The organism is Pseudoalteromonas sp. MMG012, from assembly GCF_018100875.1.
GTDB lineage: Bacteria > Pseudomonadota > Gammaproteobacteria > Enterobacterales > Alteromonadaceae > Pseudoalteromonas > Pseudoalteromonas aurantia.
Genome location: NZ_JAGJEF010000006.1, coordinates 57,672 through 115,342, shown reverse-complemented (window position 1 = coordinate 115,342; position 57,671 = coordinate 57,672). Strand labels below are relative to the sequence as shown.

Genomic DNA, 57,671 nt, shown 5'->3' with positions numbered 1-57,671 from the left:
AAGCAGATCAGTATTATCAACTTGTATATCAAAGTACCTCAATAAATAATTACTTGTTGTTAAAAACAGATCAAGAAATTGAGTTTGAGCACCAAATAGTATTACTGGATCACTTAGTAAGTGCCAGCTTCCGTTATTTTGGATTGGAAAGTCTTGTACAAGCAACGAGCGCTCCGGTACCAAGTATGCAATGGTTTCATACTTTTTCTGGTATAGATAATCAGTTAATACCAAGATACACCGAATTAGCCTTAATTTCTGCGGTAGGGGAATCTCAATTACTGGGTCGTCATAACAGTGAATCTTTTGGTGAACTGTCCAGCTATTTTGAGAGTTATTAATGAGTCAAAAAGGCATAGCATTAGTTCAGGTCTTACTATTTAGCGCAATATTAAGTATTATTTCTCTTTATTTCTCTAGTTTATCTAAAGAGCAAGTTGCGGTGGCGTATGCGGCAAATAGTAAAACAGAAGCTTTTGTCGAATTACATAGTGCAAGACAACGACTACTATTTGATTTACTCATTACCGAAAAAACACTTGTTACCTCATCATCACAGCCATATGGGTGGAATTTTTTTGGTGAGCGCTTTGATTTGAATGAGCATGCAGAGGCTCAGTTGTTCGATCTATCGTCTAAACTTAATATCCGTTACCCAGAGAGAGCGAGGTTACGCAAGTTGCTGAAGTATCTAGAAAATAGTGAAGAGCAAGCTAACACTTGGATCGCGAACTTGTTGGACTATCAAGATATTGATAAAGTAACTAATTTGGGTTCTGATGAGCATATATTTAGTGGAACCAATAATAGAAATGGTCCTATTAGTGATAAAAGTGAGCTGATGAGTATGGGCTTAAATAATGTGACATTGGAGGCTTTGCTTGAAAATGTAACTATTTATCGAGCATATGAGTTCAATCCTATAAATGCATCTCCCGCATTACTAGAAGCTTTATATGGGTCACAAATAAAAGAAAGAGTCCTTACATTACGTAGAAAAGAAAGCTTAACGAAAGCTGAGTTTATAGCAGAAACGAATATTAAAGAAGAAGATGGTGTTTTTATTTTCCCTTCAAATGATTTAGATATGATTATTACTAGTAAAGTAAATGACGTTTCTATATCACAAAAATGGACTGTAAGGCTTCGGCCATACGCCACTCTCAATACTTCACCAGTAAGTGTTTTAATAGTGAATGAGCAATAGCAGATGAACCTCCAATCTATAAAAAGTATGTTATTTGAACGCATCATATTACCTCACATTGGATATTATGATGGGAAGTTATTTGCTTTTATTAATAAAAGTGGAACTGTTCAACTTACTCCAGCAGACGAAAATACAAATCCAATTGTCACCATAATCGCAAGGAGCAAGTATTCTGAGCACTTGAAAAGTGTGCCTATTGAAGAACGAAAACAAGTGATTCAATTACTAAAAATTGAGAAGGGTCATGGAAATGACTCAGTATATGACGTGACAAGTACCGAGGAAGGGAAGACGTTTTTCAATGAATGGCAGTTTGAGCATGTTCCCTTTAAAACTAATTTTTTAATTCCTGAAACAGCTATAATTGCAGGAAGTAGTGAAAAAAATACAGTGGTGACGATTAAAGATGACTCTGAGCTATATGTTGCGTCTGGACGTCGAGGTATTAACTCCTCTTATCAAACAGCTTTTATTAAAAATGAGTCACATTTTAAAGCTTCTATTGGTCAAGGGGAAACAAATTCACAACATATTTGTTTTGACGGTAATTACAGTCGTTTGGTTCGTTCATTATTTACAATTCCAGTAGGTCAATGGTGGATCTTTTTTCGTCGTAACTCTGTTAGCATTGAAAAGCAAAAGCTCGTTTCTTGGTTAAAATCATTTTCATGTTTGATCACAAGTTACTTTGTCGTATCGTCTATATATTTAATTGGAAACACTGCATATTTAGAGTATCAGCTTGATAAACAGGAAGTTGGAGTGAGCAGCGCTTTATCGTTGCAAGGAGAGGTTGATGGTAAAATGCAGATGTATAACTCTTTCAAACAGTTAGAAGCTCAATTCCATTCGCATTCAGATATTTGGCTAATTATGGCTAGCTTGTTCCGTGATGTTGAAGTGTCAAATATACGCTTTCAAAACAGCCGCTATATATTAAGAGGGCAAGCAGATAAAGCGACTGACATATTGGAACAACTTCTCAATGTAAAAAACATCGAAGATGCGCAATTTGATTTTCCAACTCGAAAGAGTAGAAATAAAGAGGTCTTTGTTCTGAGCTTTAGGATCGGAGAAGTCAATTAAAATGAGCAGTATAAAAAAAGAGTTAGAACAACACGTACTTCTTGTCAGTATTATGTTGTTTTTAATAGTGACTAAGTTTTTACTGGTTCCCGTTATTGAATGGCAAAATAGCATCATTGCAAGTAATGCTATTTTGAGTAAGAAGTTATCTAAAGAACAATCAGTGCTCAAGCGTGAAAAGAATAATGTTGAATTATCTCAATTATTGGATGAAGTATTATTAGATGCTAACAAAGCTGTGTTTCCAATGGCACAAGAAGTCACGTTTAAACTAGATACACAGCAGTTATTAGAACAAAAGCTAACAGTTGGGGGGTTAAGTCTAGATCGAATCTCTTGGCAGCCTGCAATTTTTTTTGAAGACGCTAAGTTGAGAAAGTACCTTATAGATGCACAGGTTAGTGGTGATACATTAAAGCTGATTGAATTTTTGGTTGGAATTGATCAACATGCACAGTTAGGGGTGAGTAAGTTTAATATTGATGTGCGAGGAGCGACAAGTAGTTTGGGGACAAGCCGCGCTAGAATTACATTTTACTTATACGCAAGGGTAGAGCAATGATTAATTTGCGCTGGGTTTTCTTATTTTTTATCATATTTATCTTGTCATTAGATGCCAAATCTAGGTTTTTCATTTCTAATGGAAATGCAGAATTACGAACTGAATCACCTACTCCTATACAGAAAATTAAGTGGCAAACAGCTGATAAGAGTAGCGAAATTTTAGAAAGGTACAAGCAATATCAGGAGCTTGAGGACGGGGGGCGAGTTGTAGAAAATGAAGATGAAATGTCGCTCCCAAATGGTGAATATACCAAAGCGCTGTATCAAAATAAGCAAATTGAATTAAAGGCTGTTTTGAGTGGAACTGAGGTGTATGCACTTCTTAATATTACGAATCTAAGTGATAACACGTCTAAATTGGTTAAAGTTAGAGAGGGTGAAAATGTATTAGGATTTTCACTAAACGTGATTTCGCAGATTAAAGTTGAGTTATCAGCCAAAGAAAAGAAAGTACTGTTGATGATGTATCAACCTCAAATGAAAGAGAAAGTATAGATGAATGCCATTAAGTTAATGCCAGCTTCCCTTATGGTCATGTTAGTTTTGACTGGGTGTCAAAGTACTAAAGAAACAGGGAGAACACTTAAAGTTGAATCGTCCTATTTGGAAAGCGGGTTAGCGCAAAAAGAAAAACTAGAAAGAGGAAACGCCAAAAAAGATAAAGTTGCCAGCCCCCGCAGCGCGTTTGCGTATTTGAAACAGTTAAACTTTGATGAGAACAATAATAATAAACAAGCGCTTCAATCAGGGTTTAGTGAAACCGATACAGTCACTATCAGCTCAGATAATTTAGCGGTAAAAGATTTTTTACACTATGTTTTTGGGGAACTGCTTGGGGTCAGTTACATTGTGGGTGAGCTCAATAGTGCCGAAACTCAAAAACTAACACTGAATCTTCAAAAACCAATATCAAAGCGGAAGCTTTTTGTACTTAGTGAACAGTTACTCAATCAAAAAGGGCTTATTATTAGAGAAAGTGATGGTATTTATTATATCCATCAGTCTACGGATGGCGGCAAGTCAGATATTGCATTTGGATATGGAAATAGCCCAGCATCAATACCTAATACTGCGAAAGATATTATCCAATACGTGCCTTATCAATACGGCAGCCAAGTAGGCATTATTGGCACAATCAATAACCTATTTAATGTCACGGCTAATCCTATTTCACAAAAAAATGCTATGTCAATTAAAGGAAAGAGAGTTGAGTTATTAAAGGTACTTGATTTTATTTCTATGTTAGATAGACCGAGTCTTGCGACCAAGCAAGTTGCTTTGTATAGCCCTATTTACCGGAGCATTGCTGAGTTAAATGAAGAGCTAGAGAGCTTGTTAAAAGAAGATGGTATTTCATATTCAAGTAAAGGGGCTGCGGGAAAAGCGGTATCTAGTGTGCTTTTAGAACGAAGTGGAAAAATGGTACTGTTTGCCACGAATAAGAATGCTTTAGATAGAGTGGAATATTGGCTAGAGCGGTTAGATAAACCGCATAAGGGCAGTGATAAAAAATATCACATTTATCAACCCTCATTTGCAAGAGCAACTGATTTAGGGCTGAGTCTGAGTTCACTCATTGGCGGAAGGGTTACAGGCGCTGATAGAGTTAGTAATAGCACGTCGGCTGAACGAGAAAACTCAGCTACAACTCCAAGCAATACTGGTAATGGTAGTTTAACAGCAGCAAATGCTGATATTCGCTTGGTGGTTGACGAGCGCTCAAACAGTTTAATTATTGAAAGTGATGGAGAAAAATACAGAGAGCTACTCCCTTTGATTAAACGCCTTGATGTGATGCCTAAACAGGTTATGTTAGAGGTCGTCATTGCAGAGGTGCAACTTTCAGGTGCCTTTGAGCAAGGAATTGAATTTGCTTTAACAAATAGATTCAGCAACTCAACGCGTGGCAATGGCTTATTAAGTGGCGCTTCCGGTACTTTAAACTATATATTACGGGGTGCCGACGGCAACTTAACGTTGAATTTTTTAGAAACGAATACCAATGTTGATATTTTGTCAAGGCCTTCAATTGTGGTTCGAGATGGCGTTTCTGCAACGATGAATGCAGGTGATAGCGTTCCTACTGTAGGTAAAATTGTCACAGATCCAACGACAGGGTCGCAACAATCTATAGAATACAGAAAAACAGGTATTCAGCTAACGGTGACTCCGACCATTAATGCACAAGGTGTTGTTATTATGGAAATTACGCAAACCACTAGCAATACTGCGGATGGCTCAAGCACTGTGGATGGTGCGCCTATATTTACTGAGCGTACCATTACTACAGAAGCCGTTGCAGCCAGTGGCCAAACGGTTGTGCTGGGCGGGCTGATCAGAGAAAATAAGACGACCAATGATAACAGCGTCCCTTTTTTCTCTGATTTACCAATATTAGGTAAGTTATTTGAAGGGAAAAAACGCTCAAAAGATAAAGTTGAATTGGTTGTAATGGTAACGCCAAAAGTGATTGAAAGTGCTGAAAGTTGGGAAGATATTCGTGGGAAATTTCTTTCAGGTTTTCAGTTGTTGCAAGTGTCACAACAGTGAGCTTGACATTATAGGTTGACAGTATATATTGAGCTTATGTTTGATATGATGTTATTAATCTGGCCATTGCTTTGGATCAACAGGCTATGGTTTGAGGCACTTTGCTTGACAGAGTGGAAATGTACGCATTAGAATTGGCTTATAGATAATAAAAATGCAAAAACAATGTAATTAATACACATTATAACAAAGAACGACTTGTAGTATTCTTTGCATGCATTTAAAATCTTAATAAATTTGACTGGGTACTGTTTTAACATTTCAGTATCTAATCATAATAATCCTGAATTGAGAGTAGTCTCTTTTTAAGGTTTCATGAAACTAGGAGAATGGAAAAAATGTTTAATAAATCTCTACTTACAGTAGCTTTAGCTGCTGCTGCGTTCGGTGCGTCAGCATCAACAATCGAAGCTGTAAATGTAACATCTGCAGAAGTTACAGGCGCTGCTGCTGCTGCGTTTGCAGTAACAACTCGTTATGACGCTGCTGGTAAAGCAACTGCGGCTACAGTATCTAGCGAAGGTTTAGCACTTGCGAGCAATGCAATTACGTTGGAAGCTGTTACAGCAGGCGCAACAGACAGTAACCTAGCCGTTCTTTTTGCACCAGGTGCAAAATACCCAAATGGTTCAGCGGTTACTTTTGAAATTTCAGGTGCTGAGTTCTTAACTACTGGCACTAACCCATCTTTAGATGTTGCAGCAGACACTTCTGCGAATACACCTGCTCTAAGAGATACTGCACAGGGTCAAGACATGCAGTTTCTTAGCCGTGCAGCTACAAAGTTAGTATTCCAAGTAAATGATGATGCTGATGAACATGATCAAAAGTTCCTATTGAACGCTGCTCTTACTAAAATTACTGGTGATGTAACGATTACAGCTTTCGCATCAACGCCTGTAGTTTCTGAGATTGATAAGTCTTCATTCAAAATTTCGACAAATAAATCTGAGCTTGCAGCTAAAGCAACAGCTGCAACAGGTGTGATTGACGTATCTAAAGATCGCTTATCTTTTGTTGATACAGTTGCTGCAACAGGTGCTTCAGCTAAAGCTGACTTCTCTGTTACTGTAACTAAAACAGCTGCTAATATCTTACCAGTTTCAGATAAAGCAGTAGAAATGACGTTAGTAAATGACCTTTCTGTATTTGATACAGATGCTGATGGCCTGTTTGACGACGGCGTAACTATCGCATCTAAAGATGCTAACGTTACTCTAACGTATGACAAAACTAAAAAGACTACTGTGCTTTCTAGAACTAACGCTGCATCATTCGCAAATGCGTATGGTCTAGACTTCACTGTACCAGCAGCTAATAAGCTTGTACTAGCGCCAACTACTTGGACTGGTAACCTAAAAGCAACTTATACAAATGGTACTAAAGATGGCGTATTCAATAGCACAGTTTCTTTTGGTTCATGGACACTAAACGGTTCAGTTGTTGACGTACCTTATATGCCATTTGGTGACAACACTGCTGCAATTCTTCGTCTAACGAATGAGTCAAGCAAAACTGGCGACCTAACAGTACGTTACATGCTTGAAGCAGATTCTGCAGGTAACAATGCAGTTACAGCTTGGAAATCAGTAGGCGTAGTAGCTAGCATTGGCCCTGGCGTAACTAACATTTCTGATGTTGTTATGAATGCAATTAAAGCAGATGCAGGCGTTACAAAAGGTAAAGTAGCAATTGAGTTGACTACTAACGTACCTACAGCTGACGTTAGCGTTACAGCTATCTTCAAAGTAATTAGTGAGCAAGACCGTGGTGTTGTTGCTACTAAGTAATTTGAATTAGTTTTGAAAAAGCGAGCTTCGGCTCGCTTTTTTTATGTATTTAGTTCTAAATAAAAGTATCAAAATATGATTTCCACAAAAGATAATTGTTTATTTGTGCATATTCCTAAAGTTGCGGGTCAGAGCATTGAGTTATTTTTTGTTGAGCGCATGGGTTTAACCTGGCAGCAAAGAAGTGATTTGTTACTCAGGCCAAATGAAGACCGACTTATGGGCCCTCCTCGTTTAGCGCACCTGTATGCTCAAGAATATGTTAAATACGGATATTTGAGCTCTGAGCAATTTTCACAATATTTTAAATTTAGTTTTGTCCGTAACCCTTGGGCTAGGTTAGTGTCGGAGTATACTTACCGCAAAGCGCTTGGCCATGAGCAATACCAACGTAGTTTCAAATCATTTTTACTTGATGCGTTTCCAGAACCAAAGGACGATGATTTTATCCGCGGAGTAGATCATTACCGTCATATAGTACCTCAAACGAATTTTCTTTATGATCACGATGGTAATTGCTTGGTTGATTTTATTGGTCAATTTGAGTCGCTACAGCAAGACTTTTCAAAAGTATGCAAGTACCTGGGCATTAATAATTCCACACTTCCTCATAAAAATAGTACTGCGGATCTGGGCTCTAAAAATTTACTTGAAAAGCTATATCAAAAATTTGTAAAGTTGCCAAAAAAACCACAATTACACTACAGTGCATATTATTGTGATGAAACAATCGATTTTGTCAGCAAGTATTATGCTCAGGATATCAAGCGTTTTAATTATACATTTGAGACTCAATGAATAATCGGAATGCCAATCTATATCGCGCAGTAGCTGTATTTTTAGTCAAAGTGGGATTTGTTTCGGCAGGCTTTATATTAATGGTTTTCGTTACGCGACATTATGATAGTGAGAGTGTTGGTGAGTATTTTTGGTTTTTATCAACGGCTACCATACTTTCCTCTTTATTTCGACTAGGGCAAGAGAATGAACTTATAAAACGTGTCGCACAAAGCTGCGGTAGCCAAGATACAGCCATTTTTACAACTAAAGTTTTGATGCTGTTAGGTGTATTATCAGTGATTTTTTTGTGTGTATCATTACCCATATATCTGTTGGCATTTGACGATATTTTTGGATTTTTTGTAATATTTATTGTTGCTAGTACATCAGCTGGTATCGGTATTCTTTGCAGTACTTTACAAGCTAAAGGGTATACTGTCATCCAGCAATGTTTGTTAAACATACCTCGAACACTTACATTGATCTTTGCGCTTTTTGGCGTCACTTTGTTAGAGGTAGAGCTTTCATTAACACAGATGTTGGTCCCAGCATTTTTACTTGGGCTTGGGCTTTCTTTTGTTGTTTACCGACTTCATGGCCTCTCTTTTTCTCGCACGGGCATTGGTCTGCTCACGAATAAAAAACAAACGTTGAATTATTTAGCCATTGGTTTCTCAGTGGTGGTTATTTCTGAATTTGCAATTGTATTATTAGGCTTGTTAAGTGATACAAATGAAGTCGCACTTTTTGGTGTTGCGAGCCGATTATCATATTTGGTAGTTTTTATTTTACTTGCATTTAATTCAGTGATAGCGCCTCAATTTGCACAGCTTTATAAAAATAATCAGCTCAATGAACTGATTGCTCGTTATCAAAAAGCAAGAAGGCAAAGCTTGCTGATTGCACTTGTTTTAGCAATTGTTTTTTTCAGTGCAAGTAATCCGTTTTTATCCTTTTTTGGAGCGCATTATCAGCAAGCGAATGTTATTCTCGCAGTGCTACTTTTGACTCAAGTTGTTAAAGTGGCGGTAGGTTCTGCGGGGCAATTATTGATGATGTCAGGTCATGTGTTTTTACAACGGCAATGTATTTTGAGCGGAGTATTCATATTGGTGACGTGTTGTTGTTTTTTAATTCCGCATTATGGTGCTTTGGGGGCAGCTATTGCTGTGTTCAGCTCGGCCAGTGTAAATAATTTACTGGCACTTTATTTTGTAAATAAGTACCTGTCTATTCCCTTTAGCTTGGCTAAATCTAAGTAATTTTGTAATATAAACCCAGACTAAACTTCATAATTGACGCCAAATTGAAAATAGCTATTTTTATTGATGTATTCCCGATTGCGTCACAAACCTTTGTATTGAATCAAATCACCTCACTAATTGATTTAGGAATTGATGTCGAGGTTTTGGCTCTGTATGCAGGTGATCAGAGCATACTAAAGCGGCCTGAATTAGCGCCTTATAGACTCTCAGCTAAATGTCGTTATCTTTTAAGTAATAAATCTTCGAAAATACAGCTGTTGGTTCATCGGCTATATCAAGTTGGTAAAGGGCTACTTAATGCTCAAGTTCGCAGCCGAGTTTTAGCAGGGCTCAGCCCTCGGTTTTATGAACAAGCAACAAACTTAATGTTAAGTACTATTGCTGCAGGTCATAGGCAACCATTGACATACGATTGGGTGATAGCCCATTTTGGCTCTTCTGGAGTTGTTGTTAATCACCTCCGGCAAATAGGTGTTTTACAAGGTGATATTGCCACAGTTTTTCATGGTCATGATATTACGGCAGAATTGAGTGTTAAAAATACCCAAGCACATTATGCTAATTTATTCAGTCAAACTGAGCTTGTCTTACCAATTAGTAACTTATGGAAAGAGCAACTGTTAACACTTGGTGCAAGTGAGCATAAAGTTCGAGTGCAACGCATGGGGGTCGATTTGTCATTATTTAGTGCCCCAATGCAACGCAAGGGTGAAGTGGGTATATTGAATATATTTACGGTAGCACGCTTTTCAGAGAAAAAAGGCTTAAGTTTTGCGCTCAATGCCTTAGCCAAATTGCCCAGCCATATTGAATTTCAGTATCATCTTGCTGGGTATGGAGAGCTAGAGGGAAGCTTAAAGCAACTCGTTCAGCAGTTAGGTATAGCAAGCAGAGTTAAATTTTTAGGGCCACTACCGCCTGAACAAGTTGCGGAGAAAATGCAATGGGCTGATATATTTTTACAACCTAGTATTACCGCATCTAATGGCGATAAAGAGGGAGTGCCGGTGAGTATTATGGAAGCGATGGCGTCAAACGTTGCTGTAGTGAGTACGTTCCATAGTGGGATCCCTGAGTTGATAGAACATCAGCGACATGGTTTATTGGCTCCAGAAAAAGATACTCAGGCATTGGCACACCATATTGAGTTCTTAGCAAATAACCCTAAGCGACGAGCTGAAATCACGAAGGCTGCAAAAATACAAATTGAACAACTTGGTGACGTAAAACGGTTGAATAAAGACTTGGTTCACTTTTTAGTGCATTACCGCAATATGGGAGTGAAGAAATGAATAACAACACCGCGCCGTTGATCGAGTCATTTACTGCTCCTGACTTTGTTATTGCAGGCGCAATGAAATGTGGAACTACAACCTTGCATCAGATGCTAGCTCAACACCCAGGCATTTTTATGGCGAATGACGAGCTTTTTTACTTTGATATGGATGATATAGCACAGCATCCAGACTTTTTGTTTAAGGAACATGAAAGACTATTAACCCATGATCAGGCTCGAGACCCAAAACATTATCAGTCGTGGTATGAATCGCGTTTTAAAGAGGCCAGTGAAGGTCAGCTGAGAGGTGAAGACTCTACAACTTATATGTGCTCTGAACTGGCTGTAGCTCGACTAGCAAAGCTTAAACCGGAGATGAAGCTCGTAATTATGCTGCGTCAGCCTAGTAAACGAGTATATTCACATTATTGGCATATGGTCAGAGCAGGGCGAGCGATTTATAGTTTTGAAGATACACTGCGCTTTCAACCAAGCCTATTATTGCAACGCAGTGATTACTGTAATCAATTAAAAATAATATATCGATATTTTGCACATGAGCAAGTTAAAGTTATTTTATTTGAAGATTTAGTCAAAAATGCAGACTCGGTGATCCGTGATGTATGTGTGTTTTTAGGTGTTTCCGAAGATAAACTACCAAGCGACGTAAGCACTATTCATGCGAATAAAGGGCAAGTTCCGATGTTTTTTCGGCTTCATCTATTAAAATGTCGATTATTTAGAGAAGGTAGTAGTAAAGCTTATCAAACACATTTTACCGATGCGAAGATAAAAAATAGTAGGCCATGGTATGAAAAGATTTATCGAAAGCTAAACCCTATGATAAATAAAAAAGCGCCCCAAATTAGACCCGATCACAAAGAACTCTTAGATAGTTATTTTTCGAAAACGATGATCGATATTAATGAATTGACTGGGCAGCGTGTTTTTGAAACATGGTTTAGTAAGGAAGATTAAATGTTACGTCGAATTAGAGTATATAAGGCACTTTATAAAAAGTACCATGATCCAAATAGTGTGTTTATTTATCAAATGGGAAAAGTGGGCTCCACTGCACTAGAGCAATCAATTGATAATGCGATTCATATTCACAACTTTTATAGTAGGACTCACCCATGCTCGCTAAGATTGAAGGGGCTTGCGGGTTTTGGTTGGCGTTATTACTGTAAACGCTTAGAGCAAGAGTTGGAGCTGTTAATTAAACGCTTAGCTTTTCGTGCGCGGGCGCATACCAAGATTATTACTTTGGTTCGGCCTGCTCAAGAACGTAATGTATCGATGTTTTTTCATGATTTAGATTGTTATTTGTATGCGTTGTATAGCAATTGCGATAGAACATCGACGCCGCCATTAGCAACTAGAACTCAAGATCCTGCTGTATTAATTAAAGCATTTGAAACTCATTATGACCACAGTTACCCTTTAACTTGGTTTGACTATGAATTTAAAAAAATGACAGGGATTGATATTTATGCTGAAAATTTTGATAAAGAACGTGGCGTGATGTATAGAAAAAATAATAAATATGATGTGATGTGTATAGATATAAAGCAGTTACGCGATTGTGAAAAACCGTTATCCACTTTCTTAAACCAAACTGTAGTGTTGGACGGTGCAAATCAAGCTGACCACAAATGGTATGGAGTATTATATAGGCAGTTTAAGAAGGAGTATGTTCCAGCTACTCAGCTTGTTAAATTACTAAGCAATAGCAAATACACTGCGCATTTCTTTAAATAAGTAGCATCAATGAAAAACCATATTATTTTAGTGAGTAATGCATATTATCCAAATATAGGGGGGATAGAGAACTCACTCTACCACTTAGCTAAGTCTTATCAAAAAGATGGTTATCATGTTGACATTCTTGTTGGTGATATAAATTTAGTTAATGATAGGAGCCTTCCCTCATTTGAAGCTCTTGATGGTATTAATGTACATAGATTTGGGGTAAGGCAGTGGTGGTGCAGGTTCCCTATTTTGCGAAGTTTTGCACGTTACATTGATATGAGAAAGAAGCTTAAAACCTTGATTCATTGTGATACGTTAGGAATAGTTAGTCGTTATCATGATACTACTGTGATAGCCAAAATTTTTTGTAAACTACCGGTAGTCTATTTAGTACCTGGTGTTGTACAAGAACAAGATAAGCCAATCAATACATCGATTGAACTGGGATATTTTTCGTATATAAAAAAGGTTGGCCGTTTATATGTACATAGTATGGTTCAACAACTTGCGTTTCGCATGGCTAATCAATTAGTTGTATTTAGTGAGAATATGAAAAAGCAGGTTGAACATAGTTTAAAGTGGTCCCCCCCCCAAATAACAATTACCAAACCAGGGGTTGACTGTCGGCGCTTTCAGCCTTTAGAGGTTATACAAAAGCACAATTTAAAATCAGAACTGGGCCTACCTTTAACGGGGACGTTGTTGTTAGGTGTCGGCCGATTAGTTAAAGCGAAAGGGTTTAATCTGTTAATTGAAGCTTTGTTACATTCTGATAGCTGTTACGCAATTATTATAGGGGACGGCCCGGAAAAAAACGCACTGACAGAGTTGGCTAAAGAGCTTCATGTGGAAGCTAGAGTGATGTTTATCGGAGCTACTAGTGAGCCGAGCATTTATTATCAAGCAGCTGATATATTTATGATGACCTCTACGTATGAGCCATTAGGGCAAATTGTATTAGAAGCATTAGCATCCGGTTTACCTATTGTTGCATTTTCAAATAAAGCAGCGCCACAAACTGCAACATCAGAATTAATAACGAATAGAGAGTGTTTGTTTGTTGATATGATCTGTGCAGCTGAGCTTGGCAATGCAATTGGTCGATTGGTAAGCAACCCAGTCTTAATTGACCAGTTAAGCGTAGCAGGGCGCAACCTGGCATTAGATATGTATGATTGGAGGAGTTTGGCCATGACACTCAAAGTCCAATTGCAAAGTCATCAATAACCAGTAAGGTTGTTTGTTTTGTGAACTCGTGGTGTTTTTTGTGTTAACTTAAAGTGGAGAGGAGGCTATATTTGGTAGAGCATTCAAAAATAATAATTTTCAGTGGTTTCTGTTGCTACTAACAGGTAAAATGCTGACCGCTTATTTTTGAGCTTAGATTTGTTTTGACTAAACTGGTTTAGTTCAATTTTGTTGCTGTTCCTAGTTTAATATAGTTATGTATTTAAAAGGCTCATAGATGCATGTGATTTTACAAAAAGTAAAAAACTCTCCCGATATTTTCGAACAATTTAGTAAATTAAGATGTCAAACTGAGTGTCATAATACAGAGGTTATTACTTTTGTTAACCCGTTTTCGTATTTACAACTGAGGGAAGAATTACAAACAGTTGAACAGGTTGATGCAATTTATAGTGACGCAATTTCCTCAGCGAAGCTCTTTTCACGCTTTTTCAATAAAGAAGTCCCACGATTAAGCTTTGATCTAGGATCATTTGCGCGGCACTTTCTTGAAGAAGCTAATAAGCATGGCTTCCCTCTATATATTATCGGGGCTAAACCTGAGGAAATAGAGAAAACAGTCCATATTTTCCAAGAAAATTACCCTGGGATCAATATTGTTGGTTACAGAGATGGCTATTTTTCGAATGATAATGAGGTGGTTGATAGCATTTTAAGGTCAGGTGCCGAGTTTGTTATTTGTGGTTTAGGGAGCCCTAGACAAGATCAATTTTCCGTTTTATTAAAAGAAAAAGCGAAAGGTCAAATTAAGCAAATTTATACGTGTGGCGGGTTTTTACATCAAAGTAGTGAAAAGGTTCAGTATTACCCAACCTTTATTAATAAATATAACTTAAGGTGGTTATATCGAATTTTTGATAATGGATACGTATTGAAGCGTTTACTTAAAGATTACCCGATTTTTTTCTTCTTGATTTTCAAGGATTTAAAGGTTTTCAAAGAACATGAGTTCAGACGGTGATTGCAATAACTAGCGCCTGGCTGGCTCGTCTACGTAGTAATAGGTATGTGTACTCAATTGTGATGCTGGTTAGTGGTACGGGGTTAGGGCATTTACTAACCTTTTTATCATTGCCAATTTTAACAAGGCATTTCTCGCCTAATGATTTTGAGGTACTAGGTGTTTTTGTTGCAATTGTCGCTTTGCTGAGTAGTGCTGCGTGCTGCCGTTTTGAAATAGCGATTCCTTTGCCAAAAAGAGATAAAAATGCGTTAACTTTATTTCTCCTATCTTTAATATGTACGACAATTATCTCTTTATTAAGTTTGATATTGATTCTAATTTTTGAGAGTAAAATCCTTGAAGCGTCCTCTGTACCTGTGTTTATTTTATACCTTGTTCCTATCGGCGTGTTTTGTGCAGCGACATTTAATGCCTTACAATTTTGGGCAACTCGAGAAAAAGCATTTGATTTAGTCGCGAAAACGCGTGTATCTCAAGCAGTTGCGGGCAATGGAACTCAATTATTAGCCGCTTTTTTAAGTATCCCTTCCGGATTGGTTTTTGGGCAGCTGCTTAATTATGTATCAGGTATTTTCTCTACCTCTAAGTATTTATTAACTCACCATGGGCAGGTGTTAAAAACTATTAAGAAGAAACACCTGTACTTTATTGCTCGACGCTATCGTCAATACCCACAATTGTCTACATTTGAAGTTTTGGCAAATAATGGTGGCATCCAATTACCGATCGTTTTGATTGCATACTTTGTGGTTGGGCCTGAAGCAGGGTATTTGTTCTTGGCTTTGAAAATACTTCAAGTTCCTATGGCGTTGATAGGAGGCTCAATAGCACAAGTTTTTTACGCAGAAGTAGCTAAAGCCTCCAAAGATCAAGTTGCAATGATTACTGAAAAGAATCTTTTGTCATTACTGAAGCTAGGTGTAGGGCCTCTCATTTTCATAGGATGTACAGCCGAGGTTTTTTCTGGTTACATTTTTGGAGATGGTTGGCGTAGGACGGGAGAGATAATGATGATACTCACCCCTTGGTTTGCATTACAATTTCTTGCCTCACCAATCTCAATGATCATGCATGTAAACAATGCTCAGAAACAAATGTTGTGCCTAACCCTGTTTGGGTTTGCTATCCGAATTGGAAGCCTCATTTTTGCGTACTTTGTATTTTCTGATCACTATACTGAATTTTTAGGCTTAGCGTGTGCGGTTTTTTATCTTATATGCTTAATTACATTTAGCTATAAATCAAATGTGAGCTATTACCGATTACTAGGTCAAGCGGCTATACCAATAGGTATCGTATTTTTGTGGGCCATTTTGGCTGTGGCTGTTCGAGGAGTGTTTTTGTAAAAATGAAAATGTTGATAGCGAAATATATACTTTTGCCATTCCTTAAGTTGTTTTTTGATAAAAAATATCTAAAAGGTCGTTGGTTTGACAATAATATACAAGGGTATCGTTTTGCCTTTAGAGCTTTGATTGCTAGAAATATTTTAAGGTTAAGTCACCCTTTACGGTGCCCTGTGAGTTTGCATTGCAACATATCAAATATGGAGAATATTACCTTCGACCCAGAGGACATAAATAATTTTAACTCGTCAGGCACCTACTTTCAAAATTTCAATGGGCACATTACTTTGGGGAAAGGTACTTATATCGCTCCTAATGTTGGTATAATCACCTCAAATCATGATCTAAAAGATTTATCGGTTCATTTACCGGGTGAAAATGTTGTTTTGGGTGAAAGTTGTTGGGTTGGAATGAATAGCGTTATTTTACCTGGAGTCACACTCGGTGCAAATACTGTAGTTGCGGCCGGAAGTGTCGTGACAAAGAGTTTTCCTGATGGTGGGGTTATTATAGGTGGTTCCCCTGCAAAAGTTATTAAACAGTTACCGCACTAAATACGACTCTCAGAAATGAAAGTGTATATTTTAACCATTTTAATTGATTTGTTATTGGAGATTGTTGTTTCGTGAAAGTGGCTTACTTACTTATTTTGAAAGGTGCAAAGTATCGAAGTGTATTTGATAAAGTGATTGCGCAAGTTGATAAGTGGAACGTGATAGGTGCAGATACTCGACTTTTTTTAGTGACGGATCAGCAGTATGATTTTCATCGCTCAGTAACTACGATTATTGAAGGCAGCAAGTTACAAGAAATAACAAAGCTTAACAAAGCAATAGATGAGTTTTCACCAGATATTGTTTATCATCGATTATGGGTTTTATCGCCTTTTCTAATCGGGCTGCTAAATAAATACAAGCTTGTTTCAGAAATAAATACAGACATAGATGAAGAGTTACTGATAGATAAATATAGCTCTAAAAAAGGCTTTATAACATACCTCTATAATGCAATAACTCGCCGTTATTATTACAAACGTATACATGGTTCTGTGGCTGTAACAAAAGAATTAGTCAATTATCGAGGTTTAGAAAACTGTCTTGTTCTACCTAATTCAATCGATGTTGAGTCTTTTGCATATCGAAAAAGAGAAATGGAACGGCAAATACCGAGCATATTATTTATTGGGACTCCAGGACTTAACTGGCATGGGGTTGATTTATTGGTTAAGTTTGCTAAATATGCAAAAAACCGAATACATTTTCATGTTGTTGGTTTTAATGATACGAGTACCACTGAGTCTTTATCAAATATTACATTTCATGGTTATCTCCCCATGGAAAAGTACTCAGAAATTGCTCGTCAATGCTCTATTGGCTTAGGCACTCTGGCTTTACATCGTAAAAATATGATGGAGGCGTGCCCTTTAAAGGTGAGAGAGTATTTATCAGCTGGATTACCAAGTGTATTACCCTACAAAGACACTGCATTTTTGGATGAACGGCCAGATTGGATATTGAATGTTAGTAGCAGTGAAGATGGGTTGAGTAAAGAAGCAATGGAAAAAGTGATTGAATTTGCTCAAGAGTATAAAGATTATATTATTCCCAAAGAAGACGTTCTAAAATATATTGATAGTAATGCTTTAGAGCAAAAACGAGTCGACTTTTTTAGCTGTATAGCAAAGTGAAAGATATCAAAATGAGTGAATTCAGAGACAGACTAGTTTCCATATTAATACCGGCTTATAATTGCGAGAATACAATTGAAGAGGCATTTAATTCAGCCTATAACCAAACATATCAAAACCTTGAAATTATTGTTCTTGATGATGCGAGTTCGGATGGAACAAATGAAAAACTGATGCAGCTAGCAAAGAATAAAAGCAATGTGTGTATCTATAAAAATGAAAAGAACTTAGGATATCTGAGAACGTTTAATAAGTTGTTTTCATATGCAAAAGGCGATTATATCACTTTTCTTGATTCGGATGATTGGATATCACTAGATAAAATAGAAAAGCAAGTTGAATTTTTAGATAATCAGCATGAATATGGCTTCTGTGGTACGGGTTTTAATCGTACAAATAGTAGAGGAAAAGTGTATCAGAGTGTCGTGCTGCCCCAAGATGACGCAGAAATTAAAGAGCAACTTCGCACGCAAAGTGAAGTGTGTTTTTGTGGTTCATCAGTAATGGTTAGGCGCGAGGTGATTGAAAGTACAGGTGTATATCGTGAGTATTTTAGCGGCTGTCCAGCAGAAGATTATGATTGGATAAGGCGGATGTCGAACAAATACAAAAGTTACAATTTACCAGAGCCATTATATAATTACCGCTTTGCTGTTGGGTCTTTAACAAGAAATGTATCTTATGACGTAAAAGCTCAATCTGCATCTGAAATTGCGTGGTTTTTTGATAAACAACGAGAAAAATATGATGGTGATGATGCATTAAGTCGTTATGAGTTGTTACCTGAATTAGAGCTATTCTTATCAGGGAAGCAGCGGGAACTTGATAGTAACCCCACTAAGCTATTGTTTAGAAAAGTGGTAAATGAAGCTGTTGGTGGGGAATATAAACCCATTTGGTCAACGTGCCAAGAAATATCAAAAATTAGCGTAGTAAAAGCGTTCGCAGCTTTAGTCGTTGCTTGTGGAATATTGATTATTCCAAATGACTTTTTACTGATTGTAAAGTCGAAGTTCAAGCGGTAGCCATTTGATGAATGTTGTTTGAAAAAACAGGTAATAGCACGTTTGGTTTAGAGTAATTACGGCCTTTAGGCTGCAACAATGACATCACTGCGAGAATGAATAGTATAGACATTAATGTGAATGTCAGTGCTCAGTATTAATGAAAGAGAGTAATGAATGTTTAACCCTTTGAAGAACATTAAAATTGGTGTGATAGGTTTAGGATACGTCGGTTTGCCGTTGGCTGTTGAGTTTGGTCAGAAGATTGATGTTATAGGCTTTGATATCAATACGGGGCGTGTTGATGAGTTACGCTCTGGAATTGACGCAACACTAGAAGTGACTACGGAGCAGCTTGCACAGGCAGACAAGTTGAAGTTTACAAGTGATAGTGCTGAATTAGCAGACTGTAATGTATATATCGTAACTGTTCCAACTCCTATCGATGATAATCATGTGCCAGATTTGACACCTTTGCGAAAGGCATCACAGTTACTAGGCAAGTATGTTGCGAAAAATGACATTGTGATTTATGAATCTACGGTATACCCAGGTGCAACGGAAGAAGTATGTATTCCGATCATTGAAAAAGTGTCGGGTCTTAAGTTTAATCAAGACTTTTATGCTGGCTATTCACCTGAGCGAATTAATCCGGGTGACAAGGTAAACAGACTAACGAAGATTGTAAAAATAACCTCGGGTTCGACTCCTGAAGTGGCGCAATTTGTTGATGACTTATATGGCTCAATTGTGGAAGTGGGTACACATAAAGCGTCATCAATTCGTGTTGCAGAAGCGGCAAAAGTGATTGAAAACACTCAACGAGATTTAAATATTGCAGTTATTAATGAGTTTGCCAAAATCTTCAATCGCTTAGATATTGATACTGAAGAAGTACTTAACGCAGCTGGCACTAAATGGAACTTTTTAAAGTTTAAGCCAGGCTTAGTGGGCGGTCACTGTATTAGTGTTGACCCATATTATTTAACCTATAAAGCTGAAGAGGTGGGCTACCGCCCTGAAGTGATATTAGCAGGCCGACGTATCAACGACGGCATGGGGGAATATGTAGCCACCCAGTTGGTTAAAAAGCTATCAAGCAAAAAAATACACATTGATGAAGCAAAAGTGTTGGTTTTAGGTTTTACCTTTAAAGGTGATTGCCCTGATGTTCGAAATACAAAAATTATTGATATTGTCAAAGAGCTTGCTGATTTTAATATGTCGGTTGATGTGTACGATAGCTGGGCAAGCCCAGAAGAAGTTAAACATGAATATGGCATAGAGTTAATAAACACCATAGAACAAGGTCAATATGATGGTATTGTGTTGGCTGTTGATCATCATGAATTTAAAGAATGGGGGGTTGATAAAATCCGCTCTTATGGAAAAGCACAGCACATTTTATATGATGTAAAGCATGTATTAGACCCAAACCAAGCTGACATTAGACTATAAAACTGAATTGGATTAAAAAATGAAAAACTTTGCACTGATCGGCGCAGCAGGATATATTGCACCACGTCATATGAAAGCCATTAAAGAAACGGGTAACTTGCTTTCTGTAGGGTACGATATAAATGACTCAGTAGGGATCATTGACAGCATTTCACCACAAAGCGAGTTCTTTACCCAATTTGAACGTTTTTATGATCATGCCTATAAACTTAAGCGCAATGAACACACCAAGCTTGATTACGTCTCAGTGTGTTCACCGAACTATTTGCACCACTCACACATCACTGCTGGGTTGCGTTTAGGGTGTGATGTTATTTGCGAAAAACCGCTGGTGCCTACTATTGCTGAGTTAGAAGACCTAATACTCGTTGAGCAAGAAACGGGTAAAAAAGTATTTAACATTCTGCAGTTACGCCACCATCAAGCCATATTAGACTTAAAATCGAAAGTTGAGTCTGCTAATTCAGATGACAAACATGAAGTTGAGCTAACTTATATTACCTCGCGTGGTAATTGGTATATGGAAAGCTGGAAGGGCGACCCACGTAAGTCGTTTGGCGTTGCTACCAACATTGGTGTACATTTTTTTGATATGTTGCACTTCATTTTTGGCAAGCTACAGCGCAATGATCTGCACTTTATGAACAATGATAAAGCGGCGGGTTATTTAGAATATGAAAATGCCCGTGTTAAGTGGTTTTTATCAATAGATGCTAATGACTTGCCTGAAAGTGTGCAAGGTAAGCAGCCAACATATCGCTCCATTACGTGTGATGGGGAAGAGCTTGAGTTTTCAAAAGGCTTTACCGACTTACATACCATTAGTTATCAAGAGATCCTCGCTGGCAGAGGGTATGGGTTAGAAGATGCACGTCATTGTATTGAAACCGTTAATGCAATACGTAATGGTAAAACCCATATTGAAAACGAGAATGAAGTCCACCGTTTTGTAAAAGGCGCTTAATGATGAGCTACCAAAAGCATGACAGTGCCATTATAGATGATGGCGCGGTGATTGGTGAAAATACCCGAGTTTGGCACTTTGCGCATGTTTGCGGTGGCGCTCAAATTGGCGAAGGTTGCTCGTTAGGCCAAAATGTGTTTGTGGGCAACAAAGTGACGGTAGGCGATAACGTTAAGATACAAAATAATGTCTCGGTTTACGATAACGTGCACCTTGAAAGTGATGTGTTTTGCGGACCAAGTATGGTGTTCACCAACGTTTATAATCCGCGCTCTTTTATTGAAAGAAAAACAGAGTACAAAGACACCTTAGTAAAAAAAGGGGCGACGCTTGGAGCCAACTGTACCATTGTATGTGGTGTAACCATTGGTGAATATGCTTTAGTGGGCGCTGGGGCGGTGATCAACAAAGATGTGAAAGCGTTTGCATTGATGGTTGGGGTGCCTGCAAGGCAAATAGGGTGGATCAGTAAATATGGCGAGCAGTTAGATATACCACTCACTGGTAATGCGACTACTTTATGCCCAAATACCAATGAACAATACCATCTTAATAATGATGTTTTAACATTAGTAAAAGCTTAAATGGAAAAAATATGCAATTTATTGACTTAGCAGCGCAGTATCAACACTTAAAAACAAAAATAGACAAGCGAATTCAAACTGTGTTGGAGCATGGTCAGTATATTATGGGGCCTGAAGTAAAAGAGCTTGAACAAAAGCTGGCAGACTTTGTTGGTGTGAAACACGCTATAACTTGTGCAAATGGTACAGATGCTTTAACGCTATCTTTAATGGCGTTAAATATTCAAGAAGGAGACGCTGTTTTTTGTCCAACTTTTACATTCTTTGCAACAGCCGAAGCGATTGCATATGAAAAGGCGACACCTATTTTTGTTGATTCAAACCCGGATACATTTAATATTTGTTCTAATGATTTAGAGCAACGAATTTTGGCTGTCCTTGATGAGGGAAAGTTAAAACCAAAAGCTATCATAGCCGTTGATTTATTTGGTTTGCCTGCTGACTATGAAAAACTTGAAGTATTATCCAAGAAGTATAATTTACATTTAATTGAGGATGCCGCTCAGGGATTTGGCGGATCGATTACGGACACCCGAGGTAATACTCGTAAAGCAGGTGCATTTGGAGACATAGCGACAACGAGTTTCTTCCCCGCAAAACCTTTGGGGTGCTATGGAGATGGGGGGGCTATTTTTACGGATAATGATGAATATGCAGAGCTTATTCGTTCATATCGAGTTCACGGTAAAGGAAAAGATAAATATGACAATGTTCGCATTGGCATGAATAGTCGGCTTGATACAATTCAAGCGGCTATATTACTTGAGAAATTGGCTGAATTCCCCGTTGAACTGGATAGCCGAAATCATGCAGCAAAGCAGTATACAGACACTTTGCAAGAACAATATAAAGTTCCCGTTGTGCCTAATGGCTATACTAGCTCGTGGGCGCAATATACTTTGCAATGTGATGATCGTGACAAAGCGATCGCAGAATACAAAGAAAAAGGCGTTCCGACAGTTATTTATTATGGAACTTGTATGCATGAACAAACTGCATTTGCGAGTTTAGGTTATAAATTAGGTGATTTTCCCATCGCAGAAAAGTTAGCTCGAAGTGTATTTAGTTTACCGATGCATGGCTATTTATAATGAGTAAATCTTGTTTCATAAGATGGGTCAGTAAAGTATAAAATGGATATTTCTGTTGTTATCCCCTTATTTAATAAAGCCGCTTTTATAGAAAGAGCAATTCACTCCGTACTAAATCAAACAGTATCAGTTAAAGAAATAATAGTTGTTGATGATGGGTCTAGTGATGGCGGAGCTGAATTAGTTAAATCTTTAACAAGCAGTAAGGTTATTCTTCACTCACAAAGCAATCAAGGAGTGTCGTGTGCGCGTAATGTTGGAGTATCCCTATGCACATCACAATATATTGCGTTTCTTGATGCTGATGATTACTGGTATGATTGCTTTGTAGAAGAGATCATGAGTCTGCAGCATGAATACCCTAGTGCAAAGTTGTTTTTTACAGGCTATGAATTCGGCTTTGAAGATACGAAAGAGCTTGCGCGTAATTCTTTTATATTAAGAAATAAAGGACTTTTAGGTGACTACTTTCAAGCTTGTTGTCATGAGGATTTACCTATTACCGCCTCATCTCTGTGTTTAGATAAAGAGGCATTACTTTCCGTAGGAGGGTTTCCAGAGTCTCTTTCTTTAGGTGAAGATCAGGTTGTCTGGGGAGCTATGGCATGCTTTTGGCCCATAGCTTACTCTGCTAGAACATGTGTTGTTTATGACTTGTCAGCTTCTAATACAACTGTGAAACAGCCGGAATTAATCGTCCCTTCTCCACATATATATGCATTTGATAAGTTGCTTGAACAAGGTTTTGTACCGCATGAAATGAAACGTAGCTTGTCATATTTAAAGCACTTAACAGTAATGAGCTGTGTAAAAAGTAATCTTATGCAGGGCCATAAAATTCAGGCATTTAAACTACTTTATAAGCATCCAATGTTATGGTGGGATAAGTATCGGATGTTTGCATACTTATTATTATTGCTTCCAAAGTCTATAAACGTTTTGATACTTAAATCAACGATTACTCGTAAATTTAGACGCGATAAATATTAGGGTGTGGTCGTTATATGGTTAGGCAACAATACCTATTACTTTTTTTAGTTCTTTCTTTGCTCAGCTTTTTATCGTTTGGGAATTACCATGTATTGCCCGTTAATATTATTTTCGAACTGCTAGTTTTATTTGCTTTTTTTTGTGTAGTAAAAAGAATGGATTTAGTTGTTTGGGGGATTTTTTCTTTATCAGCAGGTTACTTTATTGTTTCATTTCTTTTAGGCCAGATTAGAGGTGTGCATCCGTCTGATTTTCTTTTGGCATATAAAGCTTTTTTCTACTTATCAATTCTATGCTTTTTTTCATCTAAAGTGCTATTCACCAGTGATATATTGAAAAAATTTTGGTATCTAATGTTGTCTTTATTTTTTCTTAAATATGTAGTTTGGATTGCTATTGGTGCAGGTTTTAGGCCAGGCATATTTACAGAGAATAATTTTGAAGTTATGTTCTTGCTTTTTGTTGGTGTAGCGGTTTGGGGACTGAGGAACTCTCTGTCCGCCAGTGAGTGGATATTGCTTGGAGTCATCATTTTCCTGTCAGGTTCGAGGTCTGGAATAATTTGTTTTTTGGCTATGTTTGTACTGTTGACGATTAAGGAGATGAACTGGAAAGTCATTTTTCAAATATTTGTTGCAGGCCTTATAGGTATTGGCGTTATTGCTATTTTTATTAGCCGATTATCTGGAGGGAGCGCTGAAGATATTGATAGAGTGGTGTTTTTTCAAGGGTTTTTAGTTGCGATATCTGACTGGGGGTGGTGGCAATTTTTATTTGGTTCACAGGTGTTGACACCTTTACCTGATGAAGTTTGTAACCGTTTGGTGTTTTATCAAACACTCTTCAGTGCAAAGTCTCCAGATATTTGCTATTCGGTGATATTACACTCTTATATTACAAGAACTATTTTTGATCACGGTTTTTTTGGTTTTTTCTTTATATTTTTTGTGATCAACGGTTTAATGAAATTAAGTCAAGTGACGCTAAAAGCTAGGCTCACAGTAATTGTAATCTTGTTTCTGAACGGCGCATCGGTGAGCTCTGTAAATAGTGTATATGCTGTAATGGGGATAATTTTAATTTTGACAGCATTGTACCCGCATAGGTATGAATATGAAAAAAAGAAATTAAATTTGCGAAGAGAAGTGAGTAATGAACATGGGTAGCTGCGTTTTATTCGGGGAGTTTATAGGGCTACAAATGTTATGGTAAAGGTGGCAGTTGTTGGTACGGGCTACGTAGGTTTATCAAATGCATTACTCTTATCGCAAAATAATGCAGTTGTTGCTTACGATATTGATAATGTGAAAATAGATCAATTAAATAAACGAATTTCGCCTATTGCTGATCCGAAAGTTTGCGAGTTTTTAGAGAACAAATTATTGAATTTTAAGGTGACTAAAGATAAGAGGGAAGCTTATGAAGATTGTGCTTTTATAGTCATTGCGACGCCTACAGACTATGATCACAAAAAAAATAATTTTAATACGACTTCTGTAGAAGCGGTATTACATGACATTCAAAATATATCCCCTAATAGTGTCGTAATTATTAAATCGACAGTGCCAGTTGGGTATACAGTTAATATACGAACTTATTTCCCTAAATTAACTATTTATTTTTCACCAGAATTCCTAAGAGAGGGGCGGGCGTTATACGATAGTTTATACCCGTCACGTATCGTGGTTGGTGGTACAACGGAAAAAGCAAAACAGTTTGCAAGTTTATTAGAGCAAGGTGCTAAAAAGGAAAGCATTCAAATACAGTTGACGGGGTCAACAGAAGCTGAAGCAATTAAGTTATTTTCAAATACTTACTTAGCAATGCGTGTTGCGTATTTTAATGAATTAGATAGTTATGCACAAACTCACAACCTTGATAGTCGGGAAATCATAGAGGGGGTAGGGTTAGATCAAAGAATAGGCAATCATTACAACAACCCTTCATTTGGCTATGGAGGGTACTGTCTGCCTAAGGATACAAAACAGTTACTAGCAAATTATCAAAATGTGCCAAATGACTTAATCAAAGCTATAGTGAATGCAAATAAGACTCGTAAAGATTTTATTGCTAGTTCAATTTTAGCAAGAAAACCAAAAGTGGTTGGTATTTACCGATTAGTCATGAAGTCGGGCTCTGATAATTTTAGATCATCTGCAATTCAAGGGATCATGAAACGCTTAAGAGCGGAGGGCGTAACGTTACTTATTTATGAGCCAACTTTTAACGGTGTGTTTTTTTTAAACTCCAAGGTTGTGAAGTGCTTAAATGAACTAAAAGCGTATAGTGATATTATAGTATCAAATAGGATGGTTGATGAGCTTATTGATGTGCAAGAAAAAGTATATACTCGGGATATATTTGGTAGTGATTGAGTTCATACCCACTGTCATTAGTCTGAAATAAGTCGTTTTATTATGCATCATGATGAAAAAATTCTACCAGTTATAATGGCGGGCGGCTCTGGTAAGCGATTGTGGCCATTATCTAGGGAAAACTATCCGAAGCAGTTTTTGTCGCTCGACAATAGCCAGAATTCAATGCTGCAACAAACTATATGCAGATTAAACGGCATTGCCCATGAACCGCCGCTAATTATATGCAATGAGGAACATCGCTTTATTGCAGCAGAACAGCTGCGTCAGTTGGATAAGAAGTTAGGAGGGATTTTTTTAGAACCTGAGGGGCGTAATACAGCACCTGCGATTGCATTAGCCGCATTTCAAGCCATAGAAAATAGTAACGATCCACTCCTTCTTATACTTGCAGCCGACCATGTTATTGGCGATATTGATGCGTTTCAGCACTCAATTCACGCTGGCATTGAGCATGCAGCATTAGGAAAACTTGTGGTTTTCGGAGTTGATGCCAATACGCCTGAAACGGGGTATGGATATATTAAAAGAGGTGCTCAATGTGGTAGTGGTTACATTGTTGAGCATTTTGTTGAAAAGCCAAGTAGAGAAGTCGCAGAGCAATACTTACTGTCAGGGGAATATTGCTGGAATAGTGGCATGTTTTTGTTTCGAGCTAGCCGTTACCTTGATGCGCTTAATGAATATAGACCGGATATATTTGAAGCATGCAAAAAGGCCACTGAAGTACAAGAGCTAGATTTGGATTTTATTCGCATCAATAAAAGCGCCTTTATGGCGTGTCCTAATGAATCTATAGACTATGCTGTTATGGAGCATACACCAGATGCCGTTATGGTACCAATGAATGCGAAATGGAATGATGTAGGCGGGTTTGAAGCGCTTTGGAAAATATCCGAAAAGGACAATAGTGGCAATGTATTTGCTGGCGATGTCTATCATGTAGACTGCGAAAACTCATTTATTCATACCGATAGTAAGCTTGTTGTGGCTGCCGGTGTTAAAGATCTAATAATTGTGTCAACAAAAGACTCGATTCTTGTTACCAATAAATCTTGCGTTCAAGAGATCGGGTCGATTGTGCAAGCATTGAAAAAAAATGCAAGAGAAGAGGTTAAATACCACCGAGAAGTATACCGGCCTTGGGGTAAATACGATTTAATCGATGTAGGTGAGCGCTTTCAAGTGAAGCGAATAACTGTAAAACCAGGTGCTAAGCTGAGCAAGCAAATGCATCATCATCGTGCGGAACATTGGATTGTTGTTTCAGGAACCGCAAAGGTAACTATTGATGGAAAAGAACGGTTTTTGACCGAAAATGAGTCGGTCTATATTCCAATTACCGCAGTCCATATTTTAGAAAACCCGGGGAAAGTAGGCTTGGAGCTAATTGAAGTCCAATCTGGAAGTTATCTAAAAGAAGATGATATTGTGCGTTTTGAAGACAAATATGGCCGTAAGTAAACTAATATATTTACTGAAGGTTTAAAATATATGTTGGTTAGTTCTGATGTTATCAAACGAAGTGAAGTTTCGTTTGGCACAAGCGGTGTAAGAGGCTTAGTTACAAGGCTATCCAAAGATGTATGTGCCGCTTTTACGGTAAACTTTATCAATGCAATGCAAGCGTCTTTTGATTTTGATGAAGTTGCGATTGCAATTGATAACCGGCCAAGTAGCGTCAAAATGGCCCAAGCTTGCGCTGCGTCATTATCACAACTGAATATTAAAGTAATATACTTTGGTGTAGTTCCCACGCCAGCATTAGCATATAGCGCTATGTGTGATCGCATTCCAGCAATAATGGTTACAGGAAGTCATATTCCTTTTGATCGTAACGGCTTGAAGTTTTATCGTCCTGATGGGGAAATCACGAAAGACGATGAAACTAGCATATTAAATGCGAGTGTTGAATTCAAATCAGTGTTCCTCCAAGATGAATTATTTATAAGTAAAGTTGCAGAAGAGCGCTACATAGAACGATATACTTCATTGTTTGATAAAAATATTTTTAAGGGATTGCGTGTTGGTGTTTATGAGCACTCAAGTGCTGGAAGGGATTTATATGCAAAAATATTTACTCAACTAGGTGCTCAGGTTATACCTCTAGGAAGAAGTGACGAATTTGTTCCAATTGATACTGAAGCTGTATCCTTAGAAGATAAACAACGAGCACTCGTATGGGTAAAAAAGTATCAACTTGATATGTTATTTTCAACGGATGGAGATGGTGATAGACCTTTAGTTGCGGATGAAAAAGGTGATTGGTTTAGAGGTGATATATTGGGGCTATTATGCGCAAAAGCTCTAGGTATTGACGTACTCGCAGTTCCTGTTAGTTGTAACAGTGCAATAGAGTTGAGCCAAGCTTTTAAACAAGTTGTTCGTACTAAAATTGGTTCACCATATGTAATAAGTGCATTTGCTTCCCATTGTTATACAAAAATAAAAGAGGGCATTAATGATAAAAGAGCTCATGAATTAACGACAGTGTATTCTATTGCTGGTTTTGAAGCCAACGGCGGGTTTTTACTCGGCTCTGATATGCTATTTAACGGCGCAAAGCTTAATGCACTGGTAACCCGTGATGCACTATTACCTGCTTTAATTGTTTTTGCTGATGTTGTGGCAAAGAAAGAGGTATTATCATCAAGTTTGAAAAAACTACCAGAGCGTTTCACTGACAGTGATCGTGTTCAGAATACTCCATCTGCTAAAAGTCAATTATTATTAGAAAAAGCAGAGCAAACTCCTAAGGCACTGTTAAAACAGTTAGGGGTTAATTCGAAGGGGAGCATAGCTATTAGTAATATTGATGGAGTAAAGATGACATTCGATGGGCTGTCAGTGCATCTTAGGCCTTCAGGTAATGCACCGGAGTTACGGTGTTATGTTGAGAGTAGCTCAAGTGAGCATGCAACTGTTTTGTTAAATACAATCATGTACAACTTAAAAATGGTATTGTCGAAGTGATGTTGTCGTTCCATGTGAATACAGTCAAGGTATGAAAGTATATGTTACTGAGTGTCCTTCTACGTTATTTTTAGTAAGAATACCCGTAAAGATTAAGCTGTGTATCATTAGGTTTTTGTAATTAATTTACGGCTTGTTACTTTACAAAGAGAAATTTAAAACTATAATGTGCGCTAAGTATTATAGGTCCTTCTGGCAGGCTATGGATTGCTGTAATTCCTCATATATTTATAACCGTAAATAGATGAGGGATATGCCCATTTAGGCAAGATTGCTCTAAATTCCATATTTCTTCCATATTATATTGTTTAAATTTACTGAATAAAAAAAGGCGTGTAAGCTAAGGTTTTTTTTTAATGTGCTGTTAACAAGTAAGTGCGTTGTACTTGCGGTCTTACTGTGCTCGTGTTCTAATTCGATAGATATCTGTCTTTAAAAAGCTATATGGAATAAAAATGGCTAAATGTTGTATTAAACTTCTTTCATCACTCGCACTCGTTTCTCTCTCCGGTTGTAATATTATTCCTGGTAGCCATTTTGAAGGGCTAAGCGGTGGGCAAGACTATAATAATGCCCAACAAGAGCTAGAACATGTCAATGTTAAAATGATTGATTCCCACCTTATACGCGCTCAAAAAGAAAACTTGCAAAAGAGTGCTTTAGCAACTCAAAAGTTACCCTCTCAAGGTGTTGATGTCACAGGTTATGAATATAAACTAGGCGTTGGCGATGTGCTTAGTGTGGGGGTGTGGGACCACCCTGAATTAACTATTCCCGCAGCAGTGCAAAGAACCGCTGAGTTTGATGGCTTTAGAGTGCAAGCCGATGGTAGCCTGAATTTTGCCTATGCATCAGATATCAAGGCGGCAGGTCAAACGGTTCATCAAGTACGTACAGAATTAGTAAGGCGCTTAAGCCGTGTAATAGAAGAACCACAAGTTGATGTAAAGGTGGTTGGTTTTAAAAGTCAGCGTACTTATGTAACGGGAGAAGTCAATAGACCAGGTGTATACCCCATTACAGAAACGCCATTGACGCTAATTGATGCAATAAGCCAGGCCGGTGGTTTAACAGAAAACGCAGACTGGAAACAAGTGAGCTTCACGCGTGGTGATGTTACCGAAAATATAGAGCTGAATGCATTCTATGCTGCGGGCGATATCTCGAAAAACCGTTTATTACAACACGGTGATATTATCCATATTTCACGTAATGACAAACAAAATGTATTTGTACTAGGTGATGTAAAGCGCGCTGGCACAGTGCAAGTCAAACGTTATGGTTTGAATTTAGCACAAGCACTCAGTGAAACTGGTGGTTTAAATGAAACTACGGCAAACGCTAGTGGTGTGTTTGTACTGCGCAAGCGTGACTTTGAGCGTGATGGTGTACTTGCTGATGTATACCAGTTAGATGCTAAAAGTATTGTCGCGCTTGTTATGGCTGAGCAGTTTGAATTGCAGCCAAGCGATATAGTGTATGTAACTAGTGCTCCACTTGCTCGTTGGAACCGTGTAATTAGCTTATTGCTACCATCGCTTTCTACAGTCGATGCATTACAAGATATCGAAAACCAGTAAGGGCACAATATGTTTGATAGTATTTTAGTGATCTGTGCTGGTAACATATGCCGTAGTCCCACCGCTGAGTATATTTTAAAAGACAAGTTGCAAAGCAAACCTATTCGAGTCTCATCAGCAGGGTTAACTGCGCTTGAGGGTAAAAGTGCCGATGCAACTGCTGTTGAACTGGCACAGCAAAAAAATATTGATATGTCAGCCCATAAAGGTAGGCAGTTAAATTCATTACTTGTTGCTGAAAATAGTGTGATTCTAGTAATGGAGCAGCGGCACTTATCTGACTTATGTAACCGTTATCCCCAAGCGAGAGGTAAAACGTTTTTGTTAGGTAAGTGGCTTGATGATAAAGAAATACCCGATCCATACCGCCAATCGCGAGAAGCGTTTGAACATGTTTATGAGTTAATTGATGGCGCTTGTGGCGCTTGGCAAAAGTATTTATAGGGATAAAGGTGCGTTTATGAATGCTCAGCCTAATTTTGTTGCAAACCAACAGACAAAGCAAGTAAGAGAAACAGCTCAACAAGACTCGCAAGAAATAGACTTAATGGCGATGTTCGGTGCTTTGCTTGATAGAAAATTTTTTATTATCTCAGTTACCGGGTTATTTATGCTGGTGGGTATTGCTTATGCATTATTAAGCACGCCAATATACCAAGCAACTGCCATGATACAAGTAGAAGAAAAGGGAGGATCAGTCCCAGGTTTTGATGATATGTCGGGTATGTTTGATAGTACTTCTGCGGCAGTGACTGAAATAGAACTACTCAAGTCTCGCAGTATTATTGGTGAAGCGGTTGATGCGTTAAAGCTAGATATCGCAATTGACCATAAAATTTTCCCGCTTATTGGCGGGAAGATATTTCGCTCGTTTTCACCCAGTCAACCTGGCGAGCTGGCAGCACCAAGCTTTGGTACTGAAAGTTATGCTTGGGGCGGTGAACAGCTAGATATTTTTAGATTTGACGTACCAGCCAATGCGATTGGCCAGCAATTTACGCTAGTAGCAAAAGGGCAAAATCAAATTGAGCTACTTGATGCGAATAGCAATGTAATTCTAAGTGGTGCAGTAGGTAGTGAGTTAACTAACGGCATGTTTACGCTAACAGTTAAAACATTAGTGGCAAGAGCTAATACCGAGTTCTTCATTGCCAAAAGGGATAGGTTAAACACTGTGCTTGATTTACAAGCAGCGATTGGCGCAAGTGAAAAAGAGAGAGATTCAGGGATCATCAATTTAAGCTTACAGCATGCCGATTCAGCTTATGCTGAGCAAGTACTTGATAAGGTCGCGAGCGTTTATGTACGTAGGAATGTTGAGCGCAATAGTGCTGAGGCACAAAAGTCATTAGAGTTTTTAAATGTTCAATTACCAGAAGTAAAAAGACAACTTGAAGAAGCTGAACAGTTATTCAATGAGTACCAAGTAAAGCGCGAGTCAGTTGATATCTCATTAGAAACTCAAGCAGTACTTGAACAAATAGTAAAACTCGATACGAAGCTACAAGAACTAGATTTAAAACGCTTGGAGCTTGGTAGAAAGTTTAAGAGAGAGCACCCATCTTATAGGGGGGTTATTGAACAAATAGATGTGGTCAAAGAGCAAAAAAATAAATTGGCAAGTGAGGTACAGATTTTACCTGAAACACAGCAAGAATTGCTGCGCTTAACACGTGATGTTGAAGTAAATAACGAAATCTACACGCTGTTACTCGCCAAAACCCAAGAACTAGACATTGTGCGCGCTGGCACTGTGGGTAATGTACGTATCATTGATTATGCAGAAGTAAACCGTTCAAAACCGGTTAAGCCTAGAAAAGCTGTAATTGTAGTTTTGGCTACTATGCTAGGTGGTGTGCTTGTTGTTGCGATTGTATTAGTACAAAGAGCGATGCATAAAGGGATTGAAGATCCAAGTGAGATTGAAGCACTCGGTTTGCCAGTATATGCAAGCGTTCCTTACTCTGAATATCAAGTTAAACTGACTGGCTTTGCAAGGGCACGAAAAGGAAAAACCCACAAAGCGAAGTCAATACTCGCAATAGACAATCCAGCAGATCTCTCGATTGAAGCATTACGAAGCCTGCGAACTAGTCTGCATTTTGCGATGATGGAAGCTAAAAATAATATCATTGCGATTTCAGGCCCAAGTCCTGGTGTGGGTAAATCCTTCATATCAGTGAACTTGGCAACAGTTTTGGCACAAAGTGATAAAAAAGTATTGATTATTGATGCTGACATGCGTAAGGGTTACCTACAAACACAGTTTGGTATGAATTGGGACAATGGTTTAAGTGATTACTTATCAGGTCGACTGAATTTGACAGATGTAATTAAGCCTAGTCAAGTTACTAACTTAGATGTCATAACGAGAGGGCAAATACCACCAAATCCGTCAGAACTATTAATGCACAACAACTTTAGTCAGTTAGTTGAAGAAGTAAATAATAAATATGATTTAGTCATTATAGATACACCACCAATTTTGGCCGTAACAGATCCTGCAATTGTAAGTGCTCATGCGGGTAGTACATTACTAGTTACACGATTTGGTCAAAATCATGTTAAAGAGCTTGAAGTAACACGTAATAGATTTGAGCAAAACGGCATTGATGTAAAGGGTGTAGTATTCAATGGTGTGATTAAAAAATCAAGCAACGCGTATGGATATTATGGGTACTATAACTATGAGTATAGATCGGATAAATAGAAATAGCTTCATTTAGGAAGAAGGTAATGATGTTTCCAAATTCAGATACAAGACTAGCAATAATTGGTCTAGGTTATGTAGGTTTACCGTTAGCGGTAGAATTTTCTAAAAAATATAATGTTGTGGGCTTTGATATTAATTCAGCACGTGTTGAAGAACTCCAGGGTGGTTATGATTCCACGTTAGAAATATCAGATACCGATTTACAAGCTGCTACAGAGCTGAAGTTTTCTTCAAGTAAATTAGATTTACAAAGTGCTAACGTATACATTGTTACCGTTCCGACTCCAATTGATGATAGTAATGTACCTGATTTAACTCCACTGCAAAAAGCGTCTAGTATGTTGGGTGAGTATGTCAAAAAAGGCGATGTAGTTATTTATGAGTCAACAGTTTATCCAGGCGCAACTGAAGAGGTGTGTTTACCAATCATTGAAAAAGTGTCTGGGTTGAAGTTTAACGAAGACTTTTTTGCAGGCTATTCACCAGAGCGAATTAATCCGGGTGATAAAGTAAATACCCTGACAAAAATCATGAAAATTACCTCGGGTTCAACACCAGAAATAGCTCATTTTGTTGATACACTATACGGTTCAATTGTTGAGGCTGGTACATATAAAGCGAGCTCAATTAAAGTAGCTGAAGCTGCGAAGGTGATTGAGAACACACAGCGAGACTTAAATATTGCAATTATCAATGAGTTTGCAAAAATCTTTAATCGGTTACACATTGATACTGAAGAAGTGTTAAACGCAGCAGGTACAAAGTGGAACTTCTTAAAGTTCAAACCCGGTCTGGTGGGGGGACATTGTATTAGTGTCGACCCTTATTATCTGACCCATAAAGCACAAGAGGTAGGTTACCGTCCAGAGGTTATTTTAGCAGGCCGTCGAATCAACGATGGCATGGGGGAGTATGTTGCTACACAATTGGTTAAAAAGCTTTCAAGTAAAAAGATCCACATTGATGAAGCAAAAGTGCTTATTTTAGGCTTTACCTTTAAAGGTGATTGCCCTGATGTTAGAAATACTAAAATTATCGATATCGTAAAAGAGCTACAAGACTTTAATATGGCTGTAGATGTCTACGACGATTGGGCAAATACTGACGAAGTTAAACACGAATATGGAATTGAGCTCATAACAGAGCTTGAAGAAGGAAAGTATGATGGTGTTGTACTTGCTGTTGACCATTCAGAGTTAAAAGAAATGGGTGAGAGAAAGCTACGCTCATTCGGTAAGGTAAATCATGTGTTGTATGATGTTAAGCACGTGCTGAAACCATCAGAAGCTGATATTAGACTTTAAGGAAATTATTGTTGTATGAAAAATTTTGCATTAATTGGTGCGGCGGGGTATATCGCTCCACGTCATCTTGGGGCTGTTAAGGGTACGGGTAATAACCTAGTTGCAGCAATGGATATCAATGACTCTGTTGGTATTATGGATAGTCACTTCCCTGAAGCTGAATTTTTTACAGAGTTTGAAGACTTCACTGCCTTTATTGAGGATCAGGCTTTAAAAGGTCAAAAATTAGATTATATCTCAATTTGTAGCCCTAATTATTTGCATGCACCGCACATGAAATATGCCCTTAAGAATGGCATTGATGTAATTTGTGAAAAGCCTCTGGTTTTACACTCAGAAGACATGGATACTTTGAAAAGTTATGAGCAAAAATACGGTGCAAAAGTCAACTCAATTCTACAGTTACGTTTGCATCCGTCAATTATCGCTTTAAAAGAAAAAGTAGCTAAAGCATCTGCAGACAAAGTATTTGATGTAGATTTAACCTACATGACATCACGCGGTAAATGGTACATGAAGTCTTGGAAAGGTTTTGACCATAAGTCTGGTGGTGTAGCGACTAATATAGGTGTTCACTTTTACGACATGCTACACTTTATTTTTGGTGATTTGGTTAAGAATGAAGTGCACTATCGCGATGAAAAAACATGCAGTGGTTATTTAGAGTATAAGCGTGCACGTGTTAAGTGGTTCTTATCAATTGACTCAAATAATCTTCCAGATAACGCGGTTAAAGGCGAAAAGTTGACATACCGCAGTATTACTATCAATGATGGTCAGAATACAGAAGAGCTTGAGTTTTCTGGTGGTTTTACTGATTTACACACTCTGAGTTATCAAAACATTCTTGCTGGTAACGGGTTCGGTATTGACGAGAACCGTATAGCGATAGAAACAGTCGAAAACATTAGAGTTCAAGACATAGCCTCAGCTGGCGATAACGCGCACCCTTTATTGTTTAAAGTATTAAAGTAAGGAATATTCAATGGACTATGTTGTTCACGAAAGTGCCATTGTAGACGAAGGGGCAAAAATAGGAGTAAATTCCAAGGTGTGGCATTTTGCTCACGTTTGCTCAGGGGCAACTGTTGGTGAGGGGTGCTCATTAGGGCAAAATGTGTTTGTGGGCAATAAAGTTAATATAGGTAATAACGTAAAAGTTCAAAACAATGTTTCAGTCTACGATAATGTTCATTTGGAAGATGACGTATTTTGCGGTCCAAGCATGGTTTTTACAAATGTATATAACCCTAGGTCTTTTATCGAGAGGAAAACAGAGTATAGAGATACTCTGGTTAGACGGGGAGCTACATTAGGTGCAAACTGCACAATAGTGTGCGGAGTTACCATAGGTGAATATTCACTCGTTGGTGCTGGTGCAGTTATTAATAGAGACGTAAAACCATTTGCATTAATGGTTGGTGTGCCTGCAAAACAAATCGGCTGGATCAGTAAATACGGCGAACAATTAGACTTGCCATTAGAGGGGGAAGCCATAGCGGTATGTGAACACACTCAAGACAAGTACATTCTCAGTGGCAAAAACTTAACAATCGAGGGCTAGCTCAGCTCTCGCCATTCTTTATCATCGTAACAGAAAAAGAATTAACTATTATGCATTTCATAGATTTACAAGCTCAATACAAGCGTTTAAAAACAAGAATAGACCAGCGTATACAAGATGTACTAACACACGGAAAATATATAATGGGTCCTGAAGTTCAGGAATTAGAGAAGAAGCTAGCCGAATATGTAGGTGTTAAGCATTGTATTACATGTGCTAATGGGACCGATGCGCTGACTTTATCTATGATGGTGCTAGATATTAAAGAAGGAGATGCTGTTTTCTGCCCTACTTTTACTTTTTTTGCAACTGCAGAAACGATAGCTTTTCAAAAAGCTACACCAATATTTGTAGACAGTGATATAGAAACGTTTAATATTTGCTCTGAACATTTAGAAAAACAGATTAAAAAAGTTATCGCCGAAGGCAAGTTAGTACCGAAAGCCATAATTGCGGTTGATTTATTTGGTCTACCTGCAAACTATCCTGAAATTGAGCGAATTGCACAAAAATACGAAATAAAATTGATTGAAGATGCCGCACAGGGTTTCGGTGGTGAAATTGATGGCAAACGAGCTGGTAGTTTCGGTGATATAGCGACGACAAGTTTTTTTCCTGCAAAACCTTTGGGGTGTTATGGTGATGGCGGCGCAGTGTTTACTAACAATGATGAATATGCAGAGTTATTAAAGTCATTTCGTGTTCACGGTAAAGGCCAAGACAAATATGATAATGTTCGTATTGGTATGAACTCTCGTTTAGATACGATCCAAGCTGCTATCTTACTAGAGAAGTTAGCTGAGTTTCAAACAGAGTTAAAATCTAGAAATGCTTCTGCAGCAAAATATTCAGCTCAGCTAGCTGATACGTATAAAACACCAAAAGTACCGGAAGGTTATGTTAGTTCTTGGGCACAATATACATTAGTCTCAGAGACTCGCGATGAAGAAATGGAGAAGTATAAAGCGCAGGGAATACCGACAATGATTTATTATGGAACCTGTATGCATCAACAGACGGCATTTAAATATCTAGGTTACTCGGATTCTGAGTTGCCGGTGGCTTCTAAACTAAGTAAACAAGTTTTTAGTTTGCCTATGCACCCATATATGAACTTATAAAAAATGAAGTTAAATAAGTTCGTAAAGCAAGTATCCACTCTGGCTGGTGGAACTGCTCTAGCTCAGTTGCTTGGCGTTGCTACTCTACCTATAATCACCCGGTTATATACTCCAGCTGAGCTAGGTGTATTTGCTTTGTTTGTTTCAGTTACCACTATTTTAGGCTTATTTTCATCGTTTAACTATGAAGAAGCTATAATGGCTGCTGATACAAATGAAAAGGCGGGGAAAATTGTTTGGTTATTAGCATTATTAATTTCTTGCACGGCTATTCCCCTCAGCGTATTGGTTTATTATTCCGTGGGTTTTCTCAATTTTGGAAGTACAAGTCTATTTTTCTTAGTTTTAAGCTCTATAGTTGCGATAAGTGTAAGTACATTCTACCGAAGTTTATATTATTTTAATAACAGAGGACAACACTATAAAAGTTTAACTAAGGGGCGGATTTATGGAGCATTTGTACTAGCGCTTACTACAATAGTTTATGGCTATTTTTATCAAGGAGTAGAAGGTTTAATTTTAGGAAGCATTTTGGGGCAGGTTACTAATGTATTCTATTTATTGGTTTATGGGCAATGGTCGTTTGCTAGGTATACCCGACCGGATCTTTCAATGTTAAGAGAGTTAATTAAGACGGAAATAAGGTTTCCGTTGTACTTATTACCCTCCGGGCTTCTTTCTAGGGTATCTAGCCAGCTACACTTTTTGATTATTAACCAATATTTTAATCCTGCATTGGTCGGAGCTATTAGCCTCCACAATAAAGTTATTGGAATGCCAATATCGGTACTTGGTACTTCGATTGGAGACGTGTTTAAAGCAAGAGCTAGACTCTTGTTGAAAGAGCAGGGAAACGCAAAAGATTTGTTTGTCAAAACAGTGGTTACTCTTTTTGCAATTTCTTTTCCAATTTCAGCGATCATGTTTTTTTATTCACCAGTATTGTTTGTTTTTGTGTTTGGAGAGCAATGGGCACTAGCTGGGAAAGTATCTCAGATATTAGCAATTAACTTTTTATTAGCTTTTGTAGTTAGCCCCGTATCAGCTTTGATATATTTAGAAAAGAATCAAAAATATGATTTTTATATTCAATCTTTTTTAATATTAATGTTAAGTGTAGGTATGACTTATTCAGTCTTTAATAATGATGCTTGGTTAGCGATCTACACCTACTCATTTTCTTACGCAGTTAAATATATATTTGAGTTGATAATTTGCTTTAAAATAGCAAAATCATAAGTCCAGTATTCAGTTAATTGGGGAAAGTGAACTTTCGTAAACAGCTTTATATTGTAATGAATTGCAATGCAACCAGTGAAGTTGATGAGCTGGATTGGTTCGAAAAGTAAAGTTTCGAACGTGTCGTTGTTTTTAGATACAAAAAAAGACTTGTTGGATGAATCTATTAATCGTAAAGAACCATTTTTTAAAAGAGCTGTAATTAAATCACATAGGATATTTAAAGCTCTTTTAATATCAGGTATTAAGAACTAGGAGTTATTTTCAAAATGAGTGAATTAAAAACCTGTGTAAATTGCATAATGGACACAACAGACCCAGATATTTCCTTTGATAATAATGGCGTATGTAGTCACTGCACAAATGCTACTCACTTGTTGGACAATCATTGGCATCCTGGTCCGGAAGGGTTAGAAAACTTAAAAAAACATGCACAGCAAATAAAACGAGTTAGCAAAGGTAAAGACTATGATTGTCTCATTGGTTTAAGTGGCGGTGTTGATAGCTCTTACTTACTTCATTTTTTAGTTAAGAAATTAAACTTAAGGCCACTTGCTCTGCATGTGGATTGTGGCTGGAACTCAGAGATTGCCGTTAGAAATATTGAAACATTAGTAAAACAACTTGATGTTGATCTCTATACCCATGTGGTTGATTGGAATATTATGAGGGACCTCCAATTAGCCTTCTTAAAATCTGGCGTTGCGAATCAGGACACGCCACAAGACCATGCGATATTTGCCACACTTAGTCACTATGCAAATAAAAACGGTATTAAATATATTGTATCTGGCAGTAACTTTTCTAGTGAATCTATTTTACCAAACTCATGGGGATATTGTGCTTCAGATCTGACTCAGATAAGGCATATTCACAAGCTATTTGGAAAAGAGAAGTTCAAAAGCTTTCCTACTATGAGTTTTTTTCAAAGAAAGATAAAGTGGCCTTATGTAAAACGAATTAAAAAGTTTGCACCACTGAATTACATGAATTTTGATAAATCAGCAGCTTTAGAGTTTTTGCAAGAAGAGTATGATTGGCGATATTATGGTGGAAAGCACCACGAATCTAACTGGACTAAATACTTTCAATCTTACTATTTACCGACGAAGTTTGGTTACGACAAAAGAAAGGCTCACTTATCCAGTTTAATTGCTTCTGGTCAATTAACTCGTGACGAAGCAATGAGAGAGATTCAAGAGAAGTTGTATGACGAAAAAGTCATTGAACATGACCGAATCTATATAGCTAAGAAGTTGGGTATATCGTTAGTCGAATTAACAAAGCTAGAAAACTTGCCTAATAAAACTTATCTAGATTATAAAAATGAAGAGAGTGTTCAAAAAGCTTTTTCTAACCTTAAAAATGTTATAATGATGAGGTGGTTTAAAGGGGCGGAAGATGCTGCAAATAAGTAGGCTTTTTTTTGCTTTCTTGCAAGCTTTTATGTTAATAACTTATCTGTTAGTTAATATAAAAAGTGGTGCAGAAGGAACAGGGCATATTTATTTGATGTGCGCGTTACTTTGCTTCATTATTTTATATCTATTAACCCAGCATATCTTTAGTTTAAGGTACGTAAAAAAATCTTTAGTGTTAATAGTTTTTTTTATTTTTTATTCTGGTTACAAAGTTCTATTCGATACTAGCGATATTTTCTTGCTTTCTCAACATTTACTCGGAAGTACTAACGGGGTCTTTTTTGCCTTCCTTGTTGGGTTTCTTCAGCTTTATTCATTTGCCGCAATTTATTTTACTGTAGTCGGAAATGGTAGGCTTTTTTCAAGCTTTATTTTCATAGTATTTATATTTTTTCTCTTTGTCTTAATCATGTCGAATGATATTTTGAATTTTAACATATCAAAAGTTAGGGAAGACCTTTTTTTAATAGAAGACAATAAAGGGATGTATCAAAGGCCTGGCTCAATGATATTAATGGTGTTTATTTCACTATCATCCTTTTTAGCCATAACTAATGCCCTAGTTTGTTATTATAACCGATTCAAGTTCGTATTTGCTATTATGGTTTTTATGTATGTAGGCATAGCTATTTTATTTATGGGGTTGTCTCAGATATTAGGAAGTAACTCTGGCTTTGTAACAGTGCTTGGTATTTTAGCAATGTTTTTAACATACTTAGTAATATGTCGATTAAATTATTCATATATTCTAAATATAAAAAAACTAGGGGTGGGCAAGGTAATATTTAGTCGAATTGGATACCATATATTGATCATGTTTACAATTGCAATGGCGCTTATTGGAGCAAGCTTGGTTTATTTACTAGGGCTATTTCAAATAAATATTGATAAGTTGAGAATCTTAAGTTTTGGGGGGGGAGAGGTGGCTTCTTTTGGCTCTAGGTTTGAAATATTAAGGGGTAACTTTGTTGAACACTGGGCATATCAGCCTATTTGGGGACATAGTCAAGTTGAGGTTTTTACGTCAGGGCCTGGCACTTATGTTCACAGTATAGTTTCCATATTAACCCATTTAGGTTTGATTGGTTTTGTTTTATTTTTGATATTAATGACTACTATTTATGCTGATATAAAGCGGACAAAACATGAATACCGGCCTGATAACCTCTTTACAGACAATCATTTCAGTTTATTTAGATTGTTCTCGGTTGGAACCTTATTGGTTTTTGCCAGTTTTTCAGCATTTTACACTTGGATGCCATTTTGGTACACATTGGGCTTGCTGGGGCAATCTTTGGTTATTTCAAAGTCTAAGGGGGGCACTTGAATAATCTACATATATCGTTAACAGAATTTAAAAACGAAAGTCGCTTGTTAAAGCAAGTAAATAGTATTAAGTCATTGAGTGGTATCGAGCACGTTTATATCGCGGCTTTACATACTGATGAATTGAAAGAAGAAGAGAGTTTATCTTCCGATATTAGTTTAAAGAGGATGAAGCTGAAATATAAAGCGAAAAAAAACAGTGTTTTTTGGCAGTCGATAAAATATGTTGAATTAACATACAAGATTTTGACAGAGTACAGATCTAAAAATATAAAAATAATTAATGTGCATTCTCTGGGTAGTTTGCCTATAGGGTATATTTTTAAAAAATTGTACAAGGCTAAGTTAGTATACGATGCTCATGAGCTAGAAACGGAAAAAAATGGTCTTTTTGGAGTGAGTAAGAGGTTATCAAAGATAGTTGAAAAAATACTGATAAAGAAAGTAGATCAAACTATCGTTGTAAGCGAGAATATAGCAAGTTGGTATGAATCTGAATATAAAATTCCTAGGCCTATAGTCGTATTTAATTCACCATTGCTAGCTGAAAATATAAGTAATAATAAAGTATTTCATAAGAAATTTGAATTAGAGAATGATGTCATTGTTTTTATTTATCAAGGGATGTTAACCAGTGGTAGGGGAATAGACCGTATAGTAGAAGTTTTTAGAAATAAATCAAAAAATAACTCTGTGGTAGTTTTTATGGGGTATGGGCCTAAGGAAAAAGAGATAAAAAAGCTAGCAACAGAGTGCGATAATATCTTTTTTCATGAAGCTGTTTCTCCTAAAGTGTTATTAGACTATACGGCCTCCGCGGACTTTGGGTTGTGTTTAGGAGAAAATGTATGCTTATCTTATGATTATTCTATGCCGAATAAGCTATTTGAATACATAATGGCTGGCGTACCTCCCTTTGTATCAAGTTTGAAAGATATGTCAGAATTTGTTACTGAAAATAAGATTGGGTATGTTATGGGGGAAGATACAGAATTTCTGTTTGAGAACGCGGATCTTAAACTTAGAGAGAAGTTATCAAAACGTTGCAGGGAGGTTTCAAAAGGTGCTTGTTGGGAAAACCAAGAAAAGAAAATGTTGGTTGCATATAGAGAGTTGTTAAACAAAAGATAAATTATGAAAATAATACTTGATTATGGAATGGGAAACTCTTCCTCAGAAGCGGTTAATTATGTATCGGGTGATGTTCGCAAGGGGAATATCTTCGAAATGCCTCGTAATTGCAGACGAGCTCAGGGTAAATCAAAAGAAGAGATTAATTCAATCTTGTAAACCTATTCTTGGATGGTGAAATGATAGTGATTATTGATATCGGCGTAGGAAATGTCGGTTCTATTGAGAATATGCTTAAAAAGGTTGGTGTAAGCTGTAGTGTATCTTCCCTGGTTGAGGATATCGAAGGAGCAACTGCACTTATTCTTCCTGGTGTTGGGGCTTTCGATCACGTAATGGGAGCATTACGTGGTTCAGGGTTGTTAGAAGTTATAGAACGCAGAGTTCTGGTCGAGCATACTCCTTTTTTAGGGATTTGTATTGGTATGCAACTATTGTTTGACTCGAGTGATGAGGGGCTTTGCTCTGGTCTGGGTTGGATACCTGGCGAGGTAAAGCGTTTTTCTGATACCAGTTTAAAGATTCCTCATATGGGTTGGAATATTGTAAATACTAAAAAGGATAACCCGTTGCTACCAAGTAGAACGGAAGAAATGAGGTTTTATTTTGTGCATTCTTATCATGTTGTATGTGACGATGAATATGCGATTGCCTCTGCAGTTTACGGTAAAGACTTTATATGCTCGGTTAGAAAGGGGAATATATTTGGTGTCCAGTTTCATCCTGAAAAAAGCCACCGATTTGGTATGCAGTTATTTAAAGATTTTGTGAGTGCTTTATGTTAAGTACAAGAGTTATACCTACCCTTCTCATTCGGGATGAGGGGTTAGTCAAAGGTGAGCGGTTCCGGAAGCACAAATACGTTGGGGATCCTATTAACGCTGTTAAAATCTTTAATGATAAAGAAGTTGATGAATTGATTTTTTTCGATATTGAAGCCACGAAATGTCGTAAGGAGCCAAATTATGAATTAATCAAAGATATTGCTTCTCAGGCCTTTATGCCACTTGGGTATGGAGGGGGGATCAATAGTGTAGAGCAGATTGAGAGAATTCTGAGTATCGGTATAGAGAAGGTCGTAATGAATACGGCGTTGATTGAAAACCCATCATTAATTACAAGTGCCAGTGAGAAATTCGGCTCGCAAAGTATAGTTGTTTCGATTGATGCTAAGCGCTCTATGTTTGGTTCATATAAAACTTATACGCATTCGGGAACTAAAGCGAATAAACTTACACCTATAGAATTAGCAAAGAAAGCACAGGCTTTAGGTGCTGGAGAATTAGTTATTACTTCGATCGACCGAGAGGGTACTAATTCGGGCTATGACCTGCACTTGGTCAAACAAGTTGCTGCCTCAGTTGACATCCCAGTGGTTGCGTCAGGCGGAAGTGGTAAGTTGGAAGATTTTCGGTTTGCTGCAGATTCTGGTGCTTCTGCTGTTGCCGCGGGCGATATGTTTACATTTCATGGCAAACATAAGGCCGTACTTATAACGTATCCTAATTATGATAATTTAAATAAACTATTTAAGGGATGAATATGTCTTCTTTCGAGTATAAAACTTGCACTCGTTGCGTGATGAATACGACTGACCCTGATATTAAATTTGACGCTTCAGGCGTATGCAATCATTGCCACAAGTTTGATTCCGAAAAATGCAATCGTTGGTTTCCTGATGGTGAAGAACAGTTACGCCAAAGGATTGAAGTGATCAAGAGGGATGGCAAGGGTAAAGAGTACGATTGTATTATCGGTCTTAGTGGTGGTATTGATAGTTCTTACCTGGCCGTCAAGATTAAGGAATACGACCTTAGGCCCTTAGTTGTGCATGTGGATGCTGGCTGGAATAGTGAATTGGCTGTGTCTAACATAGAAGCCGTTGTTAAGTATTGCAACTATGATTTACACACTCATGTCATGGACTGGAATGAGATTAAGGACCTTCAGGTTGCCTACCTAAAATCTGGCCTTGCCAATCAAGATGTGGTTCAAGATCATGCATTTTTTTCTTCGCTTTATCATTTCGCAGCTAAAAATGGTATCAAGCATTTCGTTAATGGTGGGAATTTTGCTACAGAGTCTGTTTTTCCGCCATCTTGGCACCATTCTGCAATGGATGCTATAAATTTGAGGGCTATTCATAACAAATTTGGCACGCGTAAATTAAAACATTTTAAGACAATTAGCTTCTTTCAATATTACCTATATTATCCTTATATTTATGGCGTAAAAACTTTACGTCCTCTAAATTATATGGAATACGATAAATCAAAGGCGGCCAAGTTTCTTGTCGAGAAAGTTGGCTATAAGGAATATGGTAAAAAGCATGGTGAGTCTGTATTTACACGCTTTTTTCAAGATTATTACCTTCCTAAAAAATTTAATATAGATAAAAGGTTGATGCACTATTCAAGCATGATACTGAGTGGTCAGATGTCTCGAGAGTTCGCTCTGGAAAAGCTAGAGGAGCCTTTGTACGACCCAATTGAGCTGCAAACTGACATTAATTATGTGGCTAAAAAGCTTGGTATATCAGTTGATGAACTCAATGCTTATATTGAAGCACCTACTGTTCACTATGACGAATATCCCAATTGGGATTCTAGATACTCTTTTTTGAAAAAGGTTCAGGTGCACTTAGAGAGTGCTCTGGGTAAAAAAGTGGGAAACTATGGCTAAAGTTGTTCATCTTACCAGTGTTCATGATAGGCACGATGTTCGTATTTATGATAAGCAATTAATGACAATATCAAAGTTTTACGAAACGAAACTAATTGTTGCAGATGGCTTGGGTTACAGCAACGGTGATATTGAAATAATTGACGTAGGAAAGCCCGCAAACCGCTTTCTACGTATTTTTTGTTCTACATGGCTAGTGTTCTTGTATGCTTTCAAAGAGCGTGCCTCTATTTACCAGTTCCATGATCCAGAGCTAATGGCGGTAGGTCTTCTCCTTAAGGGATTAGGATTTAAAGTAGTTTACGATATGCATGAGAATACTGATCTCCAGATATTGGAAAAATTATGGCTACCCGTTTGGATTAGGAGGCCTATGTCATATAGTTTTTCGTTGTTCGAAAAGGTGTGCTGCAGGTTCTATGATGCTATTTTGGTTCCGCAGTATAAAATGGTGGATAAATATTCTTTAGAGGGAAAAACAGTACCTATTTTAAATTTTCCAAAGACTAGAAGTTCAAGTTCACCAGAATTAAAGTCATCTAGATTCGAAATCATTTATTCAGGTTCTATGTCTGATGCTAGAGGGTTTCGTAATATGCTTTATACGATGGAACACTTGGTTCAGCTTGATGATAGGTATAATCTAAACCTTGCTGGCCGGCTGTCTTCCGAGCAAAGGTTGCAAATTGAGAACTCCATTGCTTGCGATAATATAAAAATACTAGGTTATTTGTCCAGAGATGCCTTATATAGGGTATATTCAGAATGTTCTATTGGCTTAATTCTATTTAATAACGTCGGTCAATACGGAATGGCCTATGCTTTGAAACTATTTGAGTATATGGAGAATAGTTTGACAATTATCTTGCCAGACTTTGGCGATTGGGTGGATTTTAATGAAGAAAATGAAGTAGGTATTTGTGTAGATACGACAAATACTGCCAAAATTGCCAGTGAGATTGTATCACTGGCTGATGACGTAATTGTAAATATAGGTAAGAAAAATAGGAGCTTATTGTTGGATAAATTTAACTGGGACTCCGAAGGAAATAAATTATTGGATCTGTATGGAGGGATGAATCGTTGAATAATAATATTATGAATGTTCTTGTGCTTGCGCCACATACAGACGATGGTGAGTTGGGTGCAGGGGGGTATATATCGAAACTAATATCTCAGGGGCACCGTGTTACATATGTAGCATTTTCAATAGCAGAAGATTCAGTTCCTGACGGGTTACCAAAGGATATCTTGGTGGGAGAAGTATCTAAAGCAACTGAGAGTCTTGGCATCCTAGCGGATGACCTTATCATTTTTAGGTATCCTGTCCGAAAACTCAATTATGCCAGGCAAGATATTTTAGAAGACATGATCCGTATTCGCCGAGAAAGAGATTTTGATTTGGTTTTAACTCCTTCCTTGAATGACATACATCAAGATCATGCTGTTATTGCACAGGAAAGTGTTCGAGCATTCAAGAATAAGAAAATGCTAGGGTATGAGTTAATATGGAATAATCTATCCTTTAACACAACGTTTTTCGTGAAGTTGTCTAAGCAAGATATCGAGAATAAATGTAAAGCATTGGAGTATTATACTTCTCAAGCGGGGCGACCATATGTCTCTAGGGATTTCGTGTACTCATTAGCTAAAACACGTGGCGTTCAAATTGGGACTAGTTATGCAGAATGTTATGAGGTTATACGATGGGTCATAAATTAGATAAAGCTATTCTACTTACATATAGCTCACAATTGTCAAGCCTGAAAAGAGGGGTATAGCTGCCAATCTATTTGATTCAAAGCTTGCTAATAGCCTTTCTCTAGCTGAGGAGATGGGGGAATAGAAGAAAATTGGTTAATTAACTTCTATGAAGAAATATTATAAACATGAAGTACTTAATAAGAGTTTCAAACGTGAGTGAGAAACCCAAAAATGTATTGGTCTTAGCCCCAAACACAGATGATGGTGAACTAGGAGCTGGCGCTACAATCGCAATGTTAATCAAAGTAGGCGCATAAGTTACTTAATGTAGCCTTTTTCGCCGCGGTAGAGTCGGTTGCAGAGGGCTTTCCAAAAAATATATTAAAAATAGAGGTTAAAGACGCAACAAAAAAATTAGGTATTCATGAGGGCAATTTACTTGTTTATGATTATTAAGTTAGAAAGTTAAAATACCGTAGGCAAGAAATTATTGAGGACTTAATTAAGCTTAGAAAAGATAATTCTTTTGACTCAGTACTAACCGCTTCGTTGCATGACATTCATCAAGACCATGCGACGATTTCAATGGAGTCTCTAAGAGCATTCAAGAATACAGCTATTTTAGGTTTTGAATTGATTTGGAATAATTTGCCCCTTGATACTAAGTGTTTTGTGAAATTAGAAAAGCGGCACTTTGAGCCAAAATGCAATGCCTTGAAACAATATAAATCTCAAGGAAAAAGAAATTACTTATCAGAAAACTTTATATTTTCATTAGGTACATCTAGAGGTATTCAGGCTGGGTGAGAATATGCAGGAGTGTTTTGAACTGATAAGGCTAATGATGTAGGAGCGTATGGTGTTTAAGTTAAAAAAAGAAGTGTCTATTGGTTGGTTATGTAAATCACTAGGTTTGACATTTAAAGGAGAAGAAGGATTATCATTAATCTACGTTTGTTCGAAAGATGAATTGCAAAACTCGGCACTAGCGTTTGATAAGTCGGATAGTCACATGCATACAAGCGGGATAATTTTAGCTAAAAGTGTAAGTGAAAGTTCAAATGTTATCGAATCAAAAGATCCAAGACTCGATTATATAAGAGCTTTAGAGCTATTAGATATGGAAATTGGGTTTGAACGCAATGAAAGCCCAGCCAAGATAGACCCTACCGCTTATATTGGCCCGAATGTGTTTATTGATACCGGTGTTGAAATAGGTGCAAATACAGTCATTGAACCTAATGTTGTAATCTTTAAAGGTACGAAAGTTGGTAAGAATTGCTTGATAAGAGCTAACGCTACGATTGGAGGCGACGGTTTTGGTTACGAAAGAGATAATACTGGTAAGCCAATTAAATTTGTTCATTTAGGTGGGGTTGAAATTGGAGACAACGTTGAAATAGGCGCTTGCGCATGTATCGCTAAGGGCACTCTTGGTAATACTATTATAGAAAATGATGCTAAAATCGATAATTTAGTTCATGTTGCACATAATTGCGTAATTAGGGAAGGGGCATTTGTGATCGCAACGTCTATTTTATGTGGTGGTGTCGAGGTAGGGAAAAATGCGTGGATTGCCCCTAATGCAACCGTAACTCAAAAAGCAAAAGTGGGCGAAGGCTCAATAGTTGGTTTGGGAGCTGTTGTCACCAAAGATGTTGAGAGTAATGCAATTGTTGCAGGTAATCCTGCAAAGCTTTTGAGAAGTACTAAGTAACCAGCAAAATACTTTATAATATCAAATTTCAAAAACTAAAAGAGAGTTTATAATGGATGTTTCAATAATTGGCTCAGGTACGATGGCAACCGGTATATGTCAGGTGCTAGCGACTAGTAATAGTGTATCTTCTATATTGGTGGTGACCAGAGAAAAAGATAAAGGCGTAAAACTTAAGTCTCAAGTAGAAAAGCAATTAAATAAGTTGGTTTCGAAAGGTAAGCTGGATGCGAATTTAGCTGAGAAGTCGAAAAACGCGATTAAACTCAGCACTCAATTATCCGATTGTAAATCTACAAATATAATAATTGAGGCTATCTCTGAAGACATGGAAAGTAAACAACTTCTTTTTAAAGAGTTATCTTCACACATACGAGAAGATGCTATAGTAGCAAGTAATACTTCCTCCCTTTCTATTACTGAGCTAGCAAGTGGAATGCCGACTCCCGAGAATGTAGTTGGCCTGCACTTCTTTAATCCTGCTCCTGTGATGGAGTTGATTGAAATTGTAACGGCACAACAAACTACATTAACGACGTTAGAAAAAATGACTTCTTTTGCTGAGTCATTGAATAAGGTGCCTGTTGTGGTAAATGAAGCTCCTGGTTTTGTTGTCAATAGGATGTTGATACCGATGATAAATGAAGCTATCAGTATCCTAGCTGAAGGTGTTGCTGAGGCCGAAGATATTGATAAAGCGATGATGTTAGGAGCCCGTCATCCAATGGGACCGCTAAAACTGGCAGATTTGATTGGTAATGATGTGAATTTATCAATTATGGATACATTATATAAAGAAACAGGGGATTCTAAGTATCGTGCTCATCCTTTGTTGCGGAAAATGGTTAGAGCAAACTTCCTAGGTAGAAAAACTAAAAAAGGTTTTTACGATTATTAGTTGAGTTATTGAATTCGGTTTTACGCAAACAGTAAATTAGTATCAGTAATTTGAAGTGAATGCGTTTAATCAAAGCTATCTTTTTATTGGAATTTAAATGAATATCTGGTATATCCACCCTTATGCTGGCAGTCCTAATTGGGGGATGTCTTTTAGGCCTTACTACCTCTCAAAAAATTTTTTAAGCTTTGGACATAATGTTACTGTGATTTCTTCACTAAATCATCACTTGTCATCCTTTCCTAAAGATAATGAGGGAATGTATGACGCAGAAGGTGTGCCGTATTATTTAGTTGATACAAAGAAATATTACGGTAATGGGGTTGGTCGAATCTTGAATATGCTTGGTTTTGGGAAGAATTTATTCAATAAGAAATTCAGGGAATTTAGCAAGCAAAATGTTCCAGATGTAATCATTGCGTCAACTGCACATCCGTTTCATTTTATAGCTGCTAATTATTATGCGAAGAAATTTAAGGCAAAGCTAATATTGGAAGTCCGAGATATATGGCCTTTGAGTTTGCAAGAGCTAGTCGGTATTTCAAAATTTCATCCTCTAAGTTTATTAATCAATGTATTTCAAAAGTTTGCATATCGAAAGTGTGATTTATGTGTTTCTTTATTGGAAAATTCAAAGGAATACCTCGAGTCTCAGGGGTTAAATGGGAGTAAGTTTAGATATATTCCAAATGGTATAGAAATAGAGAGTAACTTTAGCGATGAAGGCGCTCCCTATGACTTGACGAGACTAGAGCAAGAGCTAAAGAGGTTCGATTACATCATTGGTTACACCGGAGCTATAGGTATTCCAAATAACTTGGAACCTTTGATAGGAGCCGCAAAAATTTTAGAAGAAGACAATGTTGGTGTGCTAATAATAGGAGAGGGAACTGAGAAGTCTCGTCTTGTTGAGCGAGCGAAACTAGATTCAATCGATAATGTTGTGTTTCATAGTAAAATTCCTAAATCAGCTGTACAAACGGCTATTTCGCTTTGTGATGCAATGTTTATTAATGCTCAACCTAAATTTTTGTATGAGTTGGGAATATCTCCAAATAAGATATTCGATTACATGTTAATGAATAAGCCCGTATTTAGTGGGATTTACTCTCCTAATAATCCACTTCAAAAAGCGGGGTGTGAAGTATATTTCGAAGCAAATTCAGCTTTAGATTTGGCCACAAAAATCAAAAGAAATAAAGAGAGTGTTAACAGCTCGATAAAAGCAGATGTAAGGGGATTTGCAATAAAAAACCATTCTTACAATAAGCTTGCTGAGCAATACATGGATCTGTTTAAGTGATTGATTTTTATGAGGGTGGTGATGTTGTGAATGTCTTATTTGTTGATTTTTACCTGTATAACTCACTTTTTAAAAGTAGCTTTGATGTTATCGCTTTATCTAGAAGTGGCGAAAGTAATTAGCAAAATGATGTTTTATGTTATAAAGACTTTTTCTATAATGAACCTATGTCATTAAATCGTATTGTTGCATTTTTTGGGTCTGGTGCTGCTCATAGGGATTTTTCAAATGAAGAGAGATATAACTCTAACTAAAAGCCAACGAATAAAGTTTTGTAGAAAGTGATTGAGTTAAAGTTAAATAAGTCTATTTTTATTAGTTCTTTAGAAGAAGTATTAAGGCATTATACCTCTATGAGCTCTTCTGATAGAAATGTTATAGGTCGAAAGGAGACTAAGTTGATTTTGGATAACCGTATGCACGAGCTCCTAGCAGAGTAATATTTAGAAAAAGCGTAAACAAAACTGACCAATTAGTGAGGTATTCCTTGAAACGTATTTTTGACTTGTTTATTAGTATTATAGTTTTATTTGTTTTTTCACCGGTAATCGTAATTATAGCGCTAGTGGTGCGAATAAAGTTGGGAGCCCCTGTTCTTTTCACTCAAAAACGGCCTGGTTTAAATGGTTTGACCTTCAAAATGATGAAGTTTCGTACTATGTTAGATGCGACAGATAGTGCAGGTATTCAGCTTCCCGATGAGCAACGGGTGACGCCTTTTGGTAGCTTTCTGCGTTCTACAAGTTTAGATGAATTGCCGGGTTTGTTAAATGTTTTAAAAGGTGACATGAGCTTGGTTGGTCCTAGGCCATTACTTGTACAGTACTTGCCACTTTACAACGAAGAGCAGTTACGCCGCCACAATGTTCGTCCAGGGATAACTGGTTGGGCACAAGTCAATGGCCGTAATGCGATTAGTTGGGAAGATAAGTTTAAACTTGATGTATGGTATGTAGAGAACCAGAGTTTTTGGCTAGATATGAAAATTCTATTCTTGACTGTTAATAAAGTTGTTGCAAGGGATGGAATTACTGGTCATGGTGAAGTGACTACAAAGTTTTTTGAGGGTAATAATAAGTGAATTTGAAAGCCGAATTAGGGAAGTTATTATTTCATTTTGATAGAGGTAGAAAAACTTACTCCAGCTACCTTGAGAATGGTTCTACTTACTTATACGCAAAAATTTTGAAGCAGAATAATGAATGTATCCTTGATACACTATCAAAAGTGTATAGTTTTTGCCCGGGGGATATCCAGAAGGATATATTAAAGCTTACGTACCACATTGATGTTTGGTCATCAAGTTGGTGCTGTTTGGAAAAAAGGCTCAATCCAGATTCTGAAGATGAGTTTGTTTTTCAGAATACCGTTAGGTATCCAAAAAGCGCAGAAAATAATATTGTAAACTATTTCAAAGGGTTAGCTTGATGGGGAAAGTCAAAGTATTATTTATGGGACGAAAACCTATAGCAGGTAAATCTTTGAAATGGCTATTATCAAAGGAAAATGTTGAAGTTGTAGGTGTTGTAACCGATTCGCACTTGCCTAGGTCAATCTGTGCAGATATTGCTATTGAAAGTGGAATCCCTTTATTCAATTTTGATGAGGCGTTGTCACAAGTAAACTCAGGCGCTTTACAATTTGACCTTGGTTTGTCCATGTTATTTTGGAGAAAATTAAAAGAAAACCTCGTACATTTACCTAAATTTAAAACGGTGAATTTTCACCCAGCCCCCCTTCCAGAATATAAGGGAACTGCGGGGTATAACCTCGCTATTTTAGAAGGACTTGATGAGTGGGGTATGACAGCACATTATGTAGACGATGAGATTGATACAGGAGAAATCATTGAGATCAAAAGTTTTCCTATTTGTAAGGATACTGAAACGGCTCAATCATTGGAGAAAACTTCTCAAGGGCACCTGTTCACATTATTTGTTAGTGTTACTGAGAAAATTCTAAAAAATCAATGTATATTACCAACAATCCCTAATGTAGGTGGGAAGTATATTTCTAGATCAGAAATGGAATTAATGAAAGAAATAAAAGAAGGTGATGACGTAGCGAGAAAAGTTAGAGCCTTTTGGTTTCCCCCTTATGATGGTGCGTTTATTACCATCAACGGTATAAAGTTTACTTTAGTAGATAAATATATTCTGAGCAGCTTAGCTAGCTCGTCTGTTAGTAAGGTTTTCTAATGTTAAATACTCCTTTTTCTCATTGGCCAAGCTTCACACAAGAAGAGGCTGATGCGGTTAGCAATGTTGTATTGTCCAATAAAGTAAATTATTGGACAGGTACTGAATGCCGAAAATTCGAGAAAGAATTTGCGGCTTGGGCTGACACTGAATACGCTGTGGCTTTGGGTAATGGTACGCTTGCGCTTGATATTGCATTGAAAGCATTAGGAGTGGGTGATGGCGACGAAGTAATTACGACTCCTCGTACATTTTTGGCCTCGGCCAGCAGCATCGTAACTGCGGGGGCAGCTCCAGTGTTTGCTGATGTTGATTTAAATAGCCAAGCTATAACTGCTGAATCAATCAAGGCGGTTCTTACATCTAAAACTAAGGCTGTAATTGTAGTTCATTTAGCGGGTATGCCTGCAGAAATGGATGACATTATGGCTTTAAGCAAAGAGCATGGTTTTTATGTTATTGAAGACTGCGCGCAGGCACACGGTGCTAAATATAAAGGGCATTCAGTAGGTTCTATTGGCCACATTGGTGCTTGGAGCTTCTGTCAAGACAAAATAATGACCACAGGTGGTGAAGGTGGTATGGTGACCACTAACTCAAAAGAGTTGTGGTCAAAAATGTGGAGCTATAAAGATCATGGCAAGAGTTTTGATGCTATTTATAATCGTGAGCATCCTCCTGGCTTTAGATGGTTACATGAAAGCTTTGGTACTAACTGGCGAATGACTGAAATGCAGGCTGCAATTGGTCGAATTCAGCTAACCAAAATGGATGATTGGACTGAAAAACGACAAGCTTTTGGCTCTGAGCTTGATGAGACCGCAAGTGCTTTTGATTGTATTCGCTTAGTGGAGGTACCTGATTATATAGAGCATGCAGAGTATAAGCATTACATGTTCGTTAAACCTGAGCTATTAGCCGAAGGCTGGAATCGTGACCGTATAGTTAATGAAATAGTTGAACGAGGTGTGCCGTGTTTTCAAGGTAGTTGTTCAGAAGTCTATTTAGAAAAAGCTTTTGATAACACGCCATGGCGGCCTTTAGCGCGTTTAAAGAATGCTGTAACGCTTGGTGAATCATCATTAATGTTTTTAGTTCACCCCACTTTACTCGAATCAGAAATGCAAAAAGCTTGCAATGTTATTCGGGAAGTTTTCGAACTTGCGCGTACTCGCTAAATTATGAATATACTTTTACAGATATGCCTTATATTTTTTCATACATCAAAGCCGCAATAGTATATGCGTTAATAATGCCTAGCTAGGTTTAGGTGTAAAAATTTAAATAGGAAACTTCATGGAACGTTTGTTTCGCTCGTTATTAGATTTATCTCGCTCGCATAAACGAGTTGTTACACTACTAATAGACTCAATATTTGTATTTTTGGCATTTTGGTTTGCGTTATTTGTACGGCTTGATAGCTTGTATTCGTTTTTTGAATTCGGAAATTGGATAATCCTTGGGATTGTGCTTCCTGTAAGTTTAGCAGTATTTATTAAATTAGGGTTATACCGAGCTGTTTTACGTTATGTGGGAGCAAACGCAGTCGGGGCCGTATTACTCGGGACATTAATAAGCACTGTAACTATGGTCTTTAGTGCCTTTTTTATGCAGATTGGTATCCCAAGAACAATGCCTTTGATATATGCGATATTGTTGATTATGTCTATTGGTGGTTCTCGAATTATGGTGCGGACATTGATCGGGCGGTTAATTGCAGTGGGTAAAATACCTGTCGTTATTTATGGTGCAGGAGATGCGGGTAGGCAATTAGCAATCGCGTTGGTGACAGGCCCTGATTACTATGTAACGGCATATATCGATGATGATAAAACGAAGCACAATTCGATTATTCAAGGTGTACCTGTTTTTAGCTTTAATGCAATTTTTAATTTGATTGATCAAAAGAAAGTTGAAAAGGTATTGTTAGCTATGCCTAGTTCGAGTAGAGCAAAGCGAAAAGAGATTTTGCTAAAGCTTGAAAAGCTACCTGTTGAGGTGATGACGGTTCCTGGTATGGCTGACGTAATTGAAGGGAAAGCAGATATTAATGAAATTAAATCGGTTGAAATTGAAGATTTATTAGGTCGAGATTCGGTAGCTCCGAAAGCTGAACTGTTATCCGCAAATATAGCTGGGAAAGTGGTTATGGTAACCGGTGCTGGAGGCTCGATTGGTTCTGAATTGTGTAGGCAAATAATCAATTTAAAGCCAGCAAAATTGATCTTATTCGAAATATCCGAGTTTGCTTTGTACAATATTGAGAAAGAACTTTCTGAGTCTAATAATAAAAATAAGCTTGGTGTTGAGTTGATCCCGCTTATGGGATCGGTACAAAGAGTGAATCGTGTTGAAACGTGTATGAAATCATTTAGTGTGCAAACCGTATATCATGCAGCTGCTTATAAACATGTCCCACTAGTTGAGCAAAACGTTGTGGAAGGAGTTAGGAATAATGTTTTTGGTACCTATTATGCAGCTAAAGCAGCAGTGAATGCAGGGGTTGATACATTTGTTCTAATTTCGACCGATAAAGCCGTTAGGCCTACCAATGTTATGGGAGCGACTAAACGAATGGCTGAGCTTGTGTTGCAAGGTTTAGCACAAGATTCAGCTAAGCATAAAACACGCTTTTGTATGGTGCGCTTTGGCAATGTATTGGGCTCTTCAGGTTCGGTTGTTCCTTTATTTAGGCGTCAAATACAAGAGGGGGGACCTATTACTTTAACGCACCCTGAGATTACCCGTTTTTTCATGACGATCCCAGAAGCTGCGCAATTAGTGATCCAAGCAGGCGCGATGGGGCGTGGCGGAGATGTATTTGTGTTAGATATGGGAGAGTCTGTAAAAATAAAGGATTTGGCAACTAAAATGGTGCATTTATCAGGCTTGGAAGTACAGTCAGACACTAACCCTCATGGCGATATTGAGATTAAATGTACAGGTTTAAGACCCGGTGAAAAGCTTTATGAAGAATTGTTAATTGGAGACAACGTAGAGCTAACAGATCATGAAAGGATCATGACCGCTAAAGAAGTGATGCTGCCGATAGCTGAGTTAACGGTATTTCTAGATGCAATGGACATTGCGTGTCATAACTTTGATCATGAAACAATACGTCAATTATTGTTAGATGCACCTACAGGGTTTAATCCAACAGATGGAATAGGTGATCTCGTTTGGAATAATCGTGGAATCGTAAACTTACAGAAGAGTGGATTTGGCGATACCAAAGTTGTGAAGTTTAAATAATAAGTATCTCTGATACTGTATGATCTTAAAAAGCTGCTAGAGAAAGGCTAGCAGCTTTTCTTTACACAAACATTACTTGTTAAACGTTTTGTACGCTTCTTTTAATCGAGGTAAATGATGCTGAATGTAGCTTTCAGACAAACGACTCTGATTAAATAGCTCGGTTTCAATTGATGTATCATCAAACGGCAATTGACCCAAACCAAATGCGACGTTGTTATGTGATTCACCCACACGCGTTTGTATTCGCTCTCTCCAGTTACTCTTACCTTTAAGAACACCGTACGGGGTTGTATAGTCTTTACGAGGGGTTAAAGGAACTGTTAAGCCTACGCCGACAAAGCGACCAGTGGTATCTAGGTAGTAAATGTCTAAAGAGGTGTCACCAAACCAAAATTTACTGGTGAGTTTATAGCCGCTGTCTTTGTTGAAAAATTTACCAACGCTTGCAGATAAGCTGATGTCATATTCAGATAAGTTGTATTGGTAACTGGTATTGTAAACTGTTTTGTCACCATCATAGTCTTGATAGTCAAAATAGCCTAATTGCGCACTAACTTGATGTCGGCCATCTTCGCTCATCCACATACTTTGATGTTTAAAACCTAAATAGTCTGTAAAGTCATAGTAGTAGCCAATTTGTGTTTGATTGTAGATATTGAACGACAGCTGCCAATTTTGTTTGTAGGTTAAACTGGTAAGGCCATCTTTATGCCTAAATCGCGCAAAAGACTTGTTATCTTTGAAATCATCGGAAGTGGCAACACCTTGTGTGCCTGTAGCGACGAAAGAACCGCCTTGCCAAACTGGCACCTCTAGTTGCGCTTTTAAAGCGAGGGAATAATCAAGTACGCCAAGCTCAGTAGCAACGCCTTTAACAATATCAGGGCTTAATGTGAGACGTGGTTTGTAATACGGGCTATTAGTCGAGCCAAAGTTAACCCAAGTTAACCCACCATGTTGTATATTTACACGGTTGGTGATCGCCAAGTTAGGTGCACTACCAGATTGTATAAAATCTCTATATTCATCTAATTGACCTGATATTTGGATTTGCGGCACTTCAAGTTTTTGTAGCACCAAATTGAAGTCCATACCTGGGTAGTTAAAGTGCGCTTGTAAGCGACCTAATATTAAGCCAATAGCATCCAGTTCATTTTGGTTGAAGACATGGTTTTCAATAATGATGTGTACACTTGATAGGCTATAACCAACATGGATGTTTTCGAACCCATCAGCTAGTAATGCTGCTTTAAAGGCCATGGCTGTTTGTTCTAACTCTGAATCTGTGCCATTGTGTGTCACTACTTTTGATTTTAGTAGTGAGGGCTTACCTTTGCTAACTGTGTTTTCAGCTTGTAGAGAGCGCTGACTTGTGAGTGCAGCGGCATTTACTTTTGGGTTGTTTGAGTCAGAAGTGATGATCACCATTTGCGGTGCTGGTTTCACAGGGCTATAACTTTTAAGCTCAGGCTTATTTAGTTGGTATTTGAAGTTTACGCCGAAATACACATCATCTTGACTTTGTTTGTGATCGGAGTAATTCGCGGCTAAACTTATA

Annotated in this window: 51 protein-coding genes (2 of these 51 cut by a window edge); 50 read left to right on the top strand and 1 reads right to left on the bottom strand. The window is 37.6% G+C overall.

Going from position 1 to position 57,671, the window contains the following annotated elements; all coding sequences use genetic code 11:
• The 50 genes from J8L97_RS03790 to J8L97_RS03545 all read left to right on the top strand — a co-directional run.
• On the top strand, positions 1 to 341 hold the 3' portion of the coding sequence (locus tag J8L97_RS03790; protein WP_211047919.1) for a type II secretion system protein J. It extends 331 nt beyond the left edge of the window; the window shows 341 of its 672 coding nt (coding positions 332-672); its start codon lies beyond the left edge, outside the window; it ends in the stop codon at positions 339 to 341.
• Complete coding sequence (locus J8L97_RS03785) at positions 341 to 1,207, top strand: type II secretion system protein GspK (RefSeq protein ID WP_211047918.1); 867 nt, start codon at positions 341 to 343, stop codon at positions 1,205 to 1,207. Before J8L97_RS03790 ends, J8L97_RS03785 begins: the two co-directional genes overlap by 1 nt.
• A 3-nt stretch (positions 1,208 to 1,210) precedes the next feature.
• The gene (locus tag J8L97_RS03780) at positions 1,211 to 2,296 is read left to right on the top strand and encodes a hypothetical protein (protein WP_211047917.1); all 1,086 of its coding nucleotides are present in this window, start codon (positions 1,211 to 1,213) and stop codon (positions 2,294 to 2,296) included.
• A gap of 1 nt (position 2,297) precedes the next feature.
• Positions 2,298 to 2,858 carry a hypothetical protein gene (locus J8L97_RS03775; protein WP_211047916.1) on the top strand — a complete coding sequence of 187 codons (561 nt, stop codon included), beginning with the start codon at positions 2,298 to 2,300 and terminating at the stop codon, positions 2,856 to 2,858.
• Positions 2,855 to 3,355, top strand: coding sequence for a hypothetical protein (locus J8L97_RS03770; RefSeq protein WP_211047915.1), 501 nt, complete (start codon positions 2,855 to 2,857; stop codon positions 3,353 to 3,355). The genes J8L97_RS03775 and J8L97_RS03770 overlap by 4 nt, the downstream gene beginning before the upstream one ends.
• A complete protein-coding gene (locus J8L97_RS03765; protein ID WP_211047914.1) occupies positions 3,356 to 5,410 on the top strand; it encodes a secretin N-terminal domain-containing protein in 2,055 nt (684 codons plus the stop codon).
• 338 nt (positions 5,411 to 5,748) lie between these two features.
• Positions 5,749 to 7,200, top strand: coding sequence for a hypothetical protein (locus J8L97_RS03760; protein ID WP_211047913.1), 1,452 nt, complete (start codon positions 5,749 to 5,751; stop codon positions 7,198 to 7,200).
• Positions 7,201 to 7,275: 75 nt separating this feature from the next.
• Positions 7,276 to 7,998 (top strand): sulfotransferase family 2 domain-containing protein, encoded by a 723-nt coding sequence (locus J8L97_RS03755; RefSeq protein WP_211047912.1) that lies wholly within the window; start codon positions 7,276 to 7,278, stop codon positions 7,996 to 7,998.
• A complete protein-coding gene (locus tag J8L97_RS03750) occupies positions 7,995 to 9,242 on the top strand; it encodes a polysaccharide biosynthesis C-terminal domain-containing protein (RefSeq protein WP_211047911.1) in 1,248 nt (415 codons plus the stop codon). Before J8L97_RS03755 ends, J8L97_RS03750 begins: the two co-directional genes overlap by 4 nt.
• Positions 9,243 to 9,286: 44 nt before the next feature.
• Positions 9,287 to 10,537 carry a glycosyltransferase gene (locus tag J8L97_RS03745; protein ID WP_211047910.1) on the top strand — a complete coding sequence of 417 codons (1,251 nt, stop codon included), beginning with the start codon at positions 9,287 to 9,289 and terminating at the stop codon, positions 10,535 to 10,537.
• Positions 10,534 to 11,499: a sulfotransferase gene (locus J8L97_RS03740; protein ID WP_211047909.1), complete on the top strand. Its 966-nt coding sequence runs from the start codon at positions 10,534 to 10,536 to the stop codon at positions 11,497 to 11,499. The genes J8L97_RS03745 and J8L97_RS03740 overlap by 4 nt, the downstream gene beginning before the upstream one ends.
• Positions 11,500 to 12,282 carry a putative capsular polysaccharide synthesis family protein gene (locus J8L97_RS03735; RefSeq protein WP_211047908.1) on the top strand — a complete coding sequence of 261 codons (783 nt, stop codon included), beginning with the start codon at positions 11,500 to 11,502 and terminating at the stop codon, positions 12,280 to 12,282.
• Positions 12,283 to 12,291: 9 nt separating this feature from the next.
• Entirely contained in the window at positions 12,292 to 13,500 is a 1,209-nt protein-coding gene (locus J8L97_RS03730) for a glycosyltransferase family 4 protein (RefSeq protein WP_211047907.1), read from the top strand.
• A gap of 238 nt (positions 13,501 to 13,738) precedes the next feature.
• On the top strand, positions 13,739 to 14,482 hold the full coding sequence (locus tag J8L97_RS03725) for a WecB/TagA/CpsF family glycosyltransferase (protein WP_211047906.1): 744 nt from the start codon (positions 13,739 to 13,741) through the stop codon (positions 14,480 to 14,482).
• A 47-nt stretch (positions 14,483 to 14,529) separates the two neighbouring features.
• Positions 14,530 to 15,831 carry an oligosaccharide flippase family protein gene (locus J8L97_RS03720; protein ID WP_211047905.1) on the top strand — a complete coding sequence of 434 codons (1,302 nt, stop codon included), beginning with the start codon at positions 14,530 to 14,532 and terminating at the stop codon, positions 15,829 to 15,831.
• A 2-nt stretch (positions 15,832 to 15,833) separates the two neighbouring features.
• Positions 15,834 to 16,385 (top strand): acyltransferase, encoded by a 552-nt coding sequence (locus tag J8L97_RS03715; protein ID WP_247688515.1) that lies wholly within the window; start codon positions 15,834 to 15,836, stop codon positions 16,383 to 16,385.
• A gap of 71 nt (positions 16,386 to 16,456) precedes the next feature.
• Positions 16,457 to 17,518 carry a glycosyltransferase gene (locus J8L97_RS23915; RefSeq protein ID WP_211047904.1) on the top strand — a complete coding sequence of 354 codons (1,062 nt, stop codon included), beginning with the start codon at positions 16,457 to 16,459 and terminating at the stop codon, positions 17,516 to 17,518.
• An 11-nt stretch (positions 17,519 to 17,529) separates the two neighbouring features.
• Complete coding sequence (locus tag J8L97_RS03705) at positions 17,530 to 18,543, top strand: glycosyltransferase family 2 protein (protein ID WP_211047903.1); 1,014 nt, start codon at positions 17,530 to 17,532, stop codon at positions 18,541 to 18,543.
• 156 nt (positions 18,544 to 18,699) lie between these two features.
• A complete protein-coding gene (gene tviB, locus J8L97_RS03700) occupies positions 18,700 to 19,980 on the top strand; it encodes a Vi polysaccharide biosynthesis UDP-N-acetylglucosamine C-6 dehydrogenase TviB (RefSeq protein WP_211047902.1) in 1,281 nt (426 codons plus the stop codon).
• A 19-nt stretch (positions 19,981 to 19,999) separates the two neighbouring features.
• Positions 20,000 to 20,944: a Gfo/Idh/MocA family protein gene (locus tag J8L97_RS03695; RefSeq protein ID WP_211047901.1), complete on the top strand. Its 945-nt coding sequence runs from the start codon at positions 20,000 to 20,002 to the stop codon at positions 20,942 to 20,944.
• Between the two features lie 2 nt (positions 20,945 to 20,946).
• Entirely contained in the window at positions 20,947 to 21,528 is a 582-nt protein-coding gene (locus tag J8L97_RS03690; protein WP_211047935.1) for an acyltransferase, read from the top strand.
• Positions 21,529 to 21,539: 11 nt separating this feature from the next.
• Positions 21,540 to 22,619, top strand: coding sequence for a DegT/DnrJ/EryC1/StrS aminotransferase family protein (locus J8L97_RS03685; protein ID WP_211047900.1), 1,080 nt, complete (start codon positions 21,540 to 21,542; stop codon positions 22,617 to 22,619).
• A 42-nt stretch (positions 22,620 to 22,661) separates the two neighbouring features.
• The gene (locus tag J8L97_RS03680; RefSeq protein WP_211047899.1) at positions 22,662 to 23,609 is read left to right on the top strand and encodes a glycosyltransferase family 2 protein; all 948 of its coding nucleotides are present in this window, start codon (positions 22,662 to 22,664) and stop codon (positions 23,607 to 23,609) included.
• A 14-nt stretch (positions 23,610 to 23,623) separates the two neighbouring features.
• On the top strand, positions 23,624 to 24,775 hold the full coding sequence (locus J8L97_RS03675; RefSeq protein WP_211047898.1) for a hypothetical protein: 1,152 nt from the start codon (positions 23,624 to 23,626) through the stop codon (positions 24,773 to 24,775).
• Between the two features lie 39 nt (positions 24,776 to 24,814).
• The gene (locus J8L97_RS03670) at positions 24,815 to 25,984 is read left to right on the top strand and encodes a nucleotide sugar dehydrogenase (protein WP_211047897.1); all 1,170 of its coding nucleotides are present in this window, start codon (positions 24,815 to 24,817) and stop codon (positions 25,982 to 25,984) included.
• Between the two features lie 42 nt (positions 25,985 to 26,026).
• The gene (locus J8L97_RS03665; protein ID WP_211047896.1) at positions 26,027 to 27,448 is read left to right on the top strand and encodes a mannose-1-phosphate guanylyltransferase/mannose-6-phosphate isomerase; all 1,422 of its coding nucleotides are present in this window, start codon (positions 26,027 to 26,029) and stop codon (positions 27,446 to 27,448) included.
• Positions 27,449 to 27,478: 30 nt separating this feature from the next.
• The gene (locus J8L97_RS03660; protein WP_211047895.1) at positions 27,479 to 28,957 is read left to right on the top strand and encodes a phosphomannomutase; all 1,479 of its coding nucleotides are present in this window, start codon (positions 27,479 to 27,481) and stop codon (positions 28,955 to 28,957) included.
• A gap of 455 nt (positions 28,958 to 29,412) precedes the next feature.
• Positions 29,413 to 30,537: a polysaccharide export protein gene (locus J8L97_RS03655; RefSeq protein ID WP_211047894.1), complete on the top strand. Its 1,125-nt coding sequence runs from the start codon at positions 29,413 to 29,415 to the stop codon at positions 30,535 to 30,537.
• 9 nt (positions 30,538 to 30,546) lie between these two features.
• The gene (locus J8L97_RS03650) at positions 30,547 to 30,981 is read left to right on the top strand and encodes a low molecular weight protein-tyrosine-phosphatase (RefSeq protein WP_211047893.1); all 435 of its coding nucleotides are present in this window, start codon (positions 30,547 to 30,549) and stop codon (positions 30,979 to 30,981) included.
• A gap of 16 nt (positions 30,982 to 30,997) precedes the next feature.
• On the top strand, positions 30,998 to 33,247 hold the full coding sequence (locus tag J8L97_RS03645; protein WP_211047892.1) for a polysaccharide biosynthesis tyrosine autokinase: 2,250 nt from the start codon (positions 30,998 to 31,000) through the stop codon (positions 33,245 to 33,247).
• 26 nt (positions 33,248 to 33,273) lie between these two features.
• Positions 33,274 to 34,554: a Vi polysaccharide biosynthesis UDP-N-acetylglucosamine C-6 dehydrogenase TviB gene (tviB, locus tag J8L97_RS03640; protein WP_409455147.1), complete on the top strand. Its 1,281-nt coding sequence runs from the start codon at positions 33,274 to 33,276 to the stop codon at positions 34,552 to 34,554.
• A 15-nt stretch (positions 34,555 to 34,569) separates the two neighbouring features.
• Positions 34,570 to 35,529 (top strand): Gfo/Idh/MocA family protein, encoded by a 960-nt coding sequence (locus J8L97_RS03635; RefSeq protein ID WP_211047891.1) that lies wholly within the window; start codon positions 34,570 to 34,572, stop codon positions 35,527 to 35,529.
• A 10-nt stretch (positions 35,530 to 35,539) separates the two neighbouring features.
• Positions 35,540 to 36,118 (top strand): acyltransferase, encoded by a 579-nt coding sequence (locus tag J8L97_RS03630; protein ID WP_211047890.1) that lies wholly within the window; start codon positions 35,540 to 35,542, stop codon positions 36,116 to 36,118.
• A 50-nt stretch (positions 36,119 to 36,168) separates the two neighbouring features.
• The gene (locus J8L97_RS03625) at positions 36,169 to 37,239 is read left to right on the top strand and encodes a DegT/DnrJ/EryC1/StrS aminotransferase family protein (RefSeq protein WP_211047889.1); all 1,071 of its coding nucleotides are present in this window, start codon (positions 36,169 to 36,171) and stop codon (positions 37,237 to 37,239) included.
• Between the two features lie 3 nt (positions 37,240 to 37,242).
• Positions 37,243 to 38,478, top strand: coding sequence for an oligosaccharide flippase family protein (locus J8L97_RS03620; RefSeq protein WP_211047888.1), 1,236 nt, complete (start codon positions 37,243 to 37,245; stop codon positions 38,476 to 38,478).
• A gap of 269 nt (positions 38,479 to 38,747) precedes the next feature.
• Positions 38,748 to 39,896 carry an N-acetyl sugar amidotransferase gene (locus tag J8L97_RS03615; protein ID WP_211047887.1) on the top strand — a complete coding sequence of 383 codons (1,149 nt, stop codon included), beginning with the start codon at positions 38,748 to 38,750 and terminating at the stop codon, positions 39,894 to 39,896.
• Entirely contained in the window at positions 39,880 to 41,226 is a 1,347-nt protein-coding gene (locus tag J8L97_RS03610; RefSeq protein WP_211047886.1) for a hypothetical protein, read from the top strand. Before J8L97_RS03615 ends, J8L97_RS03610 begins: the two co-directional genes overlap by 17 nt.
• Positions 41,223 to 42,356 (top strand): glycosyltransferase, encoded by a 1,134-nt coding sequence (locus J8L97_RS03605; RefSeq protein ID WP_211047885.1) that lies wholly within the window; start codon positions 41,223 to 41,225, stop codon positions 42,354 to 42,356. Before J8L97_RS03610 ends, J8L97_RS03605 begins: the two co-directional genes overlap by 4 nt.
• A gap of 179 nt (positions 42,357 to 42,535) precedes the next feature.
• Complete coding sequence (gene hisH, locus J8L97_RS03600) at positions 42,536 to 43,141, top strand: imidazole glycerol phosphate synthase subunit HisH (RefSeq protein ID WP_211047884.1); 606 nt, start codon at positions 42,536 to 42,538, stop codon at positions 43,139 to 43,141.
• The gene (locus J8L97_RS03595) at positions 43,135 to 43,896 is read left to right on the top strand and encodes an AglZ/HisF2 family acetamidino modification protein (protein ID WP_211047883.1); all 762 of its coding nucleotides are present in this window, start codon (positions 43,135 to 43,137) and stop codon (positions 43,894 to 43,896) included. The genes hisH and J8L97_RS03595 overlap by 7 nt, the downstream gene beginning before the upstream one ends.
• Before the next feature lie 2 nt (positions 43,897 to 43,898).
• Positions 43,899 to 45,038: an N-acetyl sugar amidotransferase gene (locus J8L97_RS03590; RefSeq protein WP_211047882.1), complete on the top strand. Its 1,140-nt coding sequence runs from the start codon at positions 43,899 to 43,901 to the stop codon at positions 45,036 to 45,038.
• Positions 45,031 to 46,125 (top strand): glycosyltransferase, encoded by a 1,095-nt coding sequence (locus tag J8L97_RS03585; protein ID WP_211047881.1) that lies wholly within the window; start codon positions 45,031 to 45,033, stop codon positions 46,123 to 46,125. The genes J8L97_RS03590 and J8L97_RS03585 overlap by 8 nt, the downstream gene beginning before the upstream one ends.
• Positions 46,126 to 46,136: 11 nt before the next feature.
• A complete protein-coding gene (locus tag J8L97_RS03580; protein ID WP_211047880.1) occupies positions 46,137 to 46,760 on the top strand; it encodes a PIG-L deacetylase family protein in 624 nt (207 codons plus the stop codon).
• Between the two features lie 838 nt (positions 46,761 to 47,598).
• Positions 47,599 to 48,459, top strand: coding sequence for a UDP-3-O-(3-hydroxymyristoyl)glucosamine N-acyltransferase (locus J8L97_RS03575; protein ID WP_211047879.1), 861 nt, complete (start codon positions 47,599 to 47,601; stop codon positions 48,457 to 48,459).
• 52 nt (positions 48,460 to 48,511) lie between these two features.
• On the top strand, positions 48,512 to 49,357 hold the full coding sequence (locus J8L97_RS03570; protein WP_211047878.1) for a 3-hydroxyacyl-CoA dehydrogenase family protein: 846 nt from the start codon (positions 48,512 to 48,514) through the stop codon (positions 49,355 to 49,357).
• Between the two features lie 97 nt (positions 49,358 to 49,454).
• On the top strand, positions 49,455 to 50,660 hold the full coding sequence (locus tag J8L97_RS03565) for a glycosyltransferase family 4 protein (RefSeq protein ID WP_211047877.1): 1,206 nt from the start codon (positions 49,455 to 49,457) through the stop codon (positions 50,658 to 50,660).
• Positions 50,661 to 51,147: 487 nt separating this feature from the next.
• A complete protein-coding gene (locus J8L97_RS03560; protein WP_211047876.1) occupies positions 51,148 to 51,741 on the top strand; it encodes a sugar transferase in 594 nt (197 codons plus the stop codon).
• Between the two features lie 346 nt (positions 51,742 to 52,087).
• Positions 52,088 to 52,858 (top strand): formyltransferase family protein, encoded by a 771-nt coding sequence (locus tag J8L97_RS03555; protein WP_211047875.1) that lies wholly within the window; start codon positions 52,088 to 52,090, stop codon positions 52,856 to 52,858.
• A complete protein-coding gene (locus J8L97_RS03550; protein ID WP_211047874.1) occupies positions 52,858 to 54,036 on the top strand; it encodes a DegT/DnrJ/EryC1/StrS aminotransferase family protein in 1,179 nt (392 codons plus the stop codon). The genes J8L97_RS03555 and J8L97_RS03550 overlap by 1 nt, the downstream gene beginning before the upstream one ends.
• A gap of 118 nt (positions 54,037 to 54,154) precedes the next feature.
• Positions 54,155 to 56,110, top strand: a complete 1,956-nt coding sequence (locus tag J8L97_RS03545; protein ID WP_211047873.1) for a nucleoside-diphosphate sugar epimerase/dehydratase — start codon at positions 54,155 to 54,157, stop codon at positions 56,108 to 56,110.
• Between the two features lie 72 nt (positions 56,111 to 56,182).
• On the opposite strand, the gene J8L97_RS03540 is transcribed toward J8L97_RS03545, so the two are convergent.
• On the bottom strand, positions 56,183 to 57,671 hold the 3' portion of the coding sequence (locus tag J8L97_RS03540) for a YjbH domain-containing protein (RefSeq protein WP_247688514.1). The gene runs 641 nt beyond the window's last position; the window shows 1,489 of its 2,130 coding nt (coding positions 642-2,130); the start codon falls outside the window, past its right edge; its stop codon occupies positions 56,183 to 56,185.

Excerpts from the sequence above, each read along its gene's own strand:
- J8L97_RS03785 (WP_211047918.1), top strand. The coding sequence starts at position 341 with ATGAGTCAAAAAGGCATAGCATTAGTTCAGGTCTTACTATTTAGCGCA.
- J8L97_RS03780 (WP_211047917.1), top strand. The coding sequence starts at position 1,211 with ATGAACCTCCAATCTATAAAAAGTATGTTATTTGAACGCATCATATTA.
- J8L97_RS03775 (WP_211047916.1), top strand. The coding sequence starts at position 2,298 with ATGAGCAGTATAAAAAAAGAGTTAGAACAACACGTACTTCTTGTCAGT.
- J8L97_RS03770 (WP_211047915.1), top strand. The coding sequence starts at position 2,855 with ATGATTAATTTGCGCTGGGTTTTCTTATTTTTTATCATATTTATCTTG.
- J8L97_RS03765 (WP_211047914.1), top strand. The coding sequence starts at position 3,356 with ATGAATGCCATTAAGTTAATGCCAGCTTCCCTTATGGTCATGTTAGTT.
- J8L97_RS03760 (WP_211047913.1), top strand. The coding sequence starts at position 5,749 with ATGTTTAATAAATCTCTACTTACAGTAGCTTTAGCTGCTGCTGCGTTC.
- J8L97_RS03755 (WP_211047912.1), top strand. The coding sequence starts at position 7,276 with ATGATTTCCACAAAAGATAATTGTTTATTTGTGCATATTCCTAAAGTT.
- J8L97_RS03750 (WP_211047911.1), top strand. The coding sequence starts at position 7,995 with ATGAATAATCGGAATGCCAATCTATATCGCGCAGTAGCTGTATTTTTA.
- J8L97_RS03740 (WP_211047909.1), top strand. The coding sequence starts at position 10,534 with ATGAATAACAACACCGCGCCGTTGATCGAGTCATTTACTGCTCCTGAC.
- J8L97_RS03735 (WP_211047908.1), top strand. The coding sequence starts at position 11,500 with ATGTTACGTCGAATTAGAGTATATAAGGCACTTTATAAAAAGTACCAT.
- J8L97_RS03730 (WP_211047907.1), top strand. The coding sequence starts at position 12,292 with ATGAAAAACCATATTATTTTAGTGAGTAATGCATATTATCCAAATATA.
- J8L97_RS03725 (WP_211047906.1), top strand. The coding sequence starts at position 13,739 with ATGCATGTGATTTTACAAAAAGTAAAAAACTCTCCCGATATTTTCGAA.
- J8L97_RS03715 (WP_247688515.1), top strand. The coding sequence starts at position 15,834 with ATGAAAATGTTGATAGCGAAATATATACTTTTGCCATTCCTTAAGTTG.
- J8L97_RS03705 (WP_211047903.1), top strand. The coding sequence starts at position 17,530 with ATGAGTGAATTCAGAGACAGACTAGTTTCCATATTAATACCGGCTTAT.
- tviB (WP_211047902.1), top strand. The coding sequence starts at position 18,700 with ATGTTTAACCCTTTGAAGAACATTAAAATTGGTGTGATAGGTTTAGGA.
- J8L97_RS03695 (WP_211047901.1), top strand. The coding sequence starts at position 20,000 with ATGAAAAACTTTGCACTGATCGGCGCAGCAGGATATATTGCACCACGT.
- J8L97_RS03690 (WP_211047935.1), top strand. The coding sequence starts at position 20,947 with ATGAGCTACCAAAAGCATGACAGTGCCATTATAGATGATGGCGCGGTG.
- J8L97_RS03685 (WP_211047900.1), top strand. The coding sequence starts at position 21,540 with ATGCAATTTATTGACTTAGCAGCGCAGTATCAACACTTAAAAACAAAA.
- J8L97_RS03680 (WP_211047899.1), top strand. The coding sequence starts at position 22,662 with ATGGATATTTCTGTTGTTATCCCCTTATTTAATAAAGCCGCTTTTATA.
- J8L97_RS03675 (WP_211047898.1), top strand. The coding sequence starts at position 23,624 with ATGGTTAGGCAACAATACCTATTACTTTTTTTAGTTCTTTCTTTGCTC.
- J8L97_RS03670 (WP_211047897.1), top strand. The coding sequence starts at position 24,815 with ATGGTAAAGGTGGCAGTTGTTGGTACGGGCTACGTAGGTTTATCAAAT.
- J8L97_RS03665 (WP_211047896.1), top strand. The coding sequence starts at position 26,027 with ATGCATCATGATGAAAAAATTCTACCAGTTATAATGGCGGGCGGCTCT.
- J8L97_RS03660 (WP_211047895.1), top strand. The coding sequence starts at position 27,479 with ATGTTGGTTAGTTCTGATGTTATCAAACGAAGTGAAGTTTCGTTTGGC.
- J8L97_RS03655 (WP_211047894.1), top strand. The coding sequence starts at position 29,413 with ATGGCTAAATGTTGTATTAAACTTCTTTCATCACTCGCACTCGTTTCT.
- J8L97_RS03650 (WP_211047893.1), top strand. The coding sequence starts at position 30,547 with ATGTTTGATAGTATTTTAGTGATCTGTGCTGGTAACATATGCCGTAGT.
- J8L97_RS03645 (WP_211047892.1), top strand. The coding sequence starts at position 30,998 with ATGAATGCTCAGCCTAATTTTGTTGCAAACCAACAGACAAAGCAAGTA.
- tviB (WP_409455147.1), top strand. The coding sequence starts at position 33,274 with ATGATGTTTCCAAATTCAGATACAAGACTAGCAATAATTGGTCTAGGT.
- J8L97_RS03635 (WP_211047891.1), top strand. The coding sequence starts at position 34,570 with ATGAAAAATTTTGCATTAATTGGTGCGGCGGGGTATATCGCTCCACGT.
- J8L97_RS03630 (WP_211047890.1), top strand. The coding sequence starts at position 35,540 with ATGGACTATGTTGTTCACGAAAGTGCCATTGTAGACGAAGGGGCAAAA.
- J8L97_RS03625 (WP_211047889.1), top strand. The coding sequence starts at position 36,169 with ATGCATTTCATAGATTTACAAGCTCAATACAAGCGTTTAAAAACAAGA.
- J8L97_RS03620 (WP_211047888.1), top strand. The coding sequence starts at position 37,243 with ATGAAGTTAAATAAGTTCGTAAAGCAAGTATCCACTCTGGCTGGTGGA.
- J8L97_RS03615 (WP_211047887.1), top strand. The coding sequence starts at position 38,748 with ATGAGTGAATTAAAAACCTGTGTAAATTGCATAATGGACACAACAGAC.
- J8L97_RS03610 (WP_211047886.1), top strand. The coding sequence starts at position 39,880 with ATGCTGCAAATAAGTAGGCTTTTTTTTGCTTTCTTGCAAGCTTTTATG.
- hisH (WP_211047884.1), top strand. The coding sequence starts at position 42,536 with ATGATAGTGATTATTGATATCGGCGTAGGAAATGTCGGTTCTATTGAG.
- J8L97_RS03595 (WP_211047883.1), top strand. The coding sequence starts at position 43,135 with ATGTTAAGTACAAGAGTTATACCTACCCTTCTCATTCGGGATGAGGGG.
- J8L97_RS03590 (WP_211047882.1), top strand. The coding sequence starts at position 43,899 with ATGTCTTCTTTCGAGTATAAAACTTGCACTCGTTGCGTGATGAATACG.
- J8L97_RS03585 (WP_211047881.1), top strand. The coding sequence starts at position 45,031 with ATGGCTAAAGTTGTTCATCTTACCAGTGTTCATGATAGGCACGATGTT.
- J8L97_RS03580 (WP_211047880.1), top strand. The coding sequence starts at position 46,137 with ATGAATGTTCTTGTGCTTGCGCCACATACAGACGATGGTGAGTTGGGT.
- J8L97_RS03575 (WP_211047879.1), top strand. The coding sequence starts at position 47,599 with ATGGTGTTTAAGTTAAAAAAAGAAGTGTCTATTGGTTGGTTATGTAAA.
- J8L97_RS03570 (WP_211047878.1), top strand. The coding sequence starts at position 48,512 with ATGGATGTTTCAATAATTGGCTCAGGTACGATGGCAACCGGTATATGT.
- J8L97_RS03565 (WP_211047877.1), top strand. The coding sequence starts at position 49,455 with ATGAATATCTGGTATATCCACCCTTATGCTGGCAGTCCTAATTGGGGG.
- J8L97_RS03555 (WP_211047875.1), top strand. The coding sequence starts at position 52,088 with ATGGGGAAAGTCAAAGTATTATTTATGGGACGAAAACCTATAGCAGGT.
- J8L97_RS03550 (WP_211047874.1), top strand. The coding sequence starts at position 52,858 with ATGTTAAATACTCCTTTTTCTCATTGGCCAAGCTTCACACAAGAAGAG.
- J8L97_RS03545 (WP_211047873.1), top strand. The coding sequence starts at position 54,155 with ATGGAACGTTTGTTTCGCTCGTTATTAGATTTATCTCGCTCGCATAAA.